52 protein-coding genes and 1 pseudogene (2 of these 53 only partly in view) are annotated in these 57,671 nt (G+C 55.0%); 22 read left to right on the forward strand and 31 right to left on the reverse strand.

The genetic code is table 11. The annotated features are described in order from the left end of the window. Positions 1-64, reverse strand: the 5' portion of a protein-coding gene (locus BN3795_RS06530) for a winged helix-turn-helix transcriptional regulator (RefSeq protein ID WP_232729860.1). 758 nt of this gene lie to the left of the window's left edge; only the first 64 of its 822 coding nucleotides appear in the window; its start codon is at positions 62-64; its stop codon lies beyond the left edge, outside the window. After that, entirely contained in the window at positions 46-435 is a 390-nt protein-coding gene (locus BN3795_RS06535; protein ID WP_068783898.1) for a Fur family transcriptional regulator, read from the reverse strand. Before BN3795_RS06535 ends, BN3795_RS06530 begins: the two co-directional genes overlap by 19 nt. Positions 436-594: 159 nt before the next feature. Here BN3795_RS06535 and BN3795_RS06540 point away from each other — a divergent pair, with 159 nt between their 5' ends. After that, positions 595-987, forward strand: coding sequence for a hypothetical protein (locus BN3795_RS06540; RefSeq protein WP_068783899.1), 393 nt, complete (start codon positions 595-597; stop codon positions 985-987). Here BN3795_RS06540 and BN3795_RS06545 read toward each other — a convergent pair. The 3 genes from BN3795_RS06545 to BN3795_RS06555 are packed head-to-tail and all read right to left on the reverse strand — an operon-like array spanning position 904 to position 4,892. Further along, positions 904-2,007, reverse strand: a complete 1,104-nt coding sequence (locus BN3795_RS06545; protein WP_068783900.1) for a GerAB/ArcD/ProY family transporter — start codon at positions 2,005-2,007, stop codon at positions 904-906. The two genes, BN3795_RS06540 and BN3795_RS06545, sit on opposite strands and share 84 nt — an antisense overlap. 13 nt (positions 2,008-2,020) lie before the next feature. Continuing rightward, complete coding sequence (locus BN3795_RS06550; protein WP_068783901.1) at positions 2,021-3,229, reverse strand: Ger(x)C family spore germination protein; 1,209 nt, start codon at positions 3,227-3,229, stop codon at positions 2,021-2,023. Next, on the reverse strand, positions 3,219-4,892 hold the full coding sequence (locus tag BN3795_RS06555) for a spore germination protein (protein ID WP_068783902.1): 1,674 nt from the start codon (positions 4,890-4,892) through the stop codon (positions 3,219-3,221). The genes BN3795_RS06550 and BN3795_RS06555 overlap by 11 nt, the downstream gene beginning before the upstream one ends. 187 nt (positions 4,893-5,079) lie before the next feature. Between BN3795_RS06555 and BN3795_RS06560 the strand changes: the two genes are divergently transcribed. The 10 genes from BN3795_RS06560 (at position 5,080) to BN3795_RS06605 (ending at position 14,426) form a co-directional block, all read left to right on the forward strand. Further along, the gene (locus BN3795_RS06560; RefSeq protein WP_068783903.1) at positions 5,080-6,648 is read left to right on the forward strand and encodes an FAD-dependent oxidoreductase; all 1,569 of its coding nucleotides are present in this window, start codon (positions 5,080-5,082) and stop codon (positions 6,646-6,648) included. A gap of 265 nt (positions 6,649-6,913) precedes the next feature. Continuing rightward, positions 6,914-7,240, forward strand: a complete 327-nt coding sequence (locus BN3795_RS06565; protein ID WP_068783904.1) for a PadR family transcriptional regulator — start codon at positions 6,914-6,916, stop codon at positions 7,238-7,240. Further along, positions 7,237-7,872, forward strand: a complete 636-nt coding sequence (locus BN3795_RS06570; RefSeq protein ID WP_068783905.1) for a DUF1700 domain-containing protein — start codon at positions 7,237-7,239, stop codon at positions 7,870-7,872. The genes BN3795_RS06565 and BN3795_RS06570 overlap by 4 nt, the downstream gene beginning before the upstream one ends. Beyond that, the gene (locus tag BN3795_RS06575) at positions 7,869-8,819 is read left to right on the forward strand and encodes a DUF4097 family beta strand repeat-containing protein (RefSeq protein WP_068783906.1); all 951 of its coding nucleotides are present in this window, start codon (positions 7,869-7,871) and stop codon (positions 8,817-8,819) included. Before BN3795_RS06570 ends, BN3795_RS06575 begins: the two co-directional genes overlap by 4 nt. Positions 8,820-9,134: 315 nt before the next feature. Further along, positions 9,135-10,928 (forward strand): ribosomal protection-like ABC-F family protein, encoded by a 1,794-nt coding sequence (abc-f, locus tag BN3795_RS06580; RefSeq protein WP_456319966.1) that lies wholly within the window; start codon positions 9,135-9,137, stop codon positions 10,926-10,928. Between the two features lie 17 nt (positions 10,929-10,945). Then, positions 10,946-11,626 (forward strand): DNA-3-methyladenine glycosylase family protein, encoded by a 681-nt coding sequence (locus BN3795_RS06585; RefSeq protein WP_068783907.1) that lies wholly within the window; start codon positions 10,946-10,948, stop codon positions 11,624-11,626. Between the two features lie 150 nt (positions 11,627-11,776). Then, a complete protein-coding gene (locus tag BN3795_RS06590) occupies positions 11,777-13,021 on the forward strand; it encodes an ArnT family glycosyltransferase (RefSeq protein WP_232729861.1) in 1,245 nt (414 codons plus the stop codon). After that, positions 13,018-13,743 (forward strand): glycosyltransferase family 2 protein, encoded by a 726-nt coding sequence (locus tag BN3795_RS06595; protein WP_068783909.1) that lies wholly within the window; start codon positions 13,018-13,020, stop codon positions 13,741-13,743. The genes BN3795_RS06590 and BN3795_RS06595 overlap by 4 nt, the downstream gene beginning before the upstream one ends. Position 13,744: 1 nt before the next feature. Continuing rightward, entirely contained in the window at positions 13,745-14,098 is a 354-nt protein-coding gene (locus tag BN3795_RS06600) for a DUF2304 domain-containing protein (RefSeq protein ID WP_068783910.1), read from the forward strand. Continuing rightward, complete coding sequence (locus tag BN3795_RS06605; RefSeq protein WP_068783911.1) at positions 14,082-14,426, forward strand: EamA family transporter; 345 nt, start codon at positions 14,082-14,084, stop codon at positions 14,424-14,426. Before BN3795_RS06600 ends, BN3795_RS06605 begins: the two co-directional genes overlap by 17 nt. Positions 14,427-14,494: 68 nt before the next feature. Here BN3795_RS06605 and BN3795_RS06610 read toward each other — a convergent pair whose 3' ends face one another. After that, entirely contained in the window at positions 14,495-14,947 is a 453-nt protein-coding gene (locus tag BN3795_RS06610) for a V4R domain-containing protein (RefSeq protein ID WP_068783912.1), read from the reverse strand. A gap of 196 nt (positions 14,948-15,143) precedes the next feature. Here BN3795_RS06610 and BN3795_RS06615 point away from each other — a divergent pair, with 196 nt between their 5' ends. Further along, entirely contained in the window at positions 15,144-15,854 is a 711-nt protein-coding gene (locus tag BN3795_RS06615) for a Crp/Fnr family transcriptional regulator (protein WP_068783913.1), read from the forward strand. Positions 15,855-16,832: 978 nt separating this feature from the next. Here BN3795_RS06615 and BN3795_RS06630 read toward each other — a convergent pair. The 6 genes from BN3795_RS06630 to cidR all read right to left on the reverse strand — a co-directional run bounded on the left by BN3795_RS06630 (position 16,833) and on the right by cidR (position 24,488). Further along, positions 16,833-18,725: an ABC transporter ATP-binding protein gene (locus BN3795_RS06630; RefSeq protein WP_068783916.1), complete on the reverse strand. Its 1,893-nt coding sequence runs from the start codon at positions 18,723-18,725 to the stop codon at positions 16,833-16,835. After that, positions 18,722-20,449: an ABC transporter ATP-binding protein gene (locus tag BN3795_RS06635; RefSeq protein ID WP_068783917.1), complete on the reverse strand. Its 1,728-nt coding sequence runs from the start codon at positions 20,447-20,449 to the stop codon at positions 18,722-18,724. Before BN3795_RS06635 ends, BN3795_RS06630 begins: the two co-directional genes overlap by 4 nt. A 29-nt stretch (positions 20,450-20,478) precedes the next feature. Continuing rightward, on the reverse strand, positions 20,479-20,949 hold the full coding sequence (locus BN3795_RS06640; RefSeq protein WP_068783918.1) for a MarR family winged helix-turn-helix transcriptional regulator: 471 nt from the start codon (positions 20,947-20,949) through the stop codon (positions 20,479-20,481). A gap of 171 nt (positions 20,950-21,120) precedes the next feature. Further along, the gene (gene pdaA / locus BN3795_RS06645) at positions 21,121-21,912 is read right to left on the reverse strand and encodes a delta-lactam-biosynthetic de-N-acetylase (RefSeq protein ID WP_110945054.1); all 792 of its coding nucleotides are present in this window, start codon (positions 21,910-21,912) and stop codon (positions 21,121-21,123) included. A gap of 167 nt (positions 21,913-22,079) precedes the next feature. Further along, positions 22,080-23,477 carry an amino acid permease gene (locus BN3795_RS06650; protein ID WP_068783919.1) on the reverse strand — a complete coding sequence of 466 codons (1,398 nt, stop codon included), beginning with the start codon at positions 23,475-23,477 and terminating at the stop codon, positions 22,080-22,082. Positions 23,478-23,594: 117 nt separating this feature from the next. Beyond that, entirely contained in the window at positions 23,595-24,488 is an 894-nt protein-coding gene (cidR, locus tag BN3795_RS06655; RefSeq protein ID WP_110945055.1) for a cidABC operon transcriptional activator CidR, read from the reverse strand. A gap of 139 nt (positions 24,489-24,627) precedes the next feature. Here cidR and BN3795_RS06660 point away from each other — a divergent pair, with 139 nt between their 5' ends. The 4 genes from BN3795_RS06660 (at position 24,628) to BN3795_RS06675 (ending at position 28,681) form a co-directional block, all read left to right on the forward strand. Next, a complete protein-coding gene (locus BN3795_RS06660) occupies positions 24,628-24,999 on the forward strand; it encodes a CidA/LrgA family protein (RefSeq protein ID WP_068784061.1) in 372 nt (123 codons plus the stop codon). Continuing rightward, positions 24,999-25,679, forward strand: a complete 681-nt coding sequence (locus BN3795_RS06665; protein WP_068784060.1) for a CidB/LrgB family autolysis modulator — start codon at positions 24,999-25,001, stop codon at positions 25,677-25,679. The genes BN3795_RS06660 and BN3795_RS06665 overlap by 1 nt, the downstream gene beginning before the upstream one ends. 163 nt (positions 25,680-25,842) lie before the next feature. Beyond that, complete coding sequence (locus tag BN3795_RS06670) at positions 25,843-27,231, forward strand: MBOAT family O-acyltransferase (protein ID WP_068783920.1); 1,389 nt, start codon at positions 25,843-25,845, stop codon at positions 27,229-27,231. A 31-nt stretch (positions 27,232-27,262) separates the two neighbouring features. Then, positions 27,263-28,681: a copper amine oxidase N-terminal domain-containing protein gene (locus BN3795_RS06675; RefSeq protein WP_068783921.1), complete on the forward strand. Its 1,419-nt coding sequence runs from the start codon at positions 27,263-27,265 to the stop codon at positions 28,679-28,681. Positions 28,682-29,662: 981 nt separating this feature from the next. On the opposite strand, the gene BN3795_RS06680 is transcribed toward BN3795_RS06675, so the two are convergent. The 3 genes from BN3795_RS06680 to BN3795_RS06690 all read right to left on the reverse strand — a co-directional run bounded on the left by BN3795_RS06680 (position 29,663) and on the right by BN3795_RS06690 (position 33,798). Continuing rightward, positions 29,663-30,397 carry a Crp/Fnr family transcriptional regulator gene (locus BN3795_RS06680; protein WP_068783922.1) on the reverse strand — a complete coding sequence of 245 codons (735 nt, stop codon included), beginning with the start codon at positions 30,395-30,397 and terminating at the stop codon, positions 29,663-29,665. A gap of 12 nt (positions 30,398-30,409) precedes the next feature. Next, complete coding sequence (locus BN3795_RS06685; RefSeq protein WP_068783923.1) at positions 30,410-32,719, reverse strand: nitric-oxide reductase large subunit; 2,310 nt, start codon at positions 32,717-32,719, stop codon at positions 30,410-30,412. Between the two features lie 89 nt (positions 32,720-32,808). After that, entirely contained in the window at positions 32,809-33,798 is a 990-nt protein-coding gene (locus tag BN3795_RS06690) for a Gfo/Idh/MocA family protein (RefSeq protein ID WP_068783924.1), read from the reverse strand. A gap of 191 nt (positions 33,799-33,989) precedes the next feature. On the opposite strand from BN3795_RS06690, the gene BN3795_RS06695 reads away from it, so the two are divergent. Then, positions 33,990-34,640: a nitroreductase family protein gene (locus BN3795_RS06695; RefSeq protein ID WP_068783925.1), complete on the forward strand. Its 651-nt coding sequence runs from the start codon at positions 33,990-33,992 to the stop codon at positions 34,638-34,640. 269 nt (positions 34,641-34,909) lie between these two features. After that, entirely contained in the window at positions 34,910-36,286 is a 1,377-nt protein-coding gene (gene gdhA, locus BN3795_RS06700; protein ID WP_068783926.1) for an NADP-specific glutamate dehydrogenase, read from the forward strand. 85 nt (positions 36,287-36,371) lie between these two features. Here the strand turns inward: gdhA and BN3795_RS06705 are convergent, their stop codons facing one another. The 7 genes and pseudogenes from BN3795_RS06705 to BN3795_RS06735 all read right to left on the reverse strand — a co-directional run bounded on the left by BN3795_RS06705 (position 36,372) and on the right by BN3795_RS06735 (position 45,488). Continuing rightward, positions 36,372-37,550, reverse strand: coding sequence for an NAD(P)/FAD-dependent oxidoreductase (locus tag BN3795_RS06705; RefSeq protein ID WP_068783927.1), 1,179 nt, complete (start codon positions 37,548-37,550; stop codon positions 36,372-36,374). Positions 37,551-37,565: 15 nt separating this feature from the next. Next, positions 37,566-38,012, reverse strand: a complete 447-nt coding sequence (locus tag BN3795_RS06710) for a DUF1641 domain-containing protein (RefSeq protein WP_068784062.1) — start codon at positions 38,010-38,012, stop codon at positions 37,566-37,568. Between the two features lie 220 nt (positions 38,013-38,232). After that, entirely contained in the window at positions 38,233-39,132 is a 900-nt protein-coding gene (locus BN3795_RS06715) for a LysR family transcriptional regulator (RefSeq protein ID WP_068783928.1), read from the reverse strand. Positions 39,133-39,689: 557 nt separating this feature from the next. Next, positions 39,690-41,346: pseudogene (locus tag BN3795_RS06720) on the reverse strand (amino acid ABC transporter ATP-binding/permease protein). Beyond that, positions 41,343-43,079 carry a thiol reductant ABC exporter subunit CydD gene (cydD, locus tag BN3795_RS06725; protein WP_068783929.1) on the reverse strand — a complete coding sequence of 579 codons (1,737 nt, stop codon included), beginning with the start codon at positions 43,077-43,079 and terminating at the stop codon, positions 41,343-41,345. Before cydD ends, BN3795_RS06720 begins: the two are co-directional and overlap by 4 nt. Continuing rightward, complete coding sequence (gene cydB / locus BN3795_RS06730; RefSeq protein ID WP_068783930.1) at positions 43,079-44,092, reverse strand: cytochrome d ubiquinol oxidase subunit II; 1,014 nt, start codon at positions 44,090-44,092, stop codon at positions 43,079-43,081. The genes cydD and cydB overlap by 1 nt, the downstream gene beginning before the upstream one ends. Then, complete coding sequence (locus BN3795_RS06735) at positions 44,082-45,488, reverse strand: cytochrome ubiquinol oxidase subunit I (protein WP_408635011.1); 1,407 nt, start codon at positions 45,486-45,488, stop codon at positions 44,082-44,084. The genes cydB and BN3795_RS06735 overlap by 11 nt, the downstream gene beginning before the upstream one ends. Before the next feature lie 305 nt (positions 45,489-45,793). Here BN3795_RS06735 and BN3795_RS06740 point away from each other — a divergent pair, with 305 nt between their 5' ends. Next, complete coding sequence (locus BN3795_RS06740) at positions 45,794-46,813, forward strand: ABC transporter substrate-binding protein (protein WP_068783931.1); 1,020 nt, start codon at positions 45,794-45,796, stop codon at positions 46,811-46,813. A gap of 29 nt (positions 46,814-46,842) precedes the next feature. Here BN3795_RS06740 and BN3795_RS06745 read toward each other — a convergent pair whose 3' ends face one another. The 4 genes from BN3795_RS06745 to BN3795_RS06760 all read right to left on the reverse strand — a co-directional run bounded on the left by BN3795_RS06745 (position 46,843) and on the right by BN3795_RS06760 (position 51,265). Beyond that, positions 46,843-47,220 (reverse strand): nitrous oxide-stimulated promoter family protein, encoded by a 378-nt coding sequence (locus BN3795_RS06745; protein ID WP_068783932.1) that lies wholly within the window; start codon positions 47,218-47,220, stop codon positions 46,843-46,845. Further along, positions 47,210-48,877 (reverse strand): hypothetical protein, encoded by a 1,668-nt coding sequence (locus BN3795_RS06750; protein WP_068783933.1) that lies wholly within the window; start codon positions 48,875-48,877, stop codon positions 47,210-47,212. Before BN3795_RS06750 ends, BN3795_RS06745 begins: the two co-directional genes overlap by 11 nt. Before the next feature lie 3 nt (positions 48,878-48,880). Then, positions 48,881-49,669: an ABC transporter ATP-binding protein gene (locus tag BN3795_RS06755; RefSeq protein WP_068783934.1), complete on the reverse strand. Its 789-nt coding sequence runs from the start codon at positions 49,667-49,669 to the stop codon at positions 48,881-48,883. A 132-nt stretch (positions 49,670-49,801) separates the two neighbouring features. Then, complete coding sequence (locus BN3795_RS06760) at positions 49,802-51,265, reverse strand: catalase (protein WP_068783935.1); 1,464 nt, start codon at positions 51,263-51,265, stop codon at positions 49,802-49,804. Positions 51,266-51,548: 283 nt separating this feature from the next. Between BN3795_RS06760 and BN3795_RS06765 the strand changes: the two genes are divergently transcribed. Then, a complete protein-coding gene (locus tag BN3795_RS06765; protein WP_068783936.1) occupies positions 51,549-52,373 on the forward strand; it encodes an aldo/keto reductase in 825 nt (274 codons plus the stop codon). A gap of 277 nt (positions 52,374-52,650) precedes the next feature. On the opposite strand, the gene BN3795_RS06770 is transcribed toward BN3795_RS06765, so the two are convergent. The 4 genes from BN3795_RS06770 to BN3795_RS06785 are packed head-to-tail and all read right to left on the reverse strand — an operon-like array spanning position 52,651 to position 56,352. Further along, positions 52,651-53,649, reverse strand: coding sequence for a siderophore ABC transporter substrate-binding protein (locus tag BN3795_RS06770; protein ID WP_068784064.1), 999 nt, complete (start codon positions 53,647-53,649; stop codon positions 52,651-52,653). Positions 53,650-53,700: 51 nt separating this feature from the next. Beyond that, entirely contained in the window at positions 53,701-54,465 is a 765-nt protein-coding gene (locus tag BN3795_RS06775; protein WP_068783937.1) for an iron ABC transporter ATP-binding protein, read from the reverse strand. Continuing rightward, positions 54,459-55,409: an iron chelate uptake ABC transporter family permease subunit gene (locus BN3795_RS06780; RefSeq protein ID WP_068783938.1), complete on the reverse strand. Its 951-nt coding sequence runs from the start codon at positions 55,407-55,409 to the stop codon at positions 54,459-54,461. The genes BN3795_RS06775 and BN3795_RS06780 overlap by 7 nt, the downstream gene beginning before the upstream one ends. Next, positions 55,399-56,352 carry an ABC transporter permease gene (locus BN3795_RS06785; RefSeq protein WP_068783939.1) on the reverse strand — a complete coding sequence of 318 codons (954 nt, stop codon included), beginning with the start codon at positions 56,350-56,352 and terminating at the stop codon, positions 55,399-55,401. The genes BN3795_RS06780 and BN3795_RS06785 overlap by 11 nt, the downstream gene beginning before the upstream one ends. A gap of 270 nt (positions 56,353-56,622) precedes the next feature. Here BN3795_RS06785 and BN3795_RS24995 point away from each other — a divergent pair, with 270 nt between their 5' ends. After that, entirely contained in the window at positions 56,623-56,751 is a 129-nt protein-coding gene (locus tag BN3795_RS24995; RefSeq protein WP_082691358.1) for a DUF4023 family protein, read from the forward strand. 60 nt (positions 56,752-56,811) lie between these two features. Here BN3795_RS24995 and BN3795_RS06790 read toward each other — a convergent pair whose 3' ends face one another. Further along, complete coding sequence (locus BN3795_RS06790; protein ID WP_068783940.1) at positions 56,812-56,997, reverse strand: hypothetical protein; 186 nt, start codon at positions 56,995-56,997, stop codon at positions 56,812-56,814. 208 nt (positions 56,998-57,205) lie between these two features. Here BN3795_RS06790 and BN3795_RS06795 point away from each other — a divergent pair, with 208 nt between their 5' ends. Continuing rightward, positions 57,206-57,671 carry the 5' portion of a hypothetical protein gene (locus BN3795_RS06795; protein WP_198524664.1) on the forward strand. The gene runs 44 nt beyond the window's last position, so 466 of the gene's 510 nt are visible here — the first part of the coding sequence; it begins with the start codon at positions 57,206-57,208; its stop codon lies beyond the right edge, outside the window.

Consider the following 57,671-nt stretch of genomic DNA (forward strand, 5'->3'; position numbering starts at 1 on the left):
ACGGACGACGGAAAGGGACGGTTGTCCCGGAGATTCCTTCCCGGATCACTTCTTCTGCTGACAATTCGGACACACCCCCCCAAATACGACATGGGCATGATGGACATTATACCCCGTTTCCTTGGCCACCGTACGGTTCCAGTCCTCTGGCACATGAGACATGACCTCATCTACCCGGCCGCAGACCTCGCACAGAATATGCTGGTGGTCGTCCAGCTTCGCATCATAACGGCTGGCCGCTTCACCCAGCTTCAATTCCCGGATCAATTCCTTATCGGTCAAATACCGCAGCGAATTGTAGACGGTGCCGTAAGCGAAGTTATATCCTTGCTCAACCAGACGGTTCATGACCTCCGCCGCCGTTGGATGGTCGTTGGCATTGCGGACGACATCATAGACCGCTTGACGCTGAGTCGTTAAATTTAAGGCTTTCATTTGATCATCAATCCCTGTAGTTATTTTTAGAATTAGTATAAGTCTTATTTTAGCATCCGTCAATTCCCCGCCGTCCTGTTTCCCTGCATGTTCCAGCGCACTTTCCCCAATACTAAGAGCAGCTTGCCCTAGAATAAGTTCCGGGAGGAAAGACTTCCAATGCTGATTCGAAAATACCTGATTACCCTGCTGATCGTTGCCGCTACGATCGGATATACCGTCTGCGTCGACATGTTGATGGGGCTCCCATGGAATAACTTCATCATCAACTGGAATTATTCGCTGACCGATCCCGCCGAGCGGATCTTTGCCTATATCCTGGTCCTGTTCCTGGGCGTTCCGGATCTCTTGCATTTCGTGAGCCGCAAGCGAAAGGAAAGCGGGAAGCCTTCCGGCAACCGCCCTAGCCTGCACGGAGCATCCTTGGCCTCCTCGGCAGGCAAAGAGGACCCCTCATCATCTGAAGATTCATCCTCCGGCCTGACGGCGAGAGCGGCGTCGGTAAATCAGGGCAGCGATAATCAAAGCAGCGGGCAGAACAACGTAAAATAGCGGATCCATCTGATACAGGACACCCCCGCCCTTCTTGACGTGCTCGCTGTAGGTCCGGGCGATCGTTGTGGAAGAAAACAACACGACCAGAGCCAGGGGGTACAGGATTTTGCGATAGGGAATTTTCATCAGATCCGAAACCCCGATAACTGCCGCATAGAAGTAAATGGAGATTTTAAAGAAATCGCCGATAATCAGCACCATCACTACTAAAATGTCCATCCGTTGAATAAAGTCGGCAATGGAGGCTTTCCCCACCATGGTTAAGAGCGGGAAAATGGAGCGTTCCGCGATTTCCACGCCAAGTATCGAGAGGGTAATCACCACCGTCCCCGCCAAAATGAGCCCGGAGAGCAGGACCGACATCAGCCCCGCCCGAATCCCCGCCTTTGGATTGTTCAAGTACGGCATAATCATCATAAAGCAGATAATCTCCCCGAACGGAAACTGATAATTTTGGCGGTAGACGGACCTCAGCACCGGCTGGATTCCGTCACCTAGCACCGGTAAGATCCGGGTGAAGTCCAGGATGCCGGAGAACAATAACAGCAGCAAAATGATGATCCCGATCAGAGATACGACCCCTAGAAAGATAAACGCCGTACGGGCCAGCACCTCGATTCCTTTATGCAGCACGTAAACAATCGTGAGCATCATCATCGTATTGATCACGAACAAGGGGGTTTCCTTCAGCGTCGAGGCGAAGACCAGCAACCCGCCGTCCATTAAATCGCGGGAGGCCTTGTTGATGAAAAATATAGTATAAGCAAAGGCGATCAACCCACCGATGTATTTGCCGAACAGCACTTGGATGTATTGGGTGGGCAGTTGGTCGGGAAAGGCGGTGTAGAGATAGGCGTATCCCAAATATAACGCCATCCCGATCAGCATCCCGAACAACACGGCAATCCAGGCATCCTTGCCGGCTTCCATGCCCAGATTCACAACCAGGACTGTCCCGAGTTGGAACAACACAAGCAAGGAGAAAAGTTGCAGCGGACTAAGCTTTGTCGTTTCCATCGTATCCCGCCTCCTATTCTTTCTTCAAATCGTATTTGAAGGAGCGGTCCCTCATTTGAGAGTTGCGGACAATCGAATCGACCTGATATTCCACTTCCACCTTGGGAAAGAGGTCGGGCCATTGCCCTTTTAAGTGCTTCCATGCCTTGGGGTGCTGGCGCTCCAGCAACTGTCCGAAGCCTAAAATATCGCTGTCCAGCGATTGAGCCTTATGGACGGCGGCTTTGATCTTCCTTAAAATTTCCTGGTTCACATCCGTTTCCATCGCACTCAGGGTTGCCGGATCACGCAGGTCGATCGTACTGTCCATTTCCCGAACCGACAGTTGGGCCGTCACCTTCACGACGAAGACCGGACGATCCGGATCCTTGAGGATCACCTGTGTGGTAGTTTTGCTTCTGCTCACATCCATCGTGATCTTCCCTTGTCTCTCCGGGTCGATGACAATCGCCGTTTTGCGCAGCTTGCCCTTAAGCCAATTTAACCCCAGGCTCTCCTCCTCATTCAGCCACCCCCTCAGACGGTCGCCTTTAAACACCGCCAAATTGGACATTCGCAGGTGCCCGAGACCGTCCGTTTGCTGCAGGTTTCTCTGCTTGCGAATCTGTTCAGCACTCCCCAAAATGTCAACGCCGTTAATGACCGGTCCTGAATCCGGGGCGAGGATATCCCGAATCAAGTCATCGACCTCAACGGGGTAATTAACACCGTATTCCTCGGAGGTCATTTCGGTTTTTTGCGCAAGGCTATACGCGGTGATCTTCCCCATCGGGGAGAGACCGGAGAGAATATCGCGGGCGTTGGTCCCCTCCTTCGCTACATAGATCTTGGCGGTGAGGCGGATATCCGAATCCCGGTCAAGAAAATCGACGATATCCGAAATTCCTTGCCGGGCGAGCTCCTCCGAGATCACCACGATCCGGGCGTGAGCGGTTGACATCAGCCGAGGCACCAAGAGGGAAGCTTTGCGTACGGCCTCCATAATGGATCGTCCCTGGGTCGTATAAACCACCGTGGGGGTGCCTCCTGAGCCAGTCTTACCGGAGATTTCGTCGGCATTGATCACCTGAAAGGACACCAGATACTCCTTCTTGTCGGGGGCCAGATCTATCCCGATCCCGGCCACGACGGCCCGTCGGTTCAATTCTTCTGCATCCCAGCAGCCGGACAGGAGCAGCAGGGCAAACAGAATTGCCGGGAGCCTCATTCCTCTACTTCTCATTTGAGTCCGCCTGCCTTCTCGGGGTGGATTCATGGTTGCCTTGCTCGGTACTGTTTGGACCCTCTTCGGAGTCCGCCTGCCCCTCGCCGGATTCGCCGGATTCTCCGGAAGCGAGCGGTTTGATTTCCTTCGTCTTCTTCATGTCCCGTTGACTTGAGGACATCAGCGGTTTCCAGCCGTGCAGCCAAATCGGCAGCCGAAGTATCGCATCCTTCTGCGCCTGCGGCACAAACGGGCTGAACGGCGACAGGTACGGAACGCCAAATGACCGGATGCTGTTCATGTGCGCAATCAGCATAATCAACCCCAGCGTGATTCCGTAAAATCCAAATAAGCCGGCCAGTACCAGGAAATAGAACCGGAACAGCCTGCCTGCGATAGATAAGTTATAAGAGGGCAGCGCGAAGCTGGCAATCCCCGTCAACGCTACGACAATGACCATAATCGGCGTAATGACCCCCGCTTCGACGACGGCTTGGCCGAGAATCAACGCGCCGACAATCGACACCGTTTGCCCGATCGCCCGAGGCATTCGCACCCCAGCCTCCCGCAAAATCTCAAATACAACCTCCATAATGACGGCCTCGACGAAGGCCGGGAACGGCACTCCCTCGCGTTGCGCCATTAGGCTGACCAGCAGCAAGGTGGGAATCATCTCATAATGGAACGTCGTCAAGGCGACATAAACCGCCGGACCCAGCAGCAATATCACAAAGCAAATGTAGCGGATGATGCGCATCAGGATGCTGATGTCGAACCGCTGGGCGTAATCCTCCGGCGATTGCATGAACTGGGCAAAGACGGTTGGCAGGATCAACGTATACGGCGTACCGTCGACCAGGATCACAACTCTGCCCTCCAGCAGATTGCCGGCGGCTACGTCGGGACGTTCTGTATTAAATACCGTGGGAAACGGGGTGACGGTCTTATCCTGAATAAACTCCTCAATATAGGCCGACTCCAGGATGCCATCGATTCGGATTCCCTTCAGCCGCTGCCGAATTTCCTCCACCAGGGCGGGATCGGCGCTGCCCTTCAAATACATGATCGCAACATGGGTGTGGGTGACGGAGCCGATTTTCATTGACTCCAGCCATAAATTCGGCGATTTGATGCGCCGCCGAATCAGCGAGATATTCGTTGCGATGGATTCGACGAAGCTGTCTTTAGGTCCCCGCACGACCAACTGCGACGTCGGTTCGTTCACGGCTCTCCATTCCCCGCCTGCCGTCCCCGTCACAATCCCTTGATCGCTTCCTTCAACCAGCAGCACGGTATCCCCCGATAGAACGGCTAGCATAATGTCGTTCCATTCCTTTACAACCGAGGTCTCCCCCAGACTCAGGGCATCCTCAAGGATATATTTCATGAGCCGATCGGTCGGGTAAGATTTCACTTTCTCTTGATCCAGCCCCATTAGCGGCTTGATCACAAAATTATTGATCATCTGCTGATTGCTGAGGGCATTCAGGTATACGACCGCTGCCTTTACGGGCGCCTGAACGTCTCCCCCCAGCTTGAGATGGCGGACGACAATATCAGGGCTGTGTCCGGACTCCTCGACGATGCGATCCAGCAAGACCTGTAAATCGCCGGTGATTTGGGGTTGTTCATGGCTTTTGTTCTGCCGGCCGGAACGGCCTCGGGATAAATGGCGCAGCATATCCGCAACTCCTGTCCTGCATCTCTTATCCCCATTATTGGCTTCTCCTTCCTTTTTCATGCGACAGGAATCGACACTTACGGCCAGGTCTGGCGGTTTTTCTGAAGCGGAGCGGGAAATAATGTAGACGAAAACGGCTCCCTAGATTAAGGAATTAAGGAAAAAATACGACAGGAGGAAGCCTGAAATGCAGGACATTCCCTACATGTCCGGTGGACTGCCGCGATTCCCGGAATCGATGTGGCGCAAGACGACACCGCTGCCGGACTTTGGCAAGCTGGCCGAATCTATCGAGACCGACGTCGCCGTGGTGGGCGCCGGAATCACCGGGATCACCACCGCTTATATGCTGGTGCAGGCCGGTTTACAAGTCGCTATCCTGGAGGCCGGCAAAATTCTAGACGGTACAACCGGGTATACAACGGCTAAAGTCACGGCCCAGCACGGGCTGATTTACGACAAGCTCATCCACCATTTCGGTCAGGAAGGCGCGAGGTCTTATTACGAAGCCAATGCGGAAGCGCTTCGCTGGATTGCCGAGACGATCAAGGAGCGGAAGATCGAGTGTCAGTTCCGCCAAGAGGACGCCTATTTGTATGCCGATTCGGAAGAGCAGCTCAACAAGCTGGAGTCCGAATGGCGGGCCTATGAACAATTGGGTCTGCCCGCGGAATGGCGGGACTCCCTCGATTTGCCGCTGCAAGCCAAAGGCGCCATCGTGATGAAAAACCAGGCACAGTTTCACCCGCTGCACTACTTGAAAGAGCTGCTGGCGTACGTCACCTCTCACGGCGGCTCCGTGTATGAAAGTACCACGCTTCAGGATGCCGCCGAACCGGAGGCGGACGGGCGGCTGCGATTGACTACAGAAGACGGACGCCACATCCTGTGCCGTCACGCAGTGTCCGCTTCCCATTATCCGTTCTTTGACGGAAAAGGGCTCTTTTTCACCCGGCTGCAGGCCAAGCGTTCCTATGTCGTCGCGATTGAACCCGAGAAGGCTTATCCCGGGGGCATGTACATCAATTGCGGTTCCCCCACACGCTCGCTCCGTTCCGCTGAACTGAACGGGAAAGAGGTTGTCCTCGTCGGCGGGGAGTCGCACAAGACCGGCAAGAAGGACTGCACCTTTCAGTCCTACGAAGCGCTGGAGCAATTTGGACGTCAAACGCTGGGGATCCGTTCGATTCCGTTCCGCTGGTCGGCGCAGGATCTGGTTACCTTGGACGGCGTTCCCTACATTGGACCCATTACGTCGAACCATCCGAATATCTACGTCGCCACCGGCTTCTACAAATGGGGGATGACAACCAGCGCATTGTCCGCGCGGCTCATCCGCGACCTCATCCTGGAGAAGGAGAACCCTTATACCGAGTTGTTCACGCCTTCCCGGTTCAAGGCGGACCCCTCAATTAAACATTTCATCACGCAGAACGCGGACGTGGCCAAGGAGTTCGTCACGGGCAAGATCGAAATCGTTCACTTGAAGCCGGAAGACCTCGTTCCCGGCCAAGGCGGCGTGGTGAAGCACCAGGGCAAACGGGCCGGAGCTTACCGCGACGAGGACGGGCAGCTCTATCTGCTGGATACGACCTGCACCCACATGGGCTGCGAGGTGAAATGGAACGAAGCGGAACGCTCGTGGGATTGCCCTTGCCACGGTTCAAGATTCGACTACAAAGGCGAGGTGATCGAAGGGCCGGCCGACAAGGCGCTTCCTCGTCTCCAACGCCAGCCTGAGCAAGCGCCCAGCTGAACGCCAGCGGAACCCTTCGCGGCATGCGGCCAACCATCGGCTGCTCTTTTCATATGCTTTTTTGATCACGGGATTCGATACGCATCTGTTCGACCGGCTTCCTTAAGCGAGAGGAGTCTGGCGGAACAGATGCCTTTTTTCATTCACTACCTTGCTTTAATCAGTACTGTATGATATTATGCTTGCAGCGATACTAATCAATATTCAGTACTAGTTAATCGGTAAAACTTGCATCCAATTTCTGAGGAAACGAGGCGAAGCATGGTTGGATATCAGCATCCAGTTTAAGAAGGGCGCCTTGGAGCTATGCGTACTGGTGTTGATTCAAGGCCGCGACCGGTACGGTTATGAACTGGCCCAATCGGTATCGAAGCATATCGAAGTGGCCGAAGGGGCCCTCTATCCTCTGCTGCGCAGACTGGTCAGTGAAGGTTATTGCACGACGTACCTCCAGGAATCCACAGGCGGTCCCCCGCGTAAATACTACAAACTAACTCCCGAAGGCGAAGCGTACACCCGGAAACTTGTCGTAGAGTGGAAACAGTTCGTGCACAATGTTTCGACATTAATCGAGAAAGGAAGCCGTTTATGAATAAAAGCGAGTTTTTGGCGAATCTCCGGGCCCATTTGTCGGTTCTTCCGCCGGAGGAACAAAATGAATTGCTGGAGGATTACGAAGCCCACTTCGCCTTTGGTCTGGAGAGCGGCCGTACCGAAGAGGATATCGTGCTGGAGCTCGGCGACCCGGCGGAGCTGGCGACGGAAGCGATTGGCAACCGCTACGTGCCCCGAGAGCATGTGTACTGGTTTGGCGGTGCGGAGCCGGCTGCAGTAGCGGATGCTCCGGCGGCCTATGCGGCTGCAGGAGTTTATGGATCCGGGGCCGACGTTCGGCGGCGCCGACGTTTCACCGGTCCGATAATTTTCATTGGCTTGTTCTTTCTCAATCTCGTCGCCGTCCCGCTGTTGATCTCCTTCTGGGCGGTCGTTGTCAGCTTGGCGGTCAGCGCCGCGGCCGGTATAATCACCCCCGTACTTATGGGGCTCGAGTATTTGTGGCACGGAAATATCTCCGCGGCGAAAGGATTCGCCTCGGTCGCTGCCGTCGGGCTGGGGATTCTGCTCGCTGTCGCGACGCGGTATGGATATAAGGGAATGCTCCGGCTCAGCGCCGGTTACCTGCGCTGGAACGTCCGGGTTGCGAAAGGGGATCGCCAACCATGAATACGAAGAGATGGTCTTTGATTGGGGTTCTGCTGATTCTGACCGGATTAGCCGGCATGGCTTACCAGCAGTTTAATTTCGGGGATCAACTGCCGGCTTACTCGCAGAAGTGGACGTTTGAACAAGGCGGCTTAACCGCGCTGCTGATCAACAGTGATTATAGTGTCGAGCTGGAGTTTATCGACAGCCCCGACGGGACGAATTATGTGGAAATTAGCGGGAACATGGAGCAGAAGACAGCGGATACGCTGAAGGCCACGCAAATGGCCGGGGGTACATTGAAGTTGAATCTGCAGGATGATTTCGACTGGACCTTCTTCTCGATGAACTTCCAGTCGACCAAGCAACGAATTACGGTCGCGCTTAGCGATAAGGGCGAATTGAACCAAATCGGCTATAAATCGGGTTCCGGCAACGGTACCTTCCGCGGGCTCCGCGCCGGCGATATCGAGCTGTCTGTCGGCTCGGGAAGTCTCCGCGCGGAGAATGTCACGGCGGGCCAGCTGAGATTGGCCGCTACATCGGGGAACATCGCCGCAGAGCGCATTCAGGGGAATACGGAGATCCTGCTGACCTCGGGAAGCATCCGGATCGATTCGCTGCAAGGCGATTTAATCGCCAAATCGACCTCCGGCAACATCACGGCCAATCAAGTGCAAGGAACTGCCCAAGCCACAGTCACCTCCGGGAATATCCGCTTTGAACGGTTTATTGGAGACGGCAGCTTCAAGTCCACCTCGGGCAATGTTACCCTGTCGGAGCAACGCTCGGATCATCTGGACATCTCCGTGGGCTCCGGCAACGCAACGCTATCGGCCGATCCGCAGTTCAAAGGCTCCTATGACCTGCATACAAGATCCGGGAACATCACCGCTCCCGATTCCTTGCAACAGACGCAGGACCTGATCAAAGTGCGGACTACATCCGGAAATATTCGGGTTCGCTGAGGTACTTGATTTACCCAAAATGAACGAATATAATAATTCTAACTATTTCGTGAAGGAGGTGGGTAGAGTGGATCGCAAATTTGCGTGGAGTCGAGTGAGCCAACTGCCGATGGCAATGTTTGGCAATGTTCATGCAGCAGCCGACAACGGGAGAAGTCTGTCCATTTTCGGAAACTCGATATCCATACCAATTTGCGAAATGCCGCTCCTACCTTAACCTCACTTACGCGTGAGCTTTGAAGGCAGCAGGATTTCCTGCTGCCTTCTTTTTTTCGTATGGACGGCATGGGATTAAAGGAGATAAACCCTACCATGATGATCCAAGGTCAAAATATCCAGAAGTATTACGGCGCCGAACTGGTGCTGAGCGATGTGACGTTTGAAATTAAAACGGGTGAAACCGTCGGGCTTATCGGCCGCAACGGCGCAGGCAAGACCACCTTAATGAAGCTGCTGTCCGGCAGCGAACAGCCTGACAAGGGGATGCTGTCGGTTCGAAGAAATGCCCGCGTTGGCAATCTCGCGCAAATCCCCGACTACTCCCGGGAGGAAACCGTTTACGATGTTCTGCTTGGGGCCTTCGCAGATTTGCGGAACCTGGAAATGGAAATGCGGCGCTTGGAAGCGGAGATGGCGGGAGCCGGCGATTCCGGCGCGCTGGATTCGCTGCTTCGGCAATACGGGCGGATTCAGGAGGAATTCGAACGCGGCGGCGGTTATGGCATTGAGGCGGCGATCGCCCGGGTTGCCGACGGCCTCGGCATCCCGGAGGAGCAATTCGGCCGACCCTTCGCCTCGCTGTCCGGCGGGGAGAAGACGAAGGTGGGGTTGGCGGTGATTTTGCTGCGGGAACCGGATTTGCTGCTGCTCGACGAGCCGACGAACCATTTGGATATGGCGGCCACAGAGTGGCTGGAAGAGTATGTCCGCGCTTTTCCGGGAACCTGTGTGATCATTTCCCACGATCGTTATTTTCTCGATGCCGTCGTCGGCAAGATCATTGAGCTGGAGGACGGAGAGGCGTTCACCTATCACAGCAACTATAGCGAATACAAGGAAGAGAAGGAACGCCGGCTGCTGCAGCAATTTGCCGAATATGAAGAGCAGCAGAAGAAGATCAAGAAGATGCAGGAATCGATCAAGCAGCTGATTGAATGGGGCAACCGTTCCAATCCGCCGAATCCCGGCTTTCATCGGCGGGCGGCTTCGATGCAAAAGGCATTGGACCGTATGGTCAAGCTGAAAAGGCCGATACTGGAACGTAAACGCATCGATCTGGAGCTGGATCACATGGACCGCTCCGGCAAGGACGCCATCGTTCTGAAGGACGTGGGCGATTCCCGCGGCGGACGCGTCCTGTACCGCGGTTTGAACCATACGCTGCGTTATGGCGAAGCGGCGGTATTGATCGGCGACAACGGCGCCGGCAAGAGCACCCTGCTCAAGAACATCCTGGGGCACGAGCCGCCGCAGGAAGGCGAAGTCCGGCTCGGCTCGCGGATCGAACCGGGCTACCTGGCTCAACAGGCAGCCCCGGCCGATCACAACGAGACGGTCCTGCAGTTTTTCCGCGACGAGATCGGTCTCGAAGCGGGTGAAGCCCGCGGGCAGCTGGCCCGCTTCCTGTTCTACGGCGCCGACGTGTTCAAGAAGGTGAGCAGCCTGTCGGGCGGCGAGTGGACGCGGCTTCGGCTGGCGGTGCTGATGCACCGGAAGCCGAACCTGCTGGTGCTCGACGAGCCGACCAATCACCTGGACATCGATTCTCGTGAAGCGCTGGAAGAGGCGCTCGAGGAGTACCCGGGCACGCTGCTCGCGGTGTCCCATGACCGCTACTTTATCAATAAAGTAGCGGGGCAGGTGTGGGCGCTGGCGGGCGGCCGCCTGACCGTCACCCTCGGCGGATACGAGGATTACCGGGCGGAGCTCGCCCGGAAGACCGCTGCCGCCGGGGACGCGGGGCNCGGCGATAGACGCGGCGATGCAGGCGCCGGAGGCTGCCTGCGACGCCGCGCGGCTCGCGGAGCTGCAGGAGCGGCGAGACGCCCTGCAGCTCCGCGCCGACGAACTCCTCCAGCAGTACGTCACCCTGCTGGAGGAGCATCCTAACTAAAGGAGGTTGTCCCATGAACCTCGGGAAACCTGTATTCGAGCTGCACCCGAACGACCCCCGGGTCCAGGCGCTGGCGGGCGCCGATCCCCGTATGGGCCGGTTGATCGCGCTGATCGGGAGCCCTGCGACTAAGCCGCAAGGCCCCCTGTTCACCGAGCTGGCTCGATCCATCATCAGCCAGCAGATCTCGGTCAAGGCCGCCTCCACGATTCGCGGCCGGGTGATCGAGTTGTCCGGGGAGCTGTCCCCGGCCGCCCTGTTGGCCCAGAGCGATGCCGACCTGCGAGCGGCCGGACTGTCCGCCTCAAAAGTCGCCTACCTCAAAGATCTGAGCGACAAAGTATTGTCCGGACAGCTTGACCTTGACCGGCTGCAAGAGCTGGACGACGAGGAGGTCATCGGGAAGCTGGTCTCCGTGAAAGGCATCGGCCGCTGGTCGGCGGAGATGTTCCTGATCTTCGCCCTTGGGCGGGAGCATGTCGTGTCCTACGGGGATGCCGGTTTGCAGCGAGCGGCGAGATGGGTGTATGACATGGAGGAGCGGGCCGACCGCAAGTATTTGCAGGAAGCCGCAGCTCAATGGCCGTCCTACGGCTCAATCGCTTCACTATATTTATGGGAGGCGATCAACCAAGGTCATGTCGATTCGGGCGAGCGCTTTAGCGAACGGTTGGGCAGCCTGCATATCGATTGAACTTGTCACAGTAATATATTGGATATAATATGAAATAGAAGGAGTTTGTACCGAATACTAGAGATAAACTATAAAACGGAGTGGGGTTGAGTCGTATTGTTCTCGTTATCCGAAGTTGGTCGCCCGGTGAAGGGGTATCTATACGGCCTGATGGCATTTGTAGGAATTGTATCGATTCTGATCGTCCTGGTATACAACGATTACTTTCTCCTGGGTGACCCGATCCGCCCAAACAACGATGATGTGAAGTATATTCAGACCTCACGCCTTCTGCTAAATGAAGGCGTGCTCGCATACAACACCAAGGAGGCGCCTTCCGCCTTCATCATGCCCGGGCTGCCGCTGCTGCTGTCCGGGTTTATGGCTGTTTTCGGCCAGGAGCAAGGCGGTATTGTTGCTTTCCGCCTGTTCCAATGCCTGGAGCAAGTGCTGTGCATCTATCTGATCTTCTGGATCGGCAGGCGGGTCTTTAACACTCGAACGGCGCTGATCGCTTGTACGGTGTCTGCCTTGTACCCGCCCGATTACTTCTCCTCCGGGGTCATTCTCTCGGAAACGACCTTCCGCACCTTGCTGCTGCTTCTCGTCTGCTGCACGATTCTGGCCAGGGAGCGCAGCGGTACGGGGCTATACATCTGGATCGGTGTTCTGACGGCGGCGGCGGCTTATTTCAAGCCGCATGCTTCTTTGTACCCGGCTGTCCTTCTGATCATTTGGCTGCGTATGAAGCTCCCTTGGCGGACGATGTTGAAATACACCCTGCTCATGGCAGTAACCTATGTACTGCTGCTGACGCCTTGGTGGATTCGTAACTGGGTAACGTTTCATGAATTTATCCTGTTTACCAATTCCGGCGGGAGCCCGTTCCTGCTGGGTACACGCATCCGTTGGCAACTGCCGCCGGCCGGCTTCTTCGAGGCCTACCCTCAGTACGATCCCAAAACGATATTCGAAGGTGCCGACGCTGCAGCCATCCGCAAAGGATTGGACATCATTCATTACGGCTTTACCCATGAGCCGATGAAATATTTATACTGGTATACGCTTGGGAGATGGGTGGAGCTGTACTTTCATCCGTTTTACTCCCGTCCGTTCTGGCCAATCAGCCGTCCGGCAATGGACGTTGCACAAGTTGTACTGATGTACGTGAACATGGCTGGGATCTTGTGGGCTGTAGCAACCCACCGCCTGAGACTGGACCGATTGCTGCCGCTTGTCTTGGCGCTGGCTTATTTTACGCTGATTTACATTCCCTTCGTTGCGTTTAACCGTTACGGTTATCCCAATATGACACTGCTGATCCTGTTCGGTTCTTTTCTTCTCGGCGACCTAGCGACCCGTTTCCAGCGTTACTTGCATCACCGAACGGCGCGAGAGGGGGCTGCCGCTTCATGACTACAGAACCGTTACGGATTCTCGTGATCATCCCGGCCTATAACGAGGAGGCCAGCATCGGCTCGGTGATTCAAGACATCCAGAAGCACGCGCCCGCAGCCGATATCCTCGTGATTAACGACGGCTCCTCCGACCGTACAGAGAGCTGTGCCCGGGAAGTTGGGGCGAAAGTGCTGACGTTGCCTTTTAATGTCGGGATTGGCGGAGGGATGCAGACCGGCTATCTCTATGCCATGCAGGAGGGCTATGACATTGCCGTACAAATGGACGCCGACGGCCAACATCCGGCCGAAGAGCTGCAGAAGCTGATTGCCGCAATTCCGGAGCAGGATCTTGTGATCGGCTCCCGATTCCTGGAAACTGCTTCCTTCCGCTCATCGGCAGCTAGACGGGTAGGCATCGCTTTCTTCTCCCGGCTCGTCTCCTGGGTTACCGGCGAACGCTTCACCGATACGACCAGCGGCTTTCGCGCCGCCGGACGTAAGGTCATTGAGCTGTACGCGCAGTATTATCCAACCGATTATCCTGAGGTGGAATCCATCGTGTATTTGAAACGACAGGGCTGCCGGATCGCCGAAATACCGGTCGAGATGCGCCCCCGCACAGCCGGCAAATCTTCCATTACCCCGTGGCGCTCCGCTTATTACATGGTGAAGGTGACCTTGTCCGTGCTCATGAGCGCGTTGCGTCGCCCACACCACCGGACGGCGGTGACGGATTAAAATGACCATTTACCTTATTTCAGTAGGGATTGCGGCATTGTTCCTTGTTTTTGTCCTGGAATTGGTTCGCCGCCAAAAACTGCGGGAGCAGTATTCCCTGCTTTGGATTCTGTTCAGCGCCATCCTGCTGATCTGCTCGATGAACGTCCGGCTGATCGAATGGATCGCCGATCGGCTGGGCGTCAAATATGCTCCTGCAATCTTGTTCCTGTTCGGCCTGCTGTTCTGCTTCGCATTTATTCTGCACCTGACAATCGTCATCACTCGGCTGACTGCTCAGGTGTTGCGTTTAACCCAAGAAATCGTGATCCTGAAGGAAAGGGAGGCGGTCCGCGATCATGGACAAAACCCTTAGTTATCTGCTGCTTCTAGGGAATATTCTGCTGCTTGTAACCGGGCAGGTTCTGTTCAAAATCGGGCTCAGCCGCTCCGGGGGCCTGCATTGGGTCAAGCTCGCGACCTCACCTGCGGTGATCGGCGGCATTGTTTTGTATGTACTAGCTACGCTGCTGTGGTTTGCCGTGTTGTCACGTCTACCGCTGAGCGTTGCTTATCCGCTCCAGGCATTGGCTTACGTTCTCGCACTGATTCCGGCCTACTTCCTGTTCCACGAGACGATCACCTTGACCAAACTGGCCGGAGTCGCTGTCATTCTGCTTGGTGTGGTTTTGCTGGCAAAATAACAAAAAACAAACGGCTTGATCCCAGGGACCAAGCCGCTTGTTCTCCTCCCCCACTGCAAAAGCCTGCATTACGCGTAGATTCGGATCTCATACTCGCAGTGTTCGTCCCCGCAAACATTGCATTTCGTCTCCCGTACACTGACCTTCCGGTCTAGCATTTTGCCAAGCGCCCCCTCCAGTATGGCCCCCTCCAGGTCGCACACCTTCTTCTCTTCGATCACAGGCAATCCTTTGCAAAAGCAATCATCCACCGCAATCCGGATCAGCCTTTCGCTCTGCTCCACAATTCGCGGCAACCCAATGCGCAGCTCAGCAAAAAGGCCGAGCAGCTCCTCCAGCGTGCGAACCGGTAAGCTTTCGCCGATCTTACGGCCAATCGCAGCGGTTGTCCCCTTCCCTTCCAGCGGCAGCCCCTGCTGCATCCCAATCAGACGGATCGCTCGGAACAATTCCAGCGGCACCTGATCCCCCAGACGCACACGGTCAATCTGCCGCAGCTCATTAAACGAATACCCTCTCATTTTAGTTCCCCCAATCCTAGTTATCGGACTATATCCGTCAATAAGTCTAATTTGCCATAATCACATCCGAAGGACCTTGATCCGGATCAATGAATGGGATGTAAATATTGTGACAATAATCACTATCTCCGAATCCTCCCGCTGTTAAGTTTAAGATAATAGACCTAATAGTCATCACGAGAAAAGAGGTGCCCTGATGATTACCTGCGATTGCCATGCCCAAAATACGGATAACGCCCCATCCTGTCTGGCCCACGTCCCCGTCTTTGCACAGCTGCGCGAAGCGGAAGTAAGACTGCTGCATTCCGTCATGCGTACCTCACAGTTCCGCAAAGGTGAGATCATCTTCCGAGAAGGCGACCGCTCGGATGCTCTGTTTGTGGTCAACCGCGGCATCATAAAGCTGACCAAACTGGAGGACAACGGCAAAGAGCATATCATCCGTCTCCTGTTTCCCGGAGATTTCTTCGGTCAGTTTGCCTTACTGCAGGAGAAGCCCCATTACGCCAGCGCTATCGCAGCGGATACAACCGGCGTGTGCCGGATTCACCGCAGCGATTTCCTCGACATCTTGCGCCGCGATCCGGATACGGCAGCCCGGTTCATGACCGCGCTCAGCGCGCAGTTGGAGGAGGCGGACGCATGGGCTGCTGTGCTGACCTTGCTCGAGGCCGACCGGAGATTAGCCAAGATGCTGTTATATTTTCGCCGCAAAGCCGCTCCGAATTCCCCGGATTTCACGCTGCCCGTGTCCAAGAAGGAACTCGCCGGCCTGATCGGCGCGACGCCGGAGACGCTTAGCCGCAAGTTACGCCAGCTCAGTGATGACGGCGTACTTGGCGTCTCGCGGCGGAAGCTGCACATCCGTAACGAAGCGGAGCTGCGCCGATTGGCCGGGGAGCCCTAGGGGCGGGCAGGCCTATCTCTTTCCCGCGCTTTGCAGGATTATCCCCTTGAGTCAGATGACCAAGAAGGCGGATAAATGTGGGGAGTCGAAATCCTAACCTTCCTCGCTCGCTCCCTTAGCGAAAGGGATAATGGCGCAAAGAAGGGCATTGAGGGCAGCGTTAGCACGCCTGGCGTGTCCCCTCGCAGAAGCGGCACACCCGTAACGAAGCGGCGTTTCGCCGTCTGGCCGCAGAAGCGACACATCCGCAAGGAAGCAAAGTTTCACCGTCTGACCGCGGAAGCTGCACATCCGCGATGAAGCGGAGCTGCGCCGATTGGCTGGGGAGCCCTAGGGGCGGGCAGGCCTATCTCTTTCCCGCGCTTTGCAGGATTATCCCCTTGAGTCAGATGACCAAGAAGGCGGACAATTCGTGGAGAGTATGGGCCGGAGTAATATTGGGGGGACAGTGCTGTGATCCTCGCGGGGTAAAAATGCTCGATCCCCCTATGATTAGGACGAACGAATTGGCCAGTTGATGCCAGGACTAGGACTAGCTCTAGCTCTAGCTTTTGCTCTTGCCCCAGCCCCAGCCCTAACCCTCCCCGCTCCCTTAGCGAAAGGGATAATGGTGCAAAGAAGGGCACAGAGGGTAGTGCGAGCGCACCTGGCGCGTCCCTCGGCGGATTTGCGCACACCGTAACGAAGCGGCGTCTCTCCGGCCGGCTGCGGAAGCGGCACATCCGCAAGGAAGCAGCGCTACGCCGTCTGGCCGAGGAGACCTTCCACGCGCTCCCATAACCAAAGGGATAATGATGCAAAGAGAGCCAAGCATGTGGTCGACCGACCGCTGTCATACAGCGAAGTACCGCTAAGCTAAAAATCAACGAACGCCCCCGCGCATGCGGGAGCGTTCGTTGATTTATTGAAGCACAGCGGAGGCGGCTGAGGAGGTTACGCAAGCAGGCGCGGGCGCTATTGCGCTCTGCTGCTCTGCGATTATACTGCCTCCGGCTCGAAGCTGCCTTTAGTGAACTGGCTGTTGTATAGGTCGGCGTAGAAGCCGCCGAGTGCCAGCAACTCGTCGTGCGTCCCCTTCTCGATTACGGTGCCGTGGTTCATCACGAGGATGAGATCGGCGTCCCGAATCGTCGATAGCCGGTGGGCGATGACAAAGCTTGTTCTGCCCTTCATCAGCTCGTTCATCGCTTTCTGGATATGCACTTCCGTCCGGGTATCGACGCTGCTTGTGGCTTCGTCGAGGATGAGGATCGCCGGATCGGCGAGGATGGCCCGGGCGATCGTCAAGAGCTGCTTCTGCCCTTGCGAAATGTTCGACGCTTCCTCGTTCAGGATCGTGTTATATCCGCCCGGCAGCGTACGGATAAAGTGATCGGCATAGGCCGTCTTGGCAGCCTGCACGACATCCTCGTCGGTCGCGCCTTCCCGGCCATAGGCGATGTTGTCGCGGATCGTGCCGTTAAACAGCCACGTATCCTGCAATACCATGCCGAACAGGCTGCGCAGGTCGCCGCGTTTCATCTCGGCGATGTTCACCCCGTCCACGGTGATCGAACCGCCATTCACCTCATAGAAGCGCATCAACAGGTTGATCAGCGTTGTTTTGCCTGCGCCGGTTGGCCCGACGATCGCGATTGTTTGTCCCTGCTTCACATCGATGTTCATGTCCTCAATGAGCAAATGCTCCGGGTCGTAACCGAACTGAACGTGGTTAAAGGCTACGTTGCCGTGCGGTTCCTCCAATACGACCGGATTCTCGGCTTCCGGCACCTGCTCCTCCTCATCCAAAATTTCAAATACCCGCTCCGCCGAAGCAACGGTCGATTGGATGATGTTGGCGATATTGGCGGTCTGCGTGATCGGCATCGTAAATTGGCGGGAGTATTGGATAAATGCCTGTACATCCCCGATTTCGATCGTTCTCTTGGTAACGAGAATGCCGCCGACCACCGACACGAGCACGTATCCGATGTTGCCGATAAAGCTCATGATCGGCATGATGACGCCGGAGATAAACTGCGCCTTCCAGCCTGCTTCATACAGCCGTTCGTTAATGTTATCGAACTGTTCCAGCGACTTCGCTTCGCGGCCAAAGGCCTTAACGATTTTGTGCCCGGTGTACATTTCCTCAACATGACCGTTCAGCTGACCCAGTTCCTTCTGCTGGCGAACAAACTGCTTCTGCGAACGTTTGGCAATCGAGGTGATGGCCACGATGCTAAGGGGCAATGTCAACACGGCGATCAAGGTCATCAGCGGACTAATCGATAACATCATGGCAATCACGCCGATAATCGTCAGGACCGATGTGATCAGTTGGGTCAAGCTCTGCTGCAAGGTGCTGGCGATGTTGTCGACGTCATTGGTGACCCGGCTTAGAATTTCGCCATGTGTTCGAGCATCGAAGTACTTCAGCGGCAGCTTGTTCAGCTTCGCATTAACGTCCTTCCGCAGGTCGTACACGGTCTTCTGGGCCACGCCGGCCATCAAATATTGCTGAACATAGCTGAATAAAGCGCTCAGCACATATAACCCAATCAGTATCAGGATGATCTGCCATACATACTGGAAGTCGATCTTTGCGCCGGGAACCTGTTGAATCTTGGCCATAAAGCCTTCGAACAACTTGGTGGTCGCTTTCCCCATCACCTTCGGGCTGAAGATGCTGAACACGGTGCTCAAAATCGCCATGACCAACACGGCGGCCAGTTGAACCTTGTGCGGTCTCAAGTATCGGATCAATCGCTTTAAGGTTCCTTTGAAATCCTTCGCTTTCTCCATGGGCATGCCCATCCCAGGCCCCCCTGGTCCGCCATGCCCGCGTCGAGGGCCGCCGAATCCGCGTTTTCTATCCGTTTGCTCCCGACTCATGCGATCTCCTCCTCTGAAAGCTGCGAATACACGATTTCTTTATAAACGTCACACGACTCCATCAATTCTTGATGCGTGCCGATTCCGGCGATTTGGCTATCGTTCATCACGATGATTTGATCGGCATCCAGCACGGTGCTCACCCGCTGGGCGACGATGATCACTGTGGATTCCTTCGTTTCCTGCTTCAAGGCCGCCCGCAGCTTCGCATCCGTTTTGAAATCAAGCGCCGAGAAGCTGTCGTCGAAAATGTAGATTTCCGCCGGCCGCACCAGCGCTCGCGCGATCGACAGCCGTTGCTTCTGCCCGCCGGAAACGTTGGTACCGCCTTGAGCGATCGGCGAATCGAAGCCTTGCTCCATTTTGCCAATGAAGTCACTTGCTTGAGCAATCTCCGCCGCCCGGCGCACTTCCTCATCGGTTGCATCCTCTTTCCCATAGCGGATGTTCTCGCTGATCGTGCCGGAGAATAACACCGCCGTTTGCGGTACGAAACCGATCTTGCTGCGCAGCTCTTCCTGCGTCATGTCGCGGACGTCTACGCCATCAACCCGGACATTTCCTTCCTGGACATCGTAAAACCGCGGAATCAAGCTGATCAGCGTTGATTTCCCGGAGCCCGTCCCGCCGATGATCGCCGTCACTTGGCCCGGCTTGGCGGTGAACGTGATGTCCTGGACGGCCGGCTGTTCGGCCCCCGGATAGCTGAAGGAAACATTTTGGAATTCAACCAGTCCCTTGGCTTCCGTTGACCGGCTGCCCGCTGCCGAATCCTTGATTACCGGCACCATGTCCAGCACTTCATTAATCCGGATAGCCGAAGCCGAAGCTCGGGGGATCATCACGAACATCATCGATACCATCACCAGTGAAAACATGATTTGCATCGCATATTGCAGGAACGCCATCAGGTCGCCAACCTGCATATGCCCCGCGTCGATCCGCAAGCCGCCGTACCAAATAATCGCCACGGAGGACAGGTTCATGACCAGCATCATAATCGGCATCATAAAGGCCATAATTTTGTTGACCTTGATCGACGTATCCGTTAAATCCAGGTTCGCGGCGTCGAATCGTTTGCTCTCGTAGTCGGTCCGGTTAAACGAACGAATGACGCGAATCCCGGTCAAGCTTTCGCGCATCACGAGATTCAACTTATCGATTTTCTTCTGAATCGCTTTGAATAAAGGCAGCCCTTTGCGCGCGATCAGGAAGATCGCCCCGGCCAACACCGGCAAGATGACCACCAGTACCAGCGACAGCGTTGCATCCTTGGAAACGGCCATAATGATGCCGCCCAAGCACATCATCGGCGCCATTACCATCATGCGCAGGATCATGATCAACACCTGCTGCACTTGCGTAATGTCGTTGGTCGTGCGAGTAATTAGCGAAGCGGTGCCTATGGTGTCAAACTCCTCCAGCGAGAAATTCGAGACATGCTTGAACACCTTGCCGCGGAGCAGCTTCCCGAAGCCGGTAGCCGCCTTCGACGAGAAGTAGCTGGCTGCGATCGAGCAAGCCATTCCGCCCAGCGCGACCAACAGCATAAACCCGCCGATCTTCCAAATATATGGCGTGTCCCCGGTCACGACCCCTTTGTTTACGATGTCCGACATCAACGTCGGTAAATAGAGCTCGGATAACGTCTGGAAGAAGACGAACACTAGTACCGCCACCACAAGCCAGCGGTATGGTTTCAAATTGCGGAAAAGTTTGATCAAGTCCTATCATCTCCACGTGTTCTATTCATTCATTGCTCTTGAATTTTCTCTTTAGTGACTTGCATCTCTACATACGCGTACACCTGCTCCAACAGCTCAATCAGCTGCTGGCTCTTCTCCTCGCCCAAGAACTCCACCAGCTCCTGGACTTGGGCGGAGCGTTTCTTGGCCGTCTCCCTGATATGGTCCAGCCCCTGCTCCGTCAGCTTGACCCGAACGGCCCGACGATCCTCCTTGTCGTTGTAACGCAAGACCAGCCCGCGCTCCTCAAGGCTGCGAACAAGCGGCGTAACGGTCGGAGACGCCACCTCCAACATCGCACTAAGCTCGGAGACGGTTACCCCGCGCTCCTCCTTCTCCATCCCATGCAGAAGATGGAACATCAGTCTGACTTCGCTTGGTTTCAACGCCGACGGCGTCAGCTTACTGAAATCCAGCCTCCGAAAGCGGTGAAAAGCCTTCAGCAGACTAAGCGCCTGCGGGTTATCACCGGTGAACAAATCAATCCCCCCTATTTATTTACACAGTTTAAATATTAGGAATACTATTATTTCGTACGCCTAATTATAAGAGCCGCACCCAGCGAAGTCAAGCGCCGTCAAAATTCAGACAAATCAGGCAAAAAAAGACCGTACAAACGAGCGCTGAGCCCGTCTGTAACGGTCTGAAATTCAGGGTTCTATGGGCTTGTGTTCCAGTTTCAGATCCTGCAGGCTTTTGAACTCGTACCCCTGACGCCGGGCTTCGTCAATAATCGCCCCCAGGGCCGCCGCATTGTCCTTAGAGACGGAGTGCAAAAGGATTACCGCCCCGGGGTGCAGTTGCGATACCACTTTCTGGTAGGCGTATTTCGACCCGCGCTGGTCGTTGACGTCCCAGTCTTTATAGGCCACGGACCAGAAAACGTTCGTATATCCCAGCGCCTTCGTTACTCGCAGCGTCCGATCGCTGAAAATCCCGCGGGGCGGACGCAGAAATTCCATCGTGGATTGTCCGGTGACGCGGCCTGCCGCGCTTTTTACCTTCTCCAGCTCCTCCCGGATCTGTGCGTCGGAGATTGTCGTCATGTCCGGGTGGCTCCAGGAGTGGTTGCCGATCAGATGGCCTTCTGCGACCATGCGCTTAAGAAGCTCCGGCTGATCCTTAATATAGTGGCCCGTAACGAAGAAGATCGCCGGGACCTTCTTTGCCTTCAGCGTATCGAGAATCGGCGCGGTATACCCGTTCTCATACCCGTTGTCGAACGTCAGGAATAATTCCTTGTGCGAGGGGTCTGCCATGAAAATCGCGCCGTTCTTGTCGATAATGTCTTTGAAACCTTCCTCATTGATTGAGGGAAGCTGTCCGCCGACGCTTTTTTTGAACCCGAAGTGGTGGGCAACGTCCGCCTGAGCTGCGGCAATGGAACCTCCCGTTCCGAACAGCAGGCTGGCCAGCAATGAACAGATCAAGGCAAACTTCACAGCGTTCTCTCCTTCGTGGCTTTTCAAGGTAAGCTTGTTTCGACATGCCCCCTTACTATCTGCCAATTTCCCTGGAAATATGCGCTGGTCCCTTTAATTGCCCGTGCCGTGAGTGGCCTACTCAAAGGGGGTTGTGCGGCAACACTTCGGCCTCTTCGCGGCGGAGTTTACTTTGATAGCCCGCTGTGCTTGTACCCGTAGGCAAAATAGACGAGGAGTCCAATCCCCATCCAGATCAGGAAAGCGATCCAGGTCACCGCGGGCAGGCTGATTAGCAGGTAACCGCAAGTCAATACGGCCAGCAGCGGAATCCAAGGGACCAGAGGAACTCGAAAAGACCGATTTAAGTCCGGACGCGATTTGCGTAGAAGGATGATGCCCAGCGAAACCGAGATAAACGCGAACAAGGTCCCGATACTGACCAGATCCGCCAGTTTTCGCAGCGGGATCAGCCCGGCAAAGATCGCAACCACAACCCCCGTCACCCAGGTGCTGACTGCCGGCACGCCGGTCTTTGAATGCAGCCGGGCCAGCGGCTTCGGCAGCAGACCGTCGCGCCCGATCGCATACAACAGACGGGACTGGCTAAACAGCAGCACGAATAATACGGTCGTAATGCCAACGATCGCCCCGAGGGAAATAAAGCCCGCCACCCAGTTCTGGTTGATATATTGCAAAGCGAAGGCCACCGGATTTTTCACATTTAATTGATCGTAAGGAACAATCCCCGTCAGCACGGCCGTCACGAGAACGTACAGCAAGGAGCACACAACCAGGGACCATAAAATGCCGCGCGGCAAGTCCCTCTGCGGGTTCTTTACCTCTTCCGCCGCCGTGGCTACGGCATCGAACCCAATATAGGACAGGAAGGCCGTCGCCGCTCCCGTCACGACCCCGCTGAAGCCAAAGGGCATAAACGGCGTCCAATTGCCCGGCTTGACGTAGAACGCTCCCACGACGATAAAAAGCAGGATGACCGCGATTTTGACGAGGACCATGATCGAATTCAGCCGGGAGGATTCCTTGGAGCCGCGGGAGACGATCAACGTCAGCACGAGGACGATCAAGATCGCCGGAACGTCGATATAAGTACCGTTCGCCGGATCAAAGGCGCTGCTCAGGGCGGTTGGCAACGTAATGCCCATGCCGGCCATCAAGCCTTGAAAATACCCCGACCATCCGCTGGCGACCATCGAAGCGGCAAAACCGTATTCCAGAATCATATCCCAGCCGAGGATCCAGGCGATCAACTCACCAAAGGTGGCATAGCTGTAAGTATAAGCACTCCCGGTCACGGGGACCATGGAGGCAAATTCGGCATAACACAACGCGCAGAAGGCGCAGACGATCCCTGCCAGAAGGAAGGATAAAATCAAACCCGGGCCGGCGTGTTGAGCGGCCGCCACCCCGGTGAGCACGAAGATCCCCGTCCCCACAATACAGCCGATGCCCAGCATGGCCAGGTCAAAGACGCCCAGCTCTTTTTTCATGCCGCCGGCTCCTGCGCCGGCCGATTGCTTCTCTTGAAGCATGGAGGCAATCGATTTCTTTCGCAGTAAACTCATGTAACTTTCCCCTAATCTACAATTTGTGAATCATTTCGCTATTATAGGCAGGCTGCACCGGTTGTACAAGTAGTCTGACGTCGTCAGGTTTGTCAGTTCTCAGACAATTCGCGGAGTTCAGCCCATCTGAGGGGTCAGCACTTCCCGGGCAAACCGGATCCATTCGCGGGTAGCAAATGACAGATACCGGTCGTCGCGCCATACGATCCCAAGCTTCCAGGGAATCACCGGCCGGACGAGCGGGATGATCCGCACGCCTTCGTCATCGATTTCGCGGCAGATCGTTTCCGGCAGCAACGTGATGCCAAGGCCGACGGCCACCATTTCACTAATGAGATCCCATTGCGAGCTTTCATAGATGACATGCGGCTGAAATCCGGCCTTCGCACACTCTCCGATAATCCGATCATGCAACGTAAAATCCTCGCGAAATAACACGAACCCGTCCTGGGCCAGCTCGGCCAGTTCCGCCGATTTCCGCTCCGCGAGCGGATGCGAGGGATGCACGACTAGGTTGAGCTTCTCCTCAACAAAAGAAAAACAGCTGAGCTCCGCCTCCACAGTCGGCAGCACGACAACCCCCACGTCCAGCGTTCCCGCGGCGACGTCCTGCTCCACTTTTTTGGCCCCATCCTCAAATAATTGAATGGTGATATCGGGGTAACGTTGATGGAATTCCCCAATCACCTTCGGGAAGAAGCTTGACCCTACCATTGGCGGAAGCCCGATCCGAAGATGTCCCTTCTTCAAATTGCGCAAATCGTCGAGCTCCGCCATCAGATTCTGGAAGGACGTCACGATTTGCTGGGCCTGCGTGGCGATAATCCGGCCGGCGTCGGTCAACTCGATTCTTTTGCCAACCCGGTCGAACAGCACAACCCCAAGCTCCTCCTCCATCGCTTTGATCGTTTTGCTGATGGACGGCTGCGTAATATACAGCGCCTCCGCCGCCTTGGTAAAGCTCCGCAGCCTTGCGACCTCGATTAATACCTGCATTTGTCGAATATCCAACAGCCTGCTCCCCTCTAATTTAAATTTATATAACCAAATGGAATGATCTTCATTCTATATATTCATTTTACTCATGAAAATAATCGCTGTAAAATTTACATTACCAATCATACAGAAGGGAGCTGCTCTTATGAACAAGATGAAAGAGATGAGCATCGGAATTCTCCAAGTTGCCATCCTGTTCCTCGCCTCCATGGCGCTGAATAAGGTGGCGGAGCTGCTCCATTTACCGATTCCAGGTTCGATTCTTGGCATTGCCGTGTTGTTTACCTTGCTAAAGACAGGCGTCGTCAAGCTGAAATGGATTGAACGAGGCGCGAATTGGCTGCTGGCCGAGCTGCTGCTGTTCTTTATTCCGTCCGCCGTTGGCGTCATGCAATATATCCCTTTGCTCGAAAGCGAAGGCGTTCGGATTTTAATTGTTGTGATCCTCAGTACCGTCATCGTTATGGTTTGTTCCGGGTTCATTGCTTCACGCATCGAAAAACGAAAGGAGGGCCGAGTCTCATGATGATCGGTATCTTGTTCTTAGCGGCTACTCTTGTTATCTACGCGCTCTCTAAACGGCTGTATCTTATTCGGCCGAGAGTGTATTTGTCCCCGCTGCTGATCACTCCGTTGATTCTGGTCATCGGCTTGCTGTGGGCGCAGATCCCTTATGAAGCTTATCATTCCGGAGGCAAATGGCTAAGCAGCCTGCTGCAGCCGGCTACGATCGCTTTTGCGATCCCGCTGTACAAATACTACAATGTGCTGAAAAAACACGCTGTGGAAATTTTCATCAGCGTGCTGAGCGGCTCCGTGGTCGCCATGTTCTCCTCGGCCTTTCTGGCCGAATGGCTGCATCTGGATAACCGGTTGATCAGCAGCTTGATCCCCCGCTCGATTACGACGCCGATTGCGATGAATGTATCGCAGGTGATCGGCGGCGTACCGAACATCACCGCGGTTTTCGTCATTCTGACCGGCTTGCTTGGCGCCATGCTGGGGCCGCTGGTCATGAAGCTGTTCCGGATTGAAGGGGAGGTCGCCCGCGGCGTTCTCTTCGGCACCAGCGCCCACGGGACGGGAACGTCCAAAGCGTTTGAGCTGAGCTCCTTAACCGGAACGATCTCCAGCATCTCCATGATCCTGGCTGCCCTGTTTACATTAGGGGTCGCCCCAATGCTGATTGCCGTGCTTCACTTTTAAGGTTGGTTCCTCCTAAATTTTCACATATAGCAACACCTTTGGGCTCCGCTGCGGCGGGGCCGTTTTTTTGTCGTTATTTGGAAAATAATGTCATTGTCGCCCCTATCAATCTATTATATGATTAATTAGTTATGATTCTCGTTTGAGAGAGGTGCCTGGAGTCTTGCTTTTTAATTCGTACGAATTCATTTTTGCGTTTTGGCCGGTTTCGTTTATCGTTTATTTTCTGTTGAACCGGTTATGCCCGCCCGTATTCGGCAAGCTGTGGCTCGCTGCGGCCTCCCTGTTCTTCTACAGTTATTGGAGCATCAAGTCGCTGCCGCTTATTCTGGCGTCAATTGCTTTCAACTATGTGATGGGACGCTCGATTAACCATTCCGCCGACAAGCCGGTCCGGCTGCGGAAGCTGCTGCTTACGCTCGGTATTACCGGCAACGTGCTGCTGCTCGGCTATTATAAGTATGCCGACTTTTTCATTACGAATATCAATTCGCTGTTTGCTTCGCATATCAAGCTGCTGGAGCTGGCGCTGCCGCTGGGGATCAGCTTCTTCACTTTCACCCAGATCGCTTATCTTGTGGACGCCTACCGCGGCAAGGCGAGGGAATACAGCATCGTCAGCTACGTGCTGTTCGTTACGTTTTACCCGCATCTGATCGCCGGACCGATCTTGCATCATAAAGAGATGATGCCCCAGTTCGACCGGCCTCGGAGCAAAAGGATCATCCCGGGCAATGTGGCCCGCGGCTTCTTTATTTTCTGCATCGGCTTGTTTAAGAAGGTGGTCATCGCCGATACGCTGGCGCCTATTGCTACCCAGGGCTTTGATGTTTCAACGCATCTGGGATTTGTCGAAGCCTGGATTACTTCATTGGCTTATACCTTCCAGCTGTACTTCGACTTCAGCGGATATTCGGATATGGCGATCGGGATCGCGCTGCTGTTCAACATTAAGCTGCCGATCAACTTCAACTCGCCTTACAAAGCCCTCAGCATCAAGGATTTCTGGAGCCGTTGGCATATGACGTTAAGCCGGTTCCTGAAGGATTATATTTATATTCCGCTTGGCGGAAACCGCAAAGGGACGTTCCGGACTTACTTCAACCTGGTAGCGACTTTTCTGATCGGCGGCTTCTGGCACGGCGCAGGCTGGACCTTTATCGTCTGGGGGCTGATGCACGGGATCGCCCAAGTCATTCAGCGGTTATGGCAAAAGACCGGGATCGCCCTGCCCCGCTGGTGCGGCTGGCTGATCACTTTCCTGTTCATCAATTTCACCTGGGTGTTCTTCCGGGCGACTTCTTGGGACGATGCGCTTAAGGTATTGCGCGGCATGATCAGCATCGGTGAAATCCACGTGTCCCTGACTTTGGCAAGCCAAGCGCTGCTGATTCTTGCGGCCTTCGCTCTGGCCATCTTCGCGCGGAATTCGATGGAACTCAAGCTGAAGTTCAAGCCGAACCTGCGTTATGCGGCGTATATCGCTGGATTGTTCGTATTCTCGATCCTGTACTTCAATCAGGTCAGCGAATTTTTGTATTTTACGTTCTAATTTTTGACGTTGGCAAAAAGGAGAATTTCCCTTGAAAAATATTCGTTTCGTCGTCTGGTTTATGGCCTTTGTTCTGTTGTTCGCGACCCTGGTCGGTTCGTTCGTCTATGCCGTCGATCCGTTGCAGCTCTACCGGAAGGCCTCCTATCCGCCGCTCTTTACCAAGCAGCAGCGATATCAAACCCCCGGCCTGGCTAAGAACTACGCCTATGACACAATCATCCTCGGCAGTTCCATGACCGAAAACTTCGTGCCTTCGGAGGTTGGCCAACGGCTCGGCGGCAACGTGATGAAGCTGTCAATGGAGGGCTCTACCGCCAAGGAGCAGCGCTTGATCGCAGATGTAGCGGTGGGCACCGGCCAGGTTAAAAAGGTGTTGTGGGGGATCGACTATTTCTCGTTCCGGGACAATGCTGTGCGGGATGAAGCTAATTTCCCGTTTTACCTGTACGATAACAAGATCTGGAACGACTATAAATACCTGCTGAACATATCCGATGTCAAGCATGCGTTTGGGGCGCTGCTCCTGCCCAAGGATCAAATGCCCCAGTTGCGCAACCTGGATTTGTTGAACAATTGGGACGCCTCCGCCAGTTATGGGCCGGATCAGGTGTTTGCGAAGTGGCAGGACGCCCGGATATCGGAGCAGTTGACGGCGGAATACGAGCCCTCCTTGGAGATCGTCAAGCAAAACTTCGAGGACAATACGATGAGCTTTATCGAGAAGCATCCGGAGATCGAGTTTATCATCTACTATCCGCCATATTCCATCTTGCGTCAGCAGATGTGGTACAGCTTGAATCCCCAGCGCTTCGAGAATCAGCTGGAGATGAAGAAGTATATGTACGAGCGGTTCAGCGCTTATGATAATGTCCGGGTGTACGATTTTCAGAGCGACAGCACCATTACCTACGATCTGGACGAATACAAGGATTTGTCGCATCATTCCGCCGATATCAATCGCCGGATTGTGGAGGAGATCGCCGCAGGCACCCATCAGGTCACCGCAGCGAATGTGGAGTTGAACAACCGCCTGCTGCAGGAACAGGTGCAAAGCCTGGTGATCAACCAAGACGGACCGGTGTACTCCGTAGTCTTCCAACTGAACGGTCAGGAGATCGCCTTCGACGAGCTTCCGCCCGCCGATAACGATCAGGTCCGCGTACCGTTGAAGGACTTCGCCGTGGCTGCCGGTATCGAGTTCAACTATGACGCCGCCGAGAAGACCGCCAGCTTGACCCGCGGCGACCGGGAGGTCAAGGTAGCCGTTGATGCGGACAGCGCCACCGTCAACGGCACGAAGACCCCTCTGGAGACGCCGGCGAAGATCTACAACGGCCGGCTGACCGGCCCGCTGCTCCAAATCATCGACCTGCTGCAAGGTGAGGTTGAGGTGGACCACTCGGAGCAGGAATCTTATATCGTAACGTATAACATTACGTTGAAATAATCGACGACACCCCCCTCGCCGTATGGCGAGGGGGGTGGTTGTGTGAGACGCTGAACAGGAAGTCAGGCGAACCGTTGAACAACGAGCCGGCCGGATGCCTGCTGCTGTGACCTGTTGCTGTAGACTGCTGCCGTAGCTTATTGCTGTAACCCGCTGCGATAGCTTGCTGCGGCAACCCGCGGCGGTAGCCTGTTGCTGTAACGCTTATGAGCAACGCTATTGGCTGCAAAATCCCGTCTAAAAAACTGTAACGCTTGTCAGAGCGCTTATTCGCTCATTTTGATGCTAAAACGGCGGGTTTTGCACCAAATAAGGCTCTAGATCAGCGTTAAAAATAAAAAACCAATCCAAAAGCCCAAATAAGACTTCTGGCAAGCGTTAGCGCCCGCCCCACTTGGGGAGCAAGCATATCCGTGCGTGAAGCTGCACGGCAGTGCACCGCAAAACGCTGCAAAGTGCAGCAAAGTACTGCGGAGCACCTCAAGCGGCTGCGATATGCCGCAGCGCACATACGCTACGCTGAGGTAGGGCCGCCAAGACACGTCGCTCAGCGCCGCTGCACTTATCGCACGTAGCCACCAAGGGTACATACCTCAGGTTGCTACACGCGCAGCATTCCGCCTCAGGTCATGTACGTGCCGCACCACCATTGCACGCACACACTACACGCTGCCATAGCTCGTTGCTTCGCCTCGCAACCTGCAGGCATCAAGCTGCTTACATATTGCTGGATGTTGCGCACGTTTCTGCATATTGCTACATATTGCGCATGTTGCGCACGTTTCTGCATAATGCCACATACTGCACATATTTCTACATATTTCCGCACGTTACTCCATGTCGCTACATATTGTACATATTTCTACATATTCCCGCGTGTTACTCCATGTTGCCGCATATTGCCTACAAATTGCGCACCTTGCTGCATAGTGTCGCAAGCAGCCTCACGTTGCCGCCAACGCCTGCCTGTGCGCAGCCCCGCTATCCCTGCCGGAGACGCTGCAGTTCGCGGCAATGCGGGCAATTTTCTTTGACGCACACTTTCTCCTTCAGGGCCTGCAGGTCTCGAACGACGAAGCCTTTGCGGCTGACCTGGAGGACGCCTTCCTTGCGAAGGCTGGTCAGCAGGCGACTCACGGTCTCGCGGGCAAATCCGATCGTACTGGCCAGTTCCTGATGCGTAACCGGGATCGGGACGACAACTTCGCCTCCCCGCTCCACGCCAAAATGCTCCGCGAGGGAGATCAGGAATGATATTCCCCGTTCCTCCGCGCTCCGCTGATTCAAATTCAGCAGCTTGCTTTGCAGCTCGCGGATTTTGCCGCTCATCAGGCCCATCATCTTGAAAGCCAGTTCCGGGGAACCCGCCAGCAACTGCTCGAAGGAGCGGAGCGGGATCGCCAGCAGGCTGGTTTCGACTACGGTAGTGGCGGTCACCGGCGAGGCTTCTGCATCGAACCGGCCGGTGAGGGGGAACATGTCACCCTGCTTCAGAAACGAGAAAATTTGCTCATTTCCTCTCTCATCCGTCCGGCTCGTCTTGATCAGCCCGTTTGCCACAAAATATACCGCCTCCACCTCATCCCCTTCCCGAAACACAGCTGCTCGGCGGGCCAGCAGCCGGGGCACAACAAGCGCTCCGATCCGGGCAGCCTCCTCAGCGGAAAGCCCTTGAAACAAGGGGAAGGAACGCAAGAGTTGGGTTGAATGATCCATCTTCCCCGCCCCCTATTCAAAGACTTCTTCTTCAGCAACGTTCGGTTTCCGCAAGTGAAACATCGAACGAACGACAACGTAAACCAGCGGCAGAATCCCCGCGACGATAAAGATCGTATCCGGGATCATCCGCAGCCACAGCAGCAGGCTCACCGTATCCTGCTGGTAGAATGAGAAGTCGCGCGCCGACCAGAAGCCAAAGTCGAACGAGTGCTTCAACTGGATGAAGCCCACCGGCAGTAAGGTGATCACGATCATCCCTGTCAGCCCGAGGTTCAGCCCCCAGCAGGAGAGGCGCAGCAGCTTGTCGTTCCACTGCTCCGGCTTCACGATATTCCGCATCGTATACAGCAACACCGCAATCGCAAACATCCCGTATACGCCCATCATCGATCCGTGGGCATGGGCCGTCGTCAACGTAGAGCCGTGCATGAAATAATTCACCGCCGGCAGGTTGATCAAGTATCCCAGCACCCCTGCGCCGATTAAGTTCCAAATGGCGGTGGAGACCAGGAATCGGAAAGCCGAAGTGTACGGGAACGTTTGTCCGCCGTCCTTCATCATTTTGTATTGGTCATAAGCCTCCAGAATCAGCAGCGTCAGCGGAATGACTTCCAATGCCGAGAATACGGCCCCCAAGGCAATCCAGACTTCGGCTGAGCCATTGTAATAATAATGGTGGCCGATCCCGATGACGCCGCTGCCCAGCAGCAAGATGAGCTGGAACAATAAGGAGCGCACCGTCGATTCCTTGGTCACCAGCTTCATCCGTACCATCAGGAAACCGATGACGACGACGGCGAACACTTCGAAAATCCCTTCCACCCACAGGTGAATGATCCACCAGCGCCAGTAGTCCGCATAAGTGAATGATGTCGACGGATTAAAGAAGAAGGCAAAGATATAGAAGAACGGAACGGCAATCGCCGAGTAGAACAACAAGTGGGTTAATCCGCCCTTATCGGTCTCCTTCCGCAAAGCGCTGCGGATGGCGCGATACACGATAAACAGCCAGATCCCCATCCCGATCACAAGCAGAACTTGCCAGAAGCGGCCCAGCTCCAGATACTCCCAACCTTGGTGGCCAAGCCAGAACCACAGGTTGCCGAGGTAGCCTTTTGCCCCGAGCCATTCGCCTAGGGTACTCCCTACCGTGAGCGCGACCAGCGCCCAGAACAGGATATCTACCAGCAACCCCTGACGTCGAGGCTCCTTCCCGCCAACGAGCGGGGCAACATAAATCCCCATCCCCAACCATGCCGTCGCCACCCAAAGGATGACCAACTGCAAGTGATACGACTTCGCAATGTTGAACGGGAAGAGCTTAACGATCCAATCCAACCCGAAGAAACTGTTGGGCTCTACATAATAATGCGCCAGCAGCGCGCCGAAACCAACTTGAATCAGAAACAGCAGCACCACGACGAGAAAATATTTTGCCGTCTTGACCTGACTTGCCGTCACCGGCATGCGGTTCAAATCCAGCACCGGGAATTTCCCGGGTTCATAAGCCTCCTGCATATGCAGCCGGTAACGGTTGTAGAAATACAACACCAAACCGAGCACAAGGATCAACAGCGTCATGCTGATGCCGCTCCATAATACGGCGGAATAACTCATCGTGTTGCCGGCGTCCTCGAAATAAGGCCAGTTATTCGTATACGTAATCGTGTCGCCCGGCCGCTGAGTGCCGGACAACCAGGCGGTCCAGAAGAAGAAATCGGCAATTTGCTTCCGCATATCCCCGGGCGCCACATAAGCGCGTCCTTCCTCCGGCATCGTTTCGTTCCCGAACAAATTCGGCTGGATCCCGCGCCCGTCCCCTTCCGTGAAGACCTGGTCATAATAAGCGCGAACCTGCTTCAAACCCTCGGCCTGACCGTCGGTCAGCACCAAGGTCTTCGCGTTCTTATCGTAGCGGTTCTGTTTCATTTCCGCCTGAACCTTCTCGAAAATCAACGTTTGCTGCTCCGGATCCAGCTCGGCATAGGTCGTGCCGTACTCCGCTTGCGCATGTTGATCGTGCATCGCGTCCGTAACGATTTTTAGCGCCTGCGCCGTGTAATCCGGTCCCAAATAAGAGCCGTGCCCCAGCACGGTGGCGTAGTCCATCAGACCATATTTTTGAAATACCGCTTGCCCTCCGGTAATCTGCTCCCGGGTTGTCAACACCTCGCCGTCAGCATCCACGATTTGAAGCGGCGTCGGGGCCTGCGATTTAAAGATCCAATATCCTCCGGCAATGAGCACCGTGAAGCTGAGTAAAAGGACGCCAATCAGAATCCCCTTCAAAAACGAATTTTGGGCTTGGTTTCCCCTCATTCCCTCGTCTCCCCTTTCCTCTAGACAGATTCAGGATAAGATCTCAGGAAGAAGGGAATTGTGATTCGAATTACAAATCCACAGATATTTCAAAAGGACGGCGTTTCGCCCACCCGCACCGGCTGCCCCGTTCGTGCGGATTCCAGGGCGGCACAAGTAACCCGCTGCGTTTGCACGGCATCGGCATAATCGGACAAGATCCGCGAGGAATCGCCGGTACGCAGGGCATGAATGAACGCTTCGGTTTCAGCGAGGTAAGGGTTATCCTGTCCGGCATAAGCGGTCTTGATGCCCGGAAGGTTGATCTCCAGCCGCTCCGGACTCCAGGCAAGAATACCGGCATCGGTATAAATTTGCAGCCCGACTTCGGAGACGCCGCCCGGCAGGATGCAGGTGTTGGAGATGGTGGCAACCGCTCCGCTTTGAAGTTTCATCGTGACCGTGCCCACGTCCGGGACAGTCACATTCTCGTAGCGTTCCTGCACAACGCGGTTCCCGTAGGCGGCATAAACCTCACGCACCTCCCCAACCGTATAGCGAAGCAGGTCAACGATATGGGTTGTCTGTTCCACGAATTGTCCGCCGGAGCCCCCCTGGCTTCGCCACCAGGCCACCAGCGGCATATCGCCCATCCAGGCTCCCAATGCCATGCCGATCGTTTGGCCTTCCAGCGATTCCTTCAGCTTGCGGATCGAATCCTTATAGCGGAAATGATAACCAACCGCATGAACCAAGGGCTTCTGCTCCAACCGGGCAAGAATCGCCTGCGGCGTATCCAGATCTGCGGCAAGCGGCTTCTCTACGAAGAAAGGAATGCGCCGCTCGATCAATTCAGCTTCGATCGCCCCATGAGCCATCGGCGGGATGCAGAGGTATACGGCATCCAGCTTCTGCGAGTCCAGCATATCCATCAGGCTGCCGAAGCCGATCGCTCCGGGATACCGATCTGCCAACGCCTGTGCTTTAGCCGCCGTCGTTCCGGCAACAGCCGCCACCCGGACGCCGTCCAAGCTTGCCAATATGTCGCCATGCACCTTGCTGAACCAACCCGTCCCCACAATTCCGATCTGTAAGGTCATTCGGATACCCTCCCTGTATTTTGGAATGCTAATATGCGAATGAAGCAACTTCTTCTTTAAGATACTGGTTATCCTAGGGAACCACAAGCTCGAAGGCGCCACACCGCCAAATAACTGTACTTGATAACATAACAGTTGAGGATTATACTGTTCACATACAGAAACACATGTAGAAAGGGTGGAGTAATGAGATGAGTACTTTGAATCAAGTGGATTTAAATGATTTTTACACCGTACTGAAGGAAAGACATTCGGTTCGCGTATACGACCCGTCCGTGAGAATTCCCCGCGAAGAACTGAAGGAAATCGTGGAGTTGTCCTTGTCTGCTCCGTCCTCGTCCAATCTTCAGCCAACGCGTTTTCTGATCATCGACGAGCCCGAGCTGAAGCAGAAGCTGCTTCCGATCGCCAACAATCAGCAACAGGTCGTTGATTCGGCAGCCATAATTGCTGTATTGGGTGATCTTCGCTCATATGAGCACGCTGAAGAGATCTATGCCCAAGCGGTTAAGCTTGGCGCGATGACGGAAGAAGTCAAAGCCAACTTTGTGGAGCGGCTGCAAGCCGGCTACGGTAGCATGGGCCCGGAACGTTTGCACCAAGTCAATTTGCTGGATGCCGGGCTGGTGTCGATGCAACTGATGCTGATCGCTAAGGCGAAAGGCTACGATACCGTACCGATGGGCGGATATAACGCCGAGCAATTCGCCGAGGCTTTTGAGGTCCCGGAAACCTTGAAACCAATCCTGCTGATCGCCATTGGCAAGGCGGCAAAACCGGCTCACGCTACACCGCGCCTTTCGGTGGACCAAATCGCCTACTGGAACTCCTTCCAGAAATAATACCATTCCTGCTCAACGGCCGGCACCGCATCTCACGAGTTGCGGAGCCGGTCGTTTTTCCGTCTGAATCGCGGTGTCCCCGGATATAATAACCCTGTTTCGTCAGGCTGAGAGCTAGCCGTCCGCCCCAGTTCATCTCATGCGATCATCAACTTGATCTCAAAATAGCTTTGTTCATAGCTTACATCAATATTACAATAGAGGTCATAAATATCGTGAAATGGTGAACGTACTCAACTGATTACGCACACAAGAAAGGTGGAGTGGTCATGGCTTTAACACAGCAGCGCGAAGCAGGCCTGGAGGCAGCTCGCAATTATGTCAATCAAGTATACGAAACCGTCCAGCAACGGAATCCAGGGGAGCTTGAGTTCCACCAAGCCGTCAAGGAGATCCTTGACTCGCTGGTTCCCGTATTCGCGAAGCACCCGAAATATCAGGAGCAAGGGATTCTCGAGCGGATCGTCGAACCGGAAAGAATGGTCAGCTTCCGCGTACCTTGGGTTGATGATCAAGGCAAGGTTCAAGTGAACCGCGGCTTCCGGGTTCAATTTAACAGTGCAATCGGTCCTTATAAAGGCGGACTCCGTTTTCACCCGTCCGTGAATGCCAGCATCATCAAATTCCTCGGGTTTGAGCAAATCTTCAAGAACTCCTTGACGGGCCAACCCATCGGCGGCGGCAAAGGCGGATCCGACTTCGATCCGAAGGGGAAATCCGACCTCGAAGTCATGCGCTTTACGCAGAGCTTCATGACGGAGCTGTCCAAATATATCGGCCCGGATACGGACGTACCGGCGGGCGATATCGGTGTAGGTGCCCGGGAAATCGGCTACATGTTCGGGCAATACAAACGGCTGTACGGCAATGAGACCGGCGTGCTGACCGGCAAGGGCCTCACCTATGGGGGCAGCTTGACGCGGACAGAAGCTACGGGATACGGGCTGGTTTATTTTACGAGTGAAATGCTGGCGAGCCGCGGTGATAGCTTCGAAGGGAAAACCGTCGTCGTCTCCGGTTCCGGCAACGTATCGATCTACGCCATCGAGAAAGCGCAGCAGCTCGGCGCCAAGGTCGTAGCTTGCAGCGATTCGAACGGCTACATTTATGACAAGAACGGGATTGATCTTGAAACCGTCAAGCGTCTGAAAGAAGTGGAACGGAAACGGATCAAGGAATACGTTAACGAGCACCCCACTGCGGAATATGTGGAAGGCTGCCATAAGATCTGGAGCCTTCCTTGCGACATTGCCTTGCCTTGTGCGACGCAGAACGAAATCAACGAAGCAGCGGCAAAACAGCTGGTTGCCAATGGCGTCAAATACGTAGCAGAAGGGGCAAACATGCCGTCCACCCTGGAAGCGATCGAGGTTTATCTGAACAATGGCGTCTACTTCGGACCGGCCAAAGCCGCCAATGCCGGCGGAGTGGCTGTCTCCGCGCTGGAGATGGCGCAGAACAGTGCTAGACTCGCCTGGACCTTCGAGGAAGTAGACGCGAAGCTCAAGGACATTATGCGCAACATCTACCAAAGCAGCGTGAACGCGGCCGACGAATTCGGCTACAGCGACAACCTCGTCGTGGGTTCCAACATCGCCGGCTTCCTGAAGGTTGCCGATGCTATGCTGGCTCATGGGATTGTGTAAGGTCTAAGGTATTTATCGAAAAGAGTCTCCCGGGGGGTGATCCCCGGGAGACTCTTTTTTGTTGTATGAAATGTTGCAGCCCTGCTTAGTAAGCCAAAGAATCCAACGCTTTGATATGGGACAAATACCGGATGTTGCTCGCTTCCTTCATCATTGTAGCCGGCAGCCCGCGCAGTTGCGTGTTGCTTGCCCCGATCGTCGCCACGGCATCCTTGCGTCCGAGCGAAGCCAGCGTACCGGAGTTGATCGGGCTGAACTCGTTCATTTGCTTGCCGTACAAATACGCAAACAGGTTATTGCCGATCAGTTCGCCCATTTGCCAAGCGATTTGCGCGGTCGGCGGGTAAGGGCGTCCGTCTTTCCCCATGAATACGGCGCTGTCGCCAGCTATGAATACATCCGGATGAGAAACGGACTGCAGGAAATCATTGACCGAGGCGCGTCCGCGGTTCACTTCCAGTCCGGATTCGCCTACAAGCGGATTGCCTTGCACGCCGCCCGTCCAAACGAAGGTGTTCGCCACGATTTTTTGCCCGTCCTTGAGATCGATCGTGTTGCCTTCCACATTGGTTACCGGCAGACCCGTCAAGAATTTCACGCCGCGTTTCTCGAGGCTGGCTGTTGCGCGTTCGATCAGCACATCCGGCAGTACCGGCAGGATCTTCGGCCCAGCTTCCACCAGCATCAGCTTGATGTCGCTTTGGAGCACGCCGTATTTCTTCGTCAGCTCCGGCAGCTTGTCGGCGATCTCCCCAACGAGCTCAACGCCGGTCAATCCGCCGCCGCCAATTACGATAGAGGCATCGGCTTCGTTGCCGGAAGCGGCATATTCGCGAATGCGCGATTCGATATGCTCGTGAATCCGTTTGGCATCGTCCGCCGATTTCAGCACCATGCTGTACTTATCCAAGCCGGGAATCCCGAAGTAAGCAGTGATGCTGCCCAGGCCGACGACGAGAGCGTCATAGGACAAGACCGTACCGTCGGAGAGTTTAACTTCCTTCTTATCCACCGAGAAGTTCTCTACTTTGGCGATCCGCAAATCGATGTCTTTGCCTTTGAACAGCTTATCCAGCGGCAGAGACACCGCGCGTTCGGAAATGCTGCCCGCCGCCAAGCGATGCAGTTCGGTGATGATTTGATGCGTCGGATATTGGTTGACCACCGTAATCCGCGCCTGCGATTTATCCATAAACTTACGGGCCGACAATGCGCTGAGTACGCCGCCGTAGCCGGCGCCCAAAATTAAAATATGTTTTGACATAATCGTATTCCTCCGTTAGTTTTGTTGACGGTCCCGTTCACCGGAAACTTGAAGATAAGCGTTCACGAACCGAAGCAGCTTCTGGGTTTGCGGGTCCTTCAGCATCTTCATCAACCCAAACACGCCGATCACCTCTTGGCTGTCCTCGGCGCGGTCTTTTGCTTCGATGACGTTCGCAGCTAAGTGCTTCACTTTGCCTACAACCGGTCCGGCAATTTCCGAAATAGCACCCACGGTATCATTCTTCAGAATTTCGTCCGTAGCTACCGCTTTGGCAAAATCATACGATTTCGTCAATACCCCTACAAGCTCATTCAATTTGGGAAGCTGCTCCACCAGCGCGGTCAGCGATTGCTGCACCTCCGGCTTCAAGAGTTGCTCCAGGAGCTCCTGCTGCCCGCTTGGGGCGCCGGCTCCGGCTGCGGATTGCTCCGCTTTCGTTTCAGTAACTGTTTCTGACATATCCGATTCTCCTTTGCGATAATCTGAGGACACACCTCTGCCGATGTTCAGTTCAAGCATAGTGTTCCTCCAATGGATGCCTCTAACCGCTTAAAGTTAGTGAAAATTTGCACTTCTTAACCTTGAACAATCCGAATAAATTGTAACACATTTTCAATAAAAAAGGACCGTGTAAGTGACAAAATTCACGGCCCGTATCGATATCATTTTTCGATGAATTCTAATCCCTGTAGGATGGAGGCAAAATCTCTTTCAAAAAGTCATAAAAAAGCTTCTCCGTCGGCGCAAGCTCTCGATTGGCCGGAATAATGACCCCAACATCCCGGGTCACATGCGGTTCGATCATCGGCAACGAAACGATCGTGGCAGGTATATGCTCTCCGAGCGCAATTTCCGGGAGCAGTGTCAAGCCGAGTCCGGCCGCCACAAGCCCTTTGATGGCATCCAGATCGTCTCCTTCAAACGAAACCTTCGGTTGAAATCCGATTTTATCGCAGGCATCAACGACGATATCGCGCAGAACAAATCCCTTGGGAAACAGAACAAATACATCTTCCCGCAGCTCATCCAGTCCCACGGACTCCCGGCTGGCTAATCGATGACCGGCAGGCAGCAGCACCTTGAACTTCTCGCGAAATAACGCCTCGCCCGTCACCTGCTGCTCCCCTTGAGGCACCGGACCGATCATGGCCAGGTTCATCACACCGCCCCCGACCCAATCCAACAGCTCCCGGTACGATCCGTGCTGCAGTTGAAAATGCACCTCCGGGTACCGTCTTCGGAACTCCGATACGACCGTTGGCACCAGGTTTGCAGCCAGACTGCTCGGAAAGCCGATTCGCACGGTCCCGCGCTCCGGATCGAGATATTCATTGATTTCCTGGCGCGCCTGCTCGATCACGTCCATCATCTGTTCCATATGCTGCAGGAACTGCCGGCCAATCGGCGTCAGCTTCACCTTCCGGCCTTCATGGATAAACAGATCGACGCCCAACTCCGACTCCAGCTTGAAGATTTGGCGACTGACTGCTGACTGGGACACATGCAGCGCATACGATGCCTCCGTCACATGCTCCAGCTTGGCCGCTTCAATAAAATATTGGATTTGCCTGAGCTCCATCCCCTCACCCCGCTCGCTGCATTTTTGAGATATCTTACACCTCATGTAAATATATTAAAAACCATTATATCGACTCCCCTCCGAAAACGGAAGCACGTATGTTTGAATTTTGCGCCAAACGGATGAACTGAACTCATCTCGATCGCAATTACGATCGCACAAAAATTATCGCCGCAAGCTTGCCTAACGACGAAGGATTGCCCCCCTATTTCCGGATCGTTCTCCTAGCAGGAGGCCCCTTCTGCGTGAAGACGGGCGGACCGTCCCCAGATGCAAAAGTGCAGTTCATTCCACCAATTCACGCCGAAAAAGGCGGGTCTGATGTAAATGTGCAGTTCATTTCGTTCCTTTCCGCAGGTTCGGGCCCTAACGGGCCGAAATCAGCTGCACTTTTGCATCTCAAGGGGCTCATAAGCCGAATTTCGCGAAAATGAAGTGTACTTTTGCAGTTCAGCCACCTTGCTGTCGTCTATGGCCCCTCCCTCAATCCCCTCTGAGCATATAAAAAACGGCGATGCCGGTTTCCCATGCATCGCCGTCTAACTCCAGTATGCGTCTTACTCCTCCGGACAATCCAGCCGGTACAGATTGCGGTATCGCGGTTCGCGAGCCAGCAGCTCTGCATGACTGCCGCGCATGACGATCCGCCCGTGCTCCATAAACACGATCTCGTCCATGTGCTCGGCGCCAACCAGGTGATGCGTCACCCAGATGAGCGACTTGCCCCGCGTCGTGCGGAAGATCGTCGCGAGCAGCTCGCGTTCGGTGCGCGGATCGAGACCGACGGTCGGCTCATCGAGGATGAGCACGGGCGTGTCCTGCAGGAGGATCCGCGCCAGGGCTACGCGCTGCCGTTCGCCGCCGGAGAACCGCCGACCGGTTTCACGCATCGGCGTGTTCAGCCCCTGCGGCAGCGCCGCAATCAGCGGGCCGAGCTGCGCCGCCTGCGCGGCCCGGCCGCTCTCCTCCTCCGTCGCCGCAGGCCGGCCGAGCCGGATGTTGTTCGCCACCGTTGTGTCGAACAAGTGGGGGTTTTGATTCAGGACGGCGATCACCTCCGGCATCCGGTCGCCGTAAGCGGCGGCCGGGATGCCGTTGATGTGCACCGTCCCGCTGCTTGGGGCAAGCGCCCCCTGGATCAGCTTCAGCAGCGTCGACTTGCCGGCGCCGCTGCGGCCGATCACCATGACCCGCTTGCCCTGCGGGATGTCCAGCGAGACGCCGTCCACCGAATCGGCGTCTTCCGCCGCGTAGGCGAAGCGGACGTCCCGCAGCCGCACGTCCGCTTCAGCAGGGCGGACCGCTGCGCCCGCCCTGTCCGCCCCTTGNGGACACCGGCAGGAACGCGTCCGACAGCGGGAATACGATCAGCACGAACGCCGCAATCAGCGTTACGTCGATCCGCCCGGCCGCCGCTTCACCGCCGGCCCAGTACACCATAGAGACCACAACGAGGCCCACGATAAAGTGGCCGATAAAGCTGCGCCAGCGGGCCCAGGCCCGCAGCTTGCGGTCCTTGCGGGCCACTGCAGCCTCGTCTTGCGCATAGGAGGCCAGAAACTCCGCAGTCCGGCCGCTAATCACCCAATCCCCAAGCCCCATCACGGCATCGGTTAACTTCTGGTATAACCCGTTCCGCTCGCGTTTGACCTCCTCATTGGTCCGCTGCGTCAGTCGCAGCGAGAGGTATGGCAACACCGCGACGAGGACGAAAATATAGACGGCCAGCAGCAGCGCGAACACGACATCGAACATCCCCATGGCTATAACCGCCGCGGCATACAGAATAATCGCCACCACGCTTGGAAAAACAGTGCGAATATACACATTCTGCAGTTGCTCGATATCGTCGGCAAGCGCTCCGAGAATATCGCCCGTCCGGAACCGGGAGCGAATGAACAAGGCTTGCGGTTCCAGCACGCGATAGAGGCGCACGCGCATTTTGCTCAGGATCCGCAGCACGGTATCATGGCCAACCAGCCGTTCGACATAGTGGATGACCGCCCGGCCGATCCCAAACGTGCGCACGCCAACGATCGGAACATAGACCAGCAAGATGTTATAAGGCCGCAGCGCCGATTTGGAAATCAGAAATCCGGAGGTAAACATCAGCATTCCGGCAGCGAGCAGCGTAAGTACGCCTAAGATCAGATATAACGCAAACCTTCCGCTGTACAATCGAAAATAAGGACGAACCCAGGACGCTTGTTTCATTTAATCTCCCCCCGCTGCGCCGACGCCAATCGATAATAAGCTCCCCGTCTGGCCATCAGCTCGGCATGCGTGCCGACTTCCGCCACTCGGCCTTGTTCCATCACGATGATGCGGTCCATCTCACGCATCCAGTGGAGCCGGTGAGTCGCCAAAATCACCAGCTTGTCTTCAAACAGAGGCAGCATCGTCTGCTTCAGCTCATATTCCGTCTCAATATCCAAATGCGCCGTTGGTTCATCGAGCAGGAGGATCGGCCGCCGGCTGAGCAAAGCCCGGGCCAGCGCCACACGCTGTTCCTGGCCGCCGCTCAAAGGCCGGCCGCCGCCGCCGATCCGCTCGTCGAGCCCGTCCGGCAGGCTGCGTACAAGCGCATCCAGCCCGGCGGCAGCTGCCGCGCGCTCCACCTCTCCCCGCAGCGCTTCCGGCGCATTAAACCGGATATTATCCGCGAGCGATCCGCTGAAAATATACGGATTTTGCGGGATATACGTAATCTGCTCCCGCCAGCCCGGCGCGGTCAAATCCCCCAGCTCCGTGCCGTTCAGGGCAAACCGGCCGGCGCTTGGCCGCAAGAATCCGCCAAGCACGTCGATCAGGGTCGATTTGCCGGCTCCGCTCTCGCCGATGATGCCGATCTTCCCGATGCCGCCCAGCGTCAGGTACACTTCCGCCAACGACGGCTTGGCTTCTTCTTCATGAATGACGCGGACCCCGCGCAAGCTCAGCATGCTCTCCGGCGTCCAGGTCCAGACCGTTCCCGCTGGTACCGGGGCAGCCTTGGCTGCTTCCTCCTCCGCCGCGGAGATAATCTCGTTCATCGCTTCACCCGCGGCTTTGCCGTCCTGGGTAGCATGGAAATCCGCGCCCACCATCCGCACGGGCAGGAAATACTCCGGCGCCAGAATCAACACGGTTAACGCCGGCAGCAATACCATTTCCCCGTTCACCAGCCGCAGGCCCAAGCTGACCGCCACCGAGGCGACGGACAACATCGTAAAGAAATCCAGGGCAAACGAGGACAGAAAGGCAACCCGCAGCGTCCGCAGCGTAGCCGACCGGTATGAATCGCTGACCCGTTCGATCGAAGCCGCATGCGATTGGCTGCGCCCCAGGAACTTCAGCGTCTCCAGCCCGCGGAGCGAGTCCACGAAATGATTGGATAAGATCCGATACGATTTCAACTGCCGTTCGGTTTGCTTGCGTGCCGCAAGCCCCACCAGAATCATAAACACGATCAGGATGGGCATCGTCACCGTCAGGATCACCCCGGAAGCCAAGTCCAATTTGTAGACGTACGCCAAAATCAGGATCGGCGTGAAGCCCGTCGCCAGCATGCGCGGCAGGAACAACTCCAGGTAATTGCGGTATTTCGTCACGCCTTCCAGCACCAAGGTCACCAGGTTTCCGGTACCTTCGATCCCGGCAAAGCGCGGACCCAGCTCAAACAGCTTCTCCAGCACCCGTTCCCGCAGGCTCTTCCCGGTCTCCTCGGCAAACGCGTACGCCGTTCGCTGCTGCAGCATACCGCAGCCCTGTCGCACGAGAAAAGCAAGCAGGAACAAGCCGGCCCCGCCGACTTGTTCCTGCAGTTTGGCTCCGGCAAACAAGGCGGAGACAACCTCCGCCAGCCATTTAGCCTGCCAGATGATCGCAAAGCTTTGAACCAGGGTCAGCAAGGCCATGACGGCCATGACCGGCTTGATCCCTGCAATTTTCATAAGTCCGCGTCCCATTAATATTCCAAATGCTCCTTCTCGTGTACCCGTTTATGGAAGACGAAATAACTCCAAATTTGATAACCGAGCACGAACGGCAGCAAGCTCAGCGCCACGATCGTCATCACCTTCAGGGAGTACTGCCCGGAAGCCGCATTATCGATCGTTAAGGAGAAGGCTTCGCTGATCGAGCTGACCATCACCCGCGGGAACAAGCCGACAAATACCGCCGCAATCGACAATACGATCATCGCACCGGTCATCCCGAAGGCCCAGCCGTCCTTTTGCTTCTGAATGAACCACCCGGCCAGTACGAAAGCCGCAACGCCCAGCAGAGCGACCAAGCCGATCAAGACGCCGCGCACTTCAAACACATCGGTCTCAAAGAACGTCAGCACGCCGAAAATCACGAACAAGGCGGCCAGCGGAATGAGCAGCTTGCCGGCCAGCTTCCGGGCCCGTTCCCGCAAACTTCCGGTCGTCCGCAACGAGGCGAACAGCAAGCCATGCACCAGGCACAACATCACGACTGTAATTCCGCCGATCAAGGTGTACAGGTTAACCATGTCAAACAGGCCCGCTCTCATCTCCATATCCGCGCCGATCGGCAAGCCCTTCAGCAGGCCGGAGAAGACGACGCCCAGCAGGAACGGAGGCAGGAGACTGCCGATAAAGACCGCCCAGTCCCACGTATCTTTCCATTTCCCGTGATCCACTTTGCCGCGAAACTCGAAGGCAACGCCCCGCGCGATCAAGGCGAGCAGCAGCACGACCAGCGGTGTGTAATAGCCGCTGAACAGCGTGGCATACCAGTTCGGGAAAGCGGCGAACATCGCGCCGCCGGCCGTCAGCAGCCAAACTTCGTTCGCGTCCCAGAACGGGCCGATCGAATTGATGAGCACCCGGCGTTCTATATCATTTTTGGCTAAAAACTTGGTACTCATTCCCACCCCGAAGTCGAAGCCTTCCAGGAAGAAGAAACCGACAAACAATACCGCGACAAGGACAAACCAGAGTTCATTAAGAGACATGGTATCCCTCCTTACCGAATGGATCCCCTAACTGTTCCGAGCCGCTCGTGATCTCATTCGGTCCTTTCTTAATCACTTTCACGAACAGGTAAGCCATAACCGCCCCAAGCACCGCATAGATCAGGGTGAAGGCAATGAGCGAGAACAGAATTTGTCCGCCGGTGACGCTAGGCGACACGCTGTCCTTCGTCTGCATCAGGCCGAATACCGTCCAGGGCTGGCGGCCGATTTCCGTCATGATCCAGCCGGAGGTGTTCGCGATAAACGGCAGCGAAATGGACCACAACATCACGCGGTAAAACCAATTGTTGCTCGGTTGATCAAGTTTCTTGCGCCAAGCCAGATACGTTCCGTACAATCCAAGCACGATCATCAGACAGCCGGCGGCGATCATGATCCGGAAGCTCCAGAAGGTCGTCCGCACCGGAGGAATATAGTCGCCGGGACCGTAGGCTTGCTCATATTCGGCTTGAAGCTCATGCATGCCTTTGACCTCGCCGGAGAACTTGCTGTAGGACAGGAAGCTCAGCAGGTAAGGGATTTTGATCTCAAAGTCGTTCTTCCCGTTGGCCGAATCAATGTGAGCATAAAGCGTCCAAGGTGCCGGGTCCCCCGACTTGCCCCAGAGACCTTCGGAGGCCGCCATCTTCATCGGCTGCGTCTTCACCAGATATTGCGCCTGCTGATGGCCGAACAACGCCGTTCCGAACGAAGCGATCAAAGCAACGATGATCCCGATCGTAAAAGATTTCTTGAAAAAGGCCGTGTCCTGGCGTCTCAGCAGTTTATACGCGCTGACCCCGGCAATCAGGAAGGCCCCGGTTGCAAAAGCGCCCAGCACGGTATGCGGGAACTCCACCCACAGCTGGCCGTTGCCGATCAAGGCAAAGAAGTCGTTCATCTCGGCACGTCCGTTGTTGATCTCGAAGCCGACCGGACGCTGCATAAACGAGTTGGCGGCCAAAATCCAGAACGCCGATACCGTCGTCCCCAAAGCAACCAGCCATATGCACAGGAGGTGGACCTTCTTGGACAAGCGATCCCAACCGAAAATCCACAAGCCGATGAAGGTCGATTCCATAAAGAAGGCGAACAGGGCCTCCACCGCCAGCGGCGCACCAAAGACGTCGCCAACGAATCGGGAATAATCCGACCAGTTCATCCCGAACTGGAATTCCTGGAGAATCCCTGTCACGACCCCTACCGCGAAATTGATCAGGAACAGTTTCCCCCAAAACTTGGCCATCCGTTTGTATTCTTCTTTCCCCTTCACGACATACATCGTTTCCATGATCGCGATGAGCAGCACCAGACCGATGGACAAGGGAACAAAGAAGAAATGGAAAATCGTTGTGACTGCAAACTGAAGGCGTGCAAGCAGAACCGGATCCAGCATTTCTTTTCCCTACTTTCTAATTATTATTATCTAATGTGAATTCTATCACTGAATCATGAAAACTAACGGGGAAAAAGTAATAATTTTGTGACAGAAATCACATGAGATATGTCACAACTTCGAATGTTGAGCTCAAACCAGCGTCGGTCCAACGTTTTTTTGAAAATCACGATATTTTGACATTAATGTGACCAAACTCACCGTGATTCTATCAAGCAAAAAGTTGAAAAAAGGTTGCGATATTGCTCGTTTTCATTGATAATAATTATCATTATCATAATATTGGATCATGGAGGATATCGAATATGTACAAAGGCATCAAATCTTCTTTCGTTGCGGTCCTGCTGCTGGGGTTGACCGTCCTGTTAGCGGCATGCGGAGGCGACGCAAGTTCGCCAACCAACGGGGATTCGCAGACTTCGGCCAACGGCGCCGCCGAACAACCGAAATCAGGTAATCCGACTGAGGCAGAGCCGCCTTCCGACCGCCTACTCACAGACGCCGCAGGCCATGAAGTGACCGTCCCGGCTAACCCTCAGCGTATCATCGCCTCTTATCTGGAAGATCATTTGGTCGCGCTTGGCATCAAGCCGGTTGCCCAATGGTCCGCGAAAGGCGGAAAATCCGTGCAGAACTATTTGCAGGACGCCTTAAAGGACATCCCGACGATACCTTCCGAGCTTCCCTATGAAGCCGTGATGAGTTTTCAACCCGATCTGATCATTCTGGACAGCGCGGAGCTGGCCAGCGGTGACAAATACGCGCAATATGCCAAAATCGCTCCAACCTACGTCGTAGGGACGGAACAAAACAACGATTGGCGCGAAGAATTGCTTGTCGTGGGCGATGTTCTGAATAAATCGGAGGAAGCGCGCAAGGTACTGGATGAATACGAAGCCAAAGCGAACGAAGCCAAAACAAAAATTCAGCAGGACATCGGCGAGGCATCCGCAGCCGTGCTTTGGATTACCGCCAAGAACACTTATGCGGTTCATGAAAAGCTGTCCAGTGGCGACGTGCTCTATCACGATCTCGGTCTCAAGGTGCCTGAACAAGTGAAGGAAATCTCCGACACCGCCACCGCCAACTGGAATCCGATTTCCAAGGAGAAGCTGGCCGAACTAAATGCCGATTATCTGTTTATTGTTAAGAGCACCGCGATCACCATGGAAGAACTGCAAGCCGATCCGATTTGGTCCGGAATTCCAGCGGTGAAGGAAGGCCGCGTATACGAATTTGGAGCCGATTCCAGTTGGCTTTATACCGGTGTTGTCGCTAACGGAAAAATCATCGATGATGTTCTGAGCAGCATCTTGCCGCAGTAACCCTTGATTATAAAATAACTGGCGGGTGGCTAGTCTTCTATGGCTCGTCTCCCGTCCAGCAAATGCAATACGGTCAACAGCGGATGGCTCCATAGCATCCGCGGTCCGGCATAAGCCATTACCTGGCGGATCCGCTCCCGCTGAACAGCTGCATAACAATGTACCGGGCACGCCAGGCAAGTCGTCTTGCCTTCACCGAACCGGCAGCGGTCCAGCCGCTGCTCGGCATATCGGTGAAGTTCGGCGCATTCGGCGCACAAAGGGGCTCTCGTGCCCTGTGCCGCCTGCGGTTGCGCCGGGTTGTTTGACCTCCTGCCGCCATGGATATTGCGGCAATACAACGCGATCATCAGAGCCACGGTTTTCTTCTCCCGTCGAATCCGCGGCCCGTTGACGCTAGTTGACATTCGGCAATTCCTCCCTCGTTGCTCCAAGCGTCCGGAAGGCAAGCCTCCAACCTATCCACGTCCCGATAATCATCAGCACCCCGTACCCAACCACGCCGAAAGGAACCGCCGTCGCCGCCCAATGCAGCAAACCGAACCCGCCCAGCAGAAGCATCAGTCCCATCACGACGAAGGTTTGATTCTGTTGTCCCGCCGCATCGAACGGCTCCGAGAAAGGGAGTCCCTTGCGTAAGAACAGGAAGCTCAGGATGGCGTAACATTGCATCGCAATTCCTGCCACGATCAGGTCCGGCAGAATGGAAGCGCCGAATAACACTGCAAATATGGCAGCCTCCACCAAGTACAAAGGCACCATGAGCCGGACTAAACTGGCCTTCAGAGCGGCCTTGTAGATCGGTGCTTCCCCGGGAATCGGGGCCGTCCGGTAAATCCAGGCTGCTTTATATCTGCTCGAGAAACGCAGCATCATGATTAAAGTGGGAAGCATGATCCCGCTAAAATAGATGAACAAATACGTCCGGGTGCCGGATATTCCCTCCAGGCCCCGATCCAGTCCGTTCGAGAACAGGAAGATGAAAGGGAACACGATGGAGAAGCCCAGGGAAGGGTAGACCTTCAGCTTAAATTCCCGCTCCGTCCCCATCAAGGCCCAGGCAAACCGGAAAAAGGCGCTTTCCTGCGGCGTGGAACAAATCCAATCGGCGAATCGGCGCAGCGCCTTCCCTGACCCTTGGCCGCTCTTGGCGCTGGGCTCCGCCAGCTTCTGCAGGTTCCGCTCCAGCGCCGGCATCAGCTTCAGGTACAGCAGGAAGGCCGCCAGCGGAACGGCAAGGGACAACGCCGCCAGCCCGGCGTAGGCCTGACCTTCGCCCGGGTGCAGGAGGGTCTGAAACGCCGCTCCAACCCATACCGGCGGCAGCAGGTACTGCCACCACGCCGGATTGAAGGTAACGTCCATCGCCGTCAAATCGAAGAGCCGGACCAACACCTGATACCCCACGGCAATCGTAATGGTCATCCCGATCTGCACGTAATTGATCATATCCTTCAGCTTCTCCCCGTCAAAAAAACGCAGCACAACCAAATACAGCAGAGCGGTCAACACCACGATCAGCAGATCCATCAGGATCAGCTCCAGCAGCATTAGGCCAAAGAATCCGATTCCCTGCCGAAACAGTCCGACGGCCAGCGGAATCACCGCAATCGCTCCGGTCAGAAAAAACAAATACATAAAAATATGCACCGTCTTCGCCATCGTCAGGGTGCGTCGGCTGATCGGCTTGGTCGCCAGAATACCGCGATCCCGGATGTCCAGCAGCACCGAAGAGAAATCGGAGATCATCGAAGTCATAACCATAAACATGATGATGCCGAACAAGATGCTCATCTGGAACAGCAAATTGTCCCCCATCAAGACAAACATGGAGCTAAGTCCGCCAAAAATGACATACAACCAGAGCGATCGCAGGAACTGGTTTCCCTCCTCTGCTTCGCCTTGCTGTTTCTGCTTCGATTTATTGACCAGCGTCGGTACCCTTCTTGCATCCATCGTCAGCTTGACCTGAACAATTCGCCGCATAACCGGGTAGTCCACGCCCAGCTTCTCGAACAGACTGCGGAACCGATCCAACACCAGCAAGCTCTTCATCGCTTCCATAAGCTACACCTCTTGCACAATGGATACGAGCCGACCGGCGATATCCTGATGCTCGTTGAACCCGGTTAACTGGTTGAAAATCTGTTCCAACGACCCTTCATGGTTCTGTTCCTTCAACTCATCAAAGGTGCCGTCCGCCACAATGCGGCCCCCGTCCAGCAAGACGATCCGGCTGCTGATCTTCTCAACCACATCCATTATATGAGAGGAGTAGAAAATCGCTTTGCCTTGCGCTGCCAGAAGAGCGAGCATTTCCTTGACGACCATGACGCTATTGGCGTCAAGGCCGCTCAGCGGCTCGTCCAGAAACAGCACGTCCGGATTGTGCAGCAGGCTGGAGATTAACAACACCTTCTGCTTCATCCCTTTGGAGAACGTGGTGATCCGGGAGTTAAACACGTCCTTCAGGCCAAACTCCGTCACCATGCGTCGGGCTTTCATCTCCGCGTCATCGGCGGATAAGCCGTACAACTCGCCAATAAAGGTTAAATACTCGCGTGCCGTCAGCGTATCATAAAGCTCGGCAATTTCCGGAACGTAACCGATGCGCTTCTTGTACTCGGTCCCTCCGTCGCCGGGGGTTTGTCCGAACACGCGAACCTCCCCGCGATATCCATCTACCAGACCGAGCATGATCTTCACCGTGGTGCTTTTGCCTGCCCCGTTTGGTCCGATATAACCGATAATCTGCCCCGGGTACACCTCCAAATCCACGCCGTTCAGGACTTCCCGGCCTCCGTAGCTCATGCGCAAGTCCGCCAGCTTAATGACCGGCTCCTTCGTTATTATCATCGATTCAGCCCCTTTCACTGCCCCCAGTTTACCATAGATTGCCTGAAAAAGCGGGTGATTTCCTCACAGAAGAAGGCATCCCCCGGACCCCAGCGGTACGGAAGATGCCTTCTTTATTGGAAAGGGATTTACTTATCCCTGAGTATTGGACGGAATAAAACCGCTGATATCCACGCCAAGCCCTTGCGCCAGACGCATGCCGTATTCCCGGTCGGCGCGGAAGAAGTTGCACACGGCGCGCAGCTGCACTTGCTCCGGCGTCTGCTTCAGATCGTTCACCAGGTTGGCGATAAGATGATCCTTCTCCTCCGCCGTGAAGCTCCGGTACAGCTCGCCCGCTTGGGTGAAATCGTCGGTTTTGGCGATTTTCTCGCGTCCGATCTGCCCGTTGACCGGCACCACGCTGTCGCGATAAGCCGGATCCTCCTTCGGACTCGAATCGAAGCTGTTCGGTTCATAGTTGATCGGCGACGGATCCTGCTTCACGTTCATGAAGCCATCCCGTTGATGATTGCGCACCGGCGCGTACGGGCAGTTCACCGGGATTTGCAGGTAATTGGCCCCCAGCCGGTAACGCTGCGTATCCGGGTAGGAGAATAACCGGCCTTGCAGCAGCTTATCCTCGGACGGTTCGATGCCCGGAACGAGCACGCTTGGCGAGAAGGCCGATTGCTCCACCTCCGCGAAGAAGTTCTCGGGGTTGCGGTTCAGCGTCATCGTGCCGACCTTCACCAGGGGGTAGCGGTCTTCCGGCCATACCTTGGTCGGATCGAGCGGGTCGAAGCTCCAAAGGTCCAGATCCTCCACCGGCATCAGTTGCACGTTCAGCTCCCACTGTGGGAATTCCCCGTTCTCGATATGCTCGTGCAGGTCGCGCGTCGCATGGTTGAAGTCGCGGCCTTGAACTTCTTGCACTTCAGCCGCCGAGAGGGTCTTCACCCCCTGCTTCGACTTCCAGGTATACTTCACGTAAGTGATCTTCCCTTCGGCATTGATCCACTTGAAGGCATGGACGCCAAAGCCGTCCATCTGGCGGTAATTGGCCGGCGTCCCATGGTCCGAGAATACCCAGGTCATCATATGCGTGGATTCGGTCGACAAGGTCATGAAATCCCAGTACCGGGCGGGGTCCTGAATGTTCTTGTCCGGAGCAGGCTTCAGCGAATGCACCATATCCGGAAACTTGATTGCATCGCGAATGAAGAAGACCGGCAAGTGGTTGCCTACCAAATCGTAGTTGCCTTCCTCCGTATAAAACTTCACGGCAAATCCCCGCGGATCCCGCGCTGTCTCCGGAGAGCCCTGACCGTGAATGACCGTGGAGAAACGGACAAATACCGGCGTTTCACGGCCTGCCTCCTGCAGGAAATGAGCTTTCGTGTACTCCGTCATACTGCGCTCCGTTACGAATACGCCATGGGCACCTGCACCGCGGGCATGCACGACGCGCTCCGGAATCCGCTCGCGGTCGAAGTGGCCCAGCTTCTCGAGCAAGTGGTAATCCTCCAGCAGTGTGGGGCCGCGCCCTCCCGCTGTTCGTGAATTTTGATTATCGCCTACCGGAGCTCCCTGATTCGTTGTCAGCCGGTTATCCATCCAATCATTCCTTTCAATTTATTATTGCACTTAGACTTATTCTAAAATCTATAATAAATAGTACCACGTCCGCCCCCGGGCTGCATGAAGGTTCCATGAGGGCTTGATGAAGATCCTGCAGCCGTCTTCTTTGGGACCTCGGTTACTATGAGAATATGGGGGGAACAACGCGAGTATGCCATTTTCCGTGCGGTCTCCCGCCTCTGTCATTTGAAAACCATACCCGGTTAATGCTATACTCACCCTGAAATTAAGTAAGCAGATAGAGAAGGAGCGACTCGACATGGAATTCGTAACTTTAAATAATGGACTGCAAATGCCCAAGCTGGGATTCGGGGTATGGCAGGTTCCTGACGAAGGAGCTACCGCCGCGGTAGCCAAAGCACTGGAGGTAGGCTATACCTCGATCGATACCGCGATGATCTACCGCAACGAGGTTGGCGTTGGCAAAGCGATCAAGCAATCGGGCATCGCGCGCGAGAAGCTGTTCATCACCACGAAAGTGTGGAACAGCGATCAGGGTTACGACAGTACGCTGCGCGCTTATGACGAAAGCCTGGCCAGACTCGGGCTCGATTATGTCGACTTGTACCTGATTCACTGGCCAATGCCGCAAGTGGACCAATACGTGGAGACGTACAAAGCGCTCGAGAAGCTATACCGCGATGGGCGGGTTAAAGCGATCGGGGTCTGCAACTTCGAGATCGAACATCTGGAACGCCTGCTGAATGAGACCGAAATCAAACCGGTGCTGAACCAGGTGGAATGCCATCCGCATCTGGCTCAGACCGAGCTGAAGGCCTTCTGCGCCAAACACGATATTTTCGTAGAAGCGTGGAGTCCGTTGGAGCAAGGCGGCGAGGTACTGACCGACGCCGTAGTCAAATCCATCGCCGAAGCACACGGCAAGACGCCGGCGCAGGTCGTTCTCCGCTGGCATCTGCAGAACAATACGATCGCGATCCCGAAATCGGTCACCCCTTCGCGGATCGAAGAGAACTTCAAGGTGTTCGACTTCCAGTTGACCGATGCCGAAATGGAGCAGATCAACGGCTTGAACCTCAACCGCCGCAAAGGCTCGCATCCGAACGAGATGCATATGCGCTAAGCGCTAAGGTCTCGCTCGTCGATTGTCTGCTAACGGATTCCACGGACCTTATTGGTTCATTTCCCGTTGATTTCCCGCTGTAACGGATCTCAAAGCCCTTATTGGGTCGCTTTGAGGATAAATTGACCGTTGCAGGCCGGAATAAGGGCTCCTGAGTCCGTTAGGATTAGTAATCCGAACGTATACCCTAAATAACGGCCTCTGAGTCCGTTAGCAGACAAAAAGACGGGTTGCCTGGGAATTTCCCAAAGCAACCCGCTTTTTTTTGGCTACAGCATTATTGAATTCCTTCCCGCACCTCTTGGATCATTTCCGGAACCGAGATCAGTCCGCCGCCGGAGAGGTACCAATAGCTCGGGTCGAGATATACGATCTTGCCGTCTTTATAGGCATTCGTCTTCTTGACGAGGTCGTTCTCGACGATTTCCTTGGCAGGGGTCGCCTGTTTGCCTTCCTCCGTGACAACCGCATCGCGATCCACGACAAACAGGTAATCCGGGTTCTTCTCCGCCACGAATTCGAAGGAGATCGAGTTCCCGTGGGTATCCACCTTAATGCTCTCATCCACCGGCGTGACGCCCAATACGTCATGAATCAAGCCGAAGCGCGATCCCGGACCAAACGCGCTGACTTTACCGCCGGTCGTCAGGATGATCAGCCCGTTTTTGCCGCCAGCCGTAGTAGTCAGATCGTTCACCGCTGTAACCGCATCGTTTATCGCCGCCAATTCCTTCTCTGCTTCGGCTTCCTTGCCGAAAAGCTCGCCGATCGTCTTCACGTTCTCCGTGAAGGATTCCATATACCGCTGCGTATCGACGCCCATGAAGATCGTCGGAGCGATCTTGTTCAGCTCCTCATACGCTTCAGACGAACGTCCGGAAATGAAGATCACGTCCGGCTTCAGCGCGTTCAACTTCTCGAAATCCGGCTCGAACAACGTGCCGGCATTCGTGTATTGGCTGTCGTTGTATTTCGCCAAGTGACTCGGCAAATTGCCCTGCGGTACGGCGGCAACCGCTACGCCAAGCTTGTCGAGGGTTTCAAGCGTACCATAATCAAATACGACAACCTTCGCCGGATTCTTCTTCAAAGTCGCTTCGCCGAGTTGATGTTTGATCGTGATCTCTTCATTCTCGGCAGGCGTTGCCGCCGCCGGCTCCGCCGTGTTGGTGCCGGACCCTGCTTCATTACCGCCGCCCTTGCTCCCGCCGTTACTGCTATTGCTGTTCGCGCCGCATGCCGCAAGCGCAAAGACCAACGTCAATGCAGCAAGCATAAACGTGATTTTCTTCGCCTTCGCCTTCACTTTTCAAACTCCCCCTACTCTTCATATGGAATGGAAATATACGCATATTTTGTTGCCGCCAATCTCCTGGACCGGAATGTCCATGTCGTATACCTCTCGCAACACGGACGGTTCAATAATATCCTCCGTTGGGCCTTCCCTGACCACCTTGCCATCCTTCAGCGCTACGATGTAATCGGAATAGCAGGAAGCAAAATTAATGTCATGGATGACCAAAATTACCGTTTTCCCCAATTCATCCACCAGTCGGCGCAACACCTTCATAATCTGCACCGAATGGTTCATATCCAGATTGTTCAAAGGCTCGTCGAGCAGCACATATTCGGTGTTCTGCGCGACGACCATGGCGATGAACGCCCGCTGCTTCTGCCCCCCGCTTAATTCGTCCAGAAATTTGTGCTGCATGGACTCCAGATGCATGTAACGGAGCGCTTCATCGACATACGTTTCGTCTTCCTTCGTCAGGCGTCCCTGCGAATACGGGAATCTCCCGAAATTCACGAGATCCCGCACGGTGAGCCGAAGGTTAAGGTGATTGGACTGTTTCAGAATCGATATTTTCTTGGCCAGCTCCCCGCTTTTCCACCGGCTGATTTCCCGGCCTTCAATCTCGATCTCCCCCGCGTCCTTGGCAATCAAGCGACTGATCATCGACATCAAGGTGCTCTTCCCCGCCCCGTTGGGTCCGATAAAGGAAGTGATCTTGCCCTTGGCGATTTCCAGCGACACGTTGTCGACGACCTTTTTGCCGCCGTATTGTTTCGTTACCCCACGGACCTTTACCACGATTTGTTCTCCTTTAACAGCAGATAGATGAAGTACACTCCGCCGGCAAAGTTGATGATAACGCTAAGCGAAGTGGAGAAGGTAAACACTCGCTCGACGACCAGTTGACCACCGACCAGGGCGATGAAGCCAATCAGGGACGCGCCGAGAATCAGCGTCTTATGGCGGTAGGTGTTCAGAAATTGATACGCCACATTGGCAACCAGCAAGCCCAGGAACGTAATCGGTCCGACCAACGCCGTCGAGATGGAGATCAAGATCGCCACGACGACCAGCATCCGCTTGACGACATGCTCATAACTGACGCCAAGGTTCACCGCATGATCCCGCCCTAAGGACAGTACATCGAGATATTTCGCGAATCGGGCAAAATAAAGCGCCACCCCCAGCACCCCCGCCAGTGAAATCAACAACAAATCGGAATGGACATTGTTGAAGCTGGCGAACATTTTGTCCTGGATCACGAGGAACTCATTCGGGTCGATGAGCTTCTGCAGAAAGGAAGTCACGCTGGAGAAGAAGGTTCCAAAAATAATCCCGATCAGCAGGAGGTGGTAAATGTTGCGCCCTTCCTTGCGAAACAGCACCCGATACAGCAGCATCGCAAACCCAATCATGAACCCCACCGCCATGACGAAGCGCAGATTCTTGCTCATCATCGTCAAAGCCGCGCCTCCGATCAGGAAGACAATCACCGTCTGCAGCAGCATGTATAGCGAATCCAGCCCGATAATACTCGGGGTCAAGATCCGGTTGTTCGTGATCGTCTGGAATACGACCGTGGAGAAAGCGACAGCGGTTCCCGTGAGCAGGATGGCGACCAGTTTTTTGCCCCGACGCGGCAATATGTAATCCCACTGTCCCCCCGCATCGATCGTCATAAAGAGGATCGCGAGCAGAACGGCGATGCCGACAAGGGTCCACAGTTTCGCGTTATGACTCATAGGTTGGTCTCCTCATCAGCAAATACAGGAAAATCCCGCTTCCGATCACCCCGACGGTCAGTCCGATCGATATTTCATACGGATAGATGAGAATTCGGCCCAAAATGTCGCAAGCCAGCACGAAAACCGCGCCCAGCAAAGCCGTATGGGTCAAATTGTCCTTGAGGTTGTCGCCGCGGAACATCGTCACCAGATTGGGAATAATGAGTCCGAGAAAAGGAATCGATCCCACCGTCAGCACAACCACAGCGGTCACCAGCGCCACCAGACCCAAGCCGAGATTGACGACTTGTTTATAGTTCAATCCGAGATTCACGGAAAATTCCTCGCCCATGCCCGCCACTGTAAATTGATTGGCATAGAGGTAAGAGAGCACCACCAGCGGGACGCTGATATACAGCAGTTCGTACCGGCCTTGCATGATCATGGAGAAATCCCCGTACAGCCAGGCGGACATGCTCTGAATCAGATTGTATTTGTAGGCGAAAAAGGTCGTCGCCGATGCCACGATGCCGCCAAACATCAACCCGACCAGCGGGATGAAGATCGCATCCTTGTATTTCACCCGATTGAGAATTGCCATGAATAGATAAGTGCCCAGCAGAGCGAACCCGAAGGCGACGGACATCTTAACGAGCGGGCCCGCGCCTGTAAAGACCAGCAGCGAGACCATAATGCCGAAGCTTGCCGAGTCCATCGTCCCCGCCGTCGTCGGAGATACAAATTTATTGCGGGTCAACTGCTGCATAATCAAACCGGCGAGGCTCATACTGACCCCGGCGATGAGAATGCTGATTGACCTGGGAATCCGGCTGATCCGCAAGAGCTCCCATTGTTCCGGGTCCAAACGCAGCAGCGCCGCAAGCGATACCTCGCCAACCCCGATAAATAAAGAGACGAGGGATAAAATAACCAACAGCATTGCCATGTAAATTTTCTTCATCCTGTTCGTCCTTACTTCCCTTCCCCTGGCCAGGAGGAAGTTCAAGTTTCTCGCTGCCGGCAGGACAGACGATTTAATTATGATAATGAGACTCATTATCAATTAGTTTGAATTATACCGTCCTATTTTTGGCACTGTCAACCATTTTAAGAATAAAAGTACATAAGACAAACGGCCTTCCCTCCAGGTCAGCCCCTGATGAAAACCGCGCGAACGGGGTATAGTAATCCAGGAGAATCTATACTTTCAGCCAAGGAGACGATCGACCTCATGGAAAATCTGCACGAATTCGTCGAGAAGGTTCAGGATCAACAGCAGAAACAAGCCAAGAACAAAAAACGCGGCCACGGGAATCCAGCCGGCCAGCTCCCAACCAAGCAGCATAGCACGCAAAAATAACGCCTAGCTCAAAAAGCCGCCCACAGGATACTGTGATGCGGCTTTCGGCTTTTTTTCCACTTACCCCTCGTACTTGTCCTCGCCGGAAATATATTCATTCAACGACTCTCCGCCTTCGGTGCGGTGGTTCTTAATCGTGGCCAATCGGCCGTTATGCGCTTCTCCGCCGTTGCCGGTCGTTTGATTCTGGCCGTTGCTGCTTCCGTTACCGGTGCCGGGTTTCCGTTGCTGCTTGTTATTCTCCATTTAGTTCAGCCTCCTGAGCGTTCTGATGGATCGGAAGGGTCGACCTGCCGGTTCCTTGGGTTAGCGTTTCTTCCCATGGCTGTTTTTATTCCGCCTAAAGAAGACTGGACTTAGGTCCAGTTTCTCGGCTTCCCCAGAGACTGAAGTCATCCCGGCGCTTTTGTAGTATGCTGTTATCAGTTAAGTACATAGGCAAAGGAGATTGGATATGAATTTGAATAAAAAATCTTGGATCGGTCCCGTGCTTATCCTGCTCGGTATCTACCTCCTCTTCTTCCGCAAGGAAGCGATCAGCGCGGGAACGCTCTTCGGTAACTTCTGGCCCACCCTGTTCATCCTGCCGCTCGGCTTGTTCTTCCACTGGATGTATTTCTCGGTCACCGACCGCAGGGCAACCGGACTGCTGATTCCCGGAGGGATCCTGTTCACCGTCGGCCTGGTCTGTCAGATTTCTACATTATTTGACAGTTGGGAGTATTTGTGGCCGGGCTTTATTTTGGCCCCGGCCGTCGGTTTGTTTGAATTCTATTGGTTTGGCAACCGCAACAAATACCTGCTGATCCCGATCAACATTTTGACCGTGCTTTCGTTGTTATTTTTCGCCGTCTTCTCGCTGGGTTCGCTGTATAATCGGCTGGTTTTCGGCCAGCCGGTTCTGGCCATCGCCCTGATCG

It is taken from the genome of Paenibacillus phocaeensis, assembly GCF_900021165.1.
Taxonomy (GTDB): domain Bacteria; phylum Bacillota; class Bacilli; order Paenibacillales; family Paenibacillaceae; genus Fontibacillus; species Fontibacillus phocaensis.

Coding starts and splice junctions, on each gene's coding strand:
- BN3795_RS06545 (WP_068783900.1), bottom strand. CDS start 2,007: ATGGAAACGACAAAGCTTAGTCCGCTGCAACTTTTCTCCTTGCTTGTG.
- BN3795_RS06595 (WP_068783909.1), top strand. CDS start 13,018: ATGACTACAGAACCGTTACGGATTCTCGTGATCATCCCGGCCTATAAC.
- BN3795_RS24995 (WP_082691358.1), top strand. CDS start 56,623: ATGGAAAATCTGCACGAATTCGTCGAGAAGGTTCAGGATCAACAGCAG.
- BN3795_RS06760 (WP_068783935.1), bottom strand. CDS start 51,265: ATGGATAACCGGCTGACAACGAATCAGGGAGCTCCGGTAGGCGATAAT.
- BN3795_RS06585 (WP_068783907.1), top strand. CDS start 10,946: ATGAACCTCGGGAAACCTGTATTCGAGCTGCACCCGAACGACCCCCGG.
- BN3795_RS06765 (WP_068783936.1), top strand. CDS start 51,549: ATGGAATTCGTAACTTTAAATAATGGACTGCAAATGCCCAAGCTGGGA.
- BN3795_RS06615 (WP_068783913.1), top strand. CDS start 15,144: ATGATTACCTGCGATTGCCATGCCCAAAATACGGATAACGCCCCATCC.
- BN3795_RS06705 (WP_068783927.1), bottom strand. CDS start 37,550: ATGTCAAAACATATTTTAATTTTGGGCGCCGGCTACGGCGGCGTACTC.
- BN3795_RS06590 (WP_232729861.1), top strand. CDS start 11,777: ATGGCATTTGTAGGAATTGTATCGATTCTGATCGTCCTGGTATACAAC.
- BN3795_RS06685 (WP_068783923.1), bottom strand. CDS start 32,719: ATGAGGGGAAACCAAGCCCAAAATTCGTTTTTGAAGGGGATTCTGATT.
- BN3795_RS06690 (WP_068783924.1), bottom strand. CDS start 33,798: ATGACCTTACAGATCGGAATTGTGGGGACGGGTTGGTTCAGCAAGGTG.
- BN3795_RS06650 (WP_068783919.1), bottom strand. CDS start 23,477: ATGAGTTTACTGCGAAAGAAATCGATTGCCTCCATGCTTCAAGAGAAG.
- BN3795_RS06780 (WP_068783938.1), bottom strand. CDS start 55,409: ATGAGTCATAACGCGAAACTGTGGACCCTTGTCGGCATCGCCGTTCTG.
- BN3795_RS06770 (WP_068784064.1), bottom strand. CDS start 53,649: ATGCTTGCTGCATTGACGTTGGTCTTTGCGCTTGCGGCATGCGGCGCG.
- BN3795_RS06600 (WP_068783910.1), top strand. CDS start 13,745: ATGACCATTTACCTTATTTCAGTAGGGATTGCGGCATTGTTCCTTGTT.
- BN3795_RS06740 (WP_068783931.1), top strand. CDS start 45,794: ATGTACAAAGGCATCAAATCTTCTTTCGTTGCGGTCCTGCTGCTGGGG.
- BN3795_RS06790 (WP_068783940.1), bottom strand. CDS start 56,997: ATGGAGAATAACAAGCAGCAACGGAAACCCGGCACCGGTAACGGAAGC.
- BN3795_RS06755 (WP_068783934.1), bottom strand. CDS start 49,669: ATGATAATAACGAAGGAGCCGGTCATTAAGCTGGCGGACTTGCGCATG.
- BN3795_RS06660 (WP_068784061.1), top strand. CDS start 24,628: ATGAAAGAGATGAGCATCGGAATTCTCCAAGTTGCCATCCTGTTCCTC.
- BN3795_RS06785 (WP_068783939.1), bottom strand. CDS start 56,352: ATGAAGAAAATTTACATGGCAATGCTGTTGGTTATTTTATCCCTCGTC.
- BN3795_RS06560 (WP_068783903.1), top strand. CDS start 5,080: ATGCAGGACATTCCCTACATGTCCGGTGGACTGCCGCGATTCCCGGAA.
- BN3795_RS06680 (WP_068783922.1), bottom strand. CDS start 30,397: ATGGATCATTCAACCCAACTCTTGCGTTCCTTCCCCTTGTTTCAAGGG.
- BN3795_RS06735 (WP_408635011.1), bottom strand. CDS start 45,488: ATGCTGGATCCGGTTCTGCTTGCACGCCTTCAGTTTGCAGTCACAACG.
- BN3795_RS06665 (WP_068784060.1), top strand. CDS start 24,999: ATGATCGGTATCTTGTTCTTAGCGGCTACTCTTGTTATCTACGCGCTC.
- BN3795_RS06550 (WP_068783901.1), bottom strand. CDS start 3,229: ATGAGAAGTAGAGGAATGAGGCTCCCGGCAATTCTGTTTGCCCTGCTG.
- BN3795_RS06535 (WP_068783898.1), bottom strand. CDS start 435: ATGAAAGCCTTAAATTTAACGACTCAGCGTCAAGCGGTCTATGATGTC.
- BN3795_RS06630 (WP_068783916.1), bottom strand. CDS start 18,725: ATGAGTCGGGAGCAAACGGATAGAAAACGCGGATTCGGCGGCCCTCGA.
- cydD (WP_068783929.1), bottom strand. CDS start 43,079: ATGGGACGCGGACTTATGAAAATTGCAGGGATCAAGCCGGTCATGGCC.
- BN3795_RS06745 (WP_068783932.1), bottom strand. CDS start 47,220: ATGTCAACTAGCGTCAACGGGCCGCGGATTCGACGGGAGAAGAAAACC.
- cydB (WP_068783930.1), bottom strand. CDS start 44,092: ATGTCTCTTAATGAACTCTGGTTTGTCCTTGTCGCGGTATTGTTTGTC.
- gdhA (WP_068783926.1), top strand. CDS start 34,910: ATGGCTTTAACACAGCAGCGCGAAGCAGGCCTGGAGGCAGCTCGCAAT.
- BN3795_RS06710 (WP_068784062.1), bottom strand. CDS start 38,012: ATGTCAGAAACAGTTACTGAAACGAAAGCGGAGCAATCCGCAGCCGGA.
- BN3795_RS06610 (WP_068783912.1), bottom strand. CDS start 14,947: ATGAGAGGGTATTCGTTTAATGAGCTGCGGCAGATTGACCGTGTGCGT.
- BN3795_RS06570 (WP_068783905.1), top strand. CDS start 7,237: ATGAATAAAAGCGAGTTTTTGGCGAATCTCCGGGCCCATTTGTCGGTT.
- BN3795_RS06715 (WP_068783928.1), bottom strand. CDS start 39,132: ATGGAGCTCAGGCAAATCCAATATTTTATTGAAGCGGCCAAGCTGGAG.
- BN3795_RS06750 (WP_068783933.1), bottom strand. CDS start 48,877: ATGGAAGCGATGAAGAGCTTGCTGGTGTTGGATCGGTTCCGCAGTCTG.
- BN3795_RS06695 (WP_068783925.1), top strand. CDS start 33,990: ATGAGTACTTTGAATCAAGTGGATTTAAATGATTTTTACACCGTACTG.
- BN3795_RS06605 (WP_068783911.1), top strand. CDS start 14,082: ATGGACAAAACCCTTAGTTATCTGCTGCTTCTAGGGAATATTCTGCTG.
- BN3795_RS06575 (WP_068783906.1), top strand. CDS start 7,869: ATGAATACGAAGAGATGGTCTTTGATTGGGGTTCTGCTGATTCTGACC.
- BN3795_RS06540 (WP_068783899.1), top strand. CDS start 595: ATGCTGATTCGAAAATACCTGATTACCCTGCTGATCGTTGCCGCTACG.
- BN3795_RS06555 (WP_068783902.1), bottom strand. CDS start 4,892: ATGCTGCGCCATTTATCCCGAGGCCGTTCCGGCCGGCAGAACAAAAGC.